The 55,836-nt window shown below is 56.8% G+C and carries 57 protein-coding genes and 1 other annotated feature (1 of these 58 only partly in view); of the genes, 38 read left to right on the top strand and 19 right to left on the bottom strand.

What is annotated here, in order from left to right:
• Positions 1 to 232 carry the final stretch of a uracil-DNA glycosylase gene (locus ABWQ15_RS08480; RefSeq protein WP_353908332.1) on the top strand. 338 nt of this gene lie to the left of the window's left edge, so only the last 232 of its 570 coding nucleotides appear in the window; its start codon lies off the left edge, out of view; it ends in the stop codon at positions 230 to 232.
• Positions 233 to 362: 130 nt separating this feature from the next.
• On the opposite strand, the gene ABWQ15_RS08475 is transcribed toward ABWQ15_RS08480, so the two are convergent.
• Positions 363 to 2,057, bottom strand: coding sequence for a DAK2 domain-containing protein (locus ABWQ15_RS08475; RefSeq protein ID WP_353908331.1), 1,695 nt, complete (start codon positions 2,055 to 2,057; stop codon positions 363 to 365).
• Between the two features lie 22 nt (positions 2,058 to 2,079).
• Positions 2,080 to 2,430, bottom strand: coding sequence for an Asp23/Gls24 family envelope stress response protein (locus ABWQ15_RS08470; protein ID WP_353908330.1), 351 nt, complete (start codon positions 2,428 to 2,430; stop codon positions 2,080 to 2,082).
• A gap of 406 nt (positions 2,431 to 2,836) precedes the next feature.
• Here ABWQ15_RS08470 and rsmD point away from each other — a divergent pair, with 406 nt between their 5' ends.
• The 19 genes from rsmD (at position 2,837) to rpsU (ending at position 21,183) form a co-directional block, all read left to right on the top strand.
• A complete protein-coding gene (rsmD, locus tag ABWQ15_RS08465; protein ID WP_353908329.1) occupies positions 2,837 to 3,409 on the top strand; it encodes a 16S rRNA (guanine(966)-N(2))-methyltransferase RsmD in 573 nt (190 codons plus the stop codon).
• A complete protein-coding gene (gene coaD / locus ABWQ15_RS08460) occupies positions 3,406 to 3,912 on the top strand; it encodes a pantetheine-phosphate adenylyltransferase (protein ID WP_353908328.1) in 507 nt (168 codons plus the stop codon). Before rsmD ends, coaD begins: the two co-directional genes overlap by 4 nt.
• On the top strand, positions 3,912 to 4,457 hold the full coding sequence (locus ABWQ15_RS08455; protein WP_353908327.1) for a hypothetical protein: 546 nt from the start codon (positions 3,912 to 3,914) through the stop codon (positions 4,455 to 4,457). The genes coaD and ABWQ15_RS08455 overlap by 1 nt, the downstream gene beginning before the upstream one ends.
• A gap of 355 nt (positions 4,458 to 4,812) precedes the next feature.
• Entirely contained in the window at positions 4,813 to 5,229 is a 417-nt protein-coding gene (gene mraZ / locus ABWQ15_RS08450; RefSeq protein WP_353908326.1) for a division/cell wall cluster transcriptional repressor MraZ, read from the top strand.
• A 1-nt stretch (position 5,230) separates the two neighbouring features.
• Entirely contained in the window at positions 5,231 to 6,166 is a 936-nt protein-coding gene (gene rsmH / locus ABWQ15_RS08445; protein WP_353908325.1) for a 16S rRNA (cytosine(1402)-N(4))-methyltransferase RsmH, read from the top strand.
• Positions 6,167 to 6,207: 41 nt separating this feature from the next.
• Positions 6,208 to 6,375: a DUF6440 family protein gene (locus ABWQ15_RS08440; RefSeq protein WP_353908324.1), complete on the top strand. Its 168-nt coding sequence runs from the start codon at positions 6,208 to 6,210 to the stop codon at positions 6,373 to 6,375.
• A gap of 89 nt (positions 6,376 to 6,464) precedes the next feature.
• Positions 6,465 to 7,028: a hypothetical protein gene (locus ABWQ15_RS08435; protein WP_353908323.1), complete on the top strand. Its 564-nt coding sequence runs from the start codon at positions 6,465 to 6,467 to the stop codon at positions 7,026 to 7,028.
• A gap of 111 nt (positions 7,029 to 7,139) precedes the next feature.
• Positions 7,140 to 9,539, top strand: coding sequence for a penicillin-binding transpeptidase domain-containing protein (locus ABWQ15_RS08430; protein ID WP_353908322.1), 2,400 nt, complete (start codon positions 7,140 to 7,142; stop codon positions 9,537 to 9,539).
• A 114-nt stretch (positions 9,540 to 9,653) separates the two neighbouring features.
• Positions 9,654 to 11,102, top strand: a complete 1,449-nt coding sequence (locus tag ABWQ15_RS08425; RefSeq protein ID WP_353908321.1) for a UDP-N-acetylmuramoyl-L-alanyl-D-glutamate--2,6-diaminopimelate ligase — start codon at positions 9,654 to 9,656, stop codon at positions 11,100 to 11,102.
• Between the two features lie 132 nt (positions 11,103 to 11,234).
• A complete protein-coding gene (gene mraY / locus ABWQ15_RS08420) occupies positions 11,235 to 12,221 on the top strand; it encodes a phospho-N-acetylmuramoyl-pentapeptide-transferase (RefSeq protein WP_353908320.1) in 987 nt (328 codons plus the stop codon).
• A gap of 178 nt (positions 12,222 to 12,399) precedes the next feature.
• The gene (gene ftsW / locus ABWQ15_RS08415; RefSeq protein WP_502919117.1) at positions 12,400 to 13,533 is read left to right on the top strand and encodes a putative lipid II flippase FtsW; all 1,134 of its coding nucleotides are present in this window, start codon (positions 12,400 to 12,402) and stop codon (positions 13,531 to 13,533) included.
• 34 nt (positions 13,534 to 13,567) lie between these two features.
• Positions 13,568 to 14,698 carry an undecaprenyldiphospho-muramoylpentapeptide beta-N-acetylglucosaminyltransferase gene (gene murG, locus ABWQ15_RS08410; protein WP_353908318.1) on the top strand — a complete coding sequence of 377 codons (1,131 nt, stop codon included), beginning with the start codon at positions 13,568 to 13,570 and terminating at the stop codon, positions 14,696 to 14,698.
• Positions 14,699 to 14,763: 65 nt separating this feature from the next.
• Positions 14,764 to 16,032: a UDP-N-acetylglucosamine 1-carboxyvinyltransferase gene (murA, locus tag ABWQ15_RS08405; RefSeq protein WP_353908317.1), complete on the top strand. Its 1,269-nt coding sequence runs from the start codon at positions 14,764 to 14,766 to the stop codon at positions 16,030 to 16,032.
• A 20-nt stretch (positions 16,033 to 16,052) separates the two neighbouring features.
• Positions 16,053 to 16,817 carry a cell division protein FtsQ/DivIB gene (locus ABWQ15_RS08400; protein WP_353908316.1) on the top strand — a complete coding sequence of 255 codons (765 nt, stop codon included), beginning with the start codon at positions 16,053 to 16,055 and terminating at the stop codon, positions 16,815 to 16,817.
• 146 nt (positions 16,818 to 16,963) lie between these two features.
• Positions 16,964 to 18,130, top strand: coding sequence for a cell division protein FtsZ (ftsZ, locus tag ABWQ15_RS08395; RefSeq protein ID WP_353908315.1), 1,167 nt, complete (start codon positions 16,964 to 16,966; stop codon positions 18,128 to 18,130).
• 363 nt (positions 18,131 to 18,493) lie between these two features.
• Positions 18,494 to 19,537, top strand: coding sequence for a SpoIVB peptidase (gene spoIVB, locus ABWQ15_RS08390; RefSeq protein ID WP_353908314.1), 1,044 nt, complete (start codon positions 18,494 to 18,496; stop codon positions 19,535 to 19,537).
• Between the two features lie 180 nt (positions 19,538 to 19,717).
• Positions 19,718 to 20,476: a sporulation transcription factor Spo0A gene (spo0A, locus tag ABWQ15_RS08385; protein WP_353908313.1), complete on the top strand. Its 759-nt coding sequence runs from the start codon at positions 19,718 to 19,720 to the stop codon at positions 20,474 to 20,476.
• An 85-nt stretch (positions 20,477 to 20,561) separates the two neighbouring features.
• Positions 20,562 to 20,834, top strand: coding sequence for a TIGR03905 family TSCPD domain-containing protein (locus ABWQ15_RS08380; protein WP_353908312.1), 273 nt, complete (start codon positions 20,562 to 20,564; stop codon positions 20,832 to 20,834).
• A 163-nt stretch (positions 20,835 to 20,997) separates the two neighbouring features.
• Positions 20,998 to 21,183 carry a 30S ribosomal protein S21 gene (gene rpsU, locus ABWQ15_RS08375; RefSeq protein WP_040659605.1) on the top strand — a complete coding sequence of 62 codons (186 nt, stop codon included), beginning with the start codon at positions 20,998 to 21,000 and terminating at the stop codon, positions 21,181 to 21,183.
• A gap of 96 nt (positions 21,184 to 21,279) precedes the next feature.
• Here rpsU and ABWQ15_RS08370 read toward each other — a convergent pair whose 3' ends face one another.
• Positions 21,280 to 22,059 carry a hypothetical protein gene (locus ABWQ15_RS08370; RefSeq protein WP_353908311.1) on the bottom strand — a complete coding sequence of 260 codons (780 nt, stop codon included), beginning with the start codon at positions 22,057 to 22,059 and terminating at the stop codon, positions 21,280 to 21,282.
• Between the two features lie 95 nt (positions 22,060 to 22,154).
• Here ABWQ15_RS08370 and ABWQ15_RS08365 point away from each other — a divergent pair, with 95 nt between their 5' ends.
• From ABWQ15_RS08365 to ABWQ15_RS08350, 4 genes are all read left to right on the top strand, one after another.
• Positions 22,155 to 22,670 carry a YqeG family HAD IIIA-type phosphatase gene (locus tag ABWQ15_RS08365; protein WP_353908310.1) on the top strand — a complete coding sequence of 172 codons (516 nt, stop codon included), beginning with the start codon at positions 22,155 to 22,157 and terminating at the stop codon, positions 22,668 to 22,670.
• Positions 22,671 to 22,725: 55 nt separating this feature from the next.
• Entirely contained in the window at positions 22,726 to 23,427 is a 702-nt protein-coding gene (locus ABWQ15_RS08360; protein ID WP_353908309.1) for a pentapeptide repeat-containing protein, read from the top strand.
• A 199-nt stretch (positions 23,428 to 23,626) separates the two neighbouring features.
• Complete coding sequence (efp, locus tag ABWQ15_RS08355; protein WP_353908308.1) at positions 23,627 to 24,196, top strand: elongation factor P; 570 nt, start codon at positions 23,627 to 23,629, stop codon at positions 24,194 to 24,196.
• 133 nt (positions 24,197 to 24,329) lie between these two features.
• On the top strand, positions 24,330 to 24,758 hold the full coding sequence (locus ABWQ15_RS08350; protein ID WP_353908307.1) for a CD1247 N-terminal domain-containing protein: 429 nt from the start codon (positions 24,330 to 24,332) through the stop codon (positions 24,756 to 24,758).
• Positions 24,759 to 24,880: 122 nt separating this feature from the next.
• On the opposite strand, the gene spoVAE is transcribed toward ABWQ15_RS08350, so the two are convergent.
• The 6 genes from spoVAE to ABWQ15_RS08320 all read right to left on the bottom strand — a co-directional run bounded on the left by spoVAE (position 24,881) and on the right by ABWQ15_RS08320 (position 30,791).
• Positions 24,881 to 25,237 (bottom strand): stage V sporulation protein AE, encoded by a 357-nt coding sequence (gene spoVAE / locus ABWQ15_RS08345; RefSeq protein ID WP_353908306.1) that lies wholly within the window; start codon positions 25,235 to 25,237, stop codon positions 24,881 to 24,883.
• A 98-nt stretch (positions 25,238 to 25,335) separates the two neighbouring features.
• On the bottom strand, positions 25,336 to 26,352 hold the full coding sequence (spoVAD, locus tag ABWQ15_RS08340; protein ID WP_353908305.1) for a stage V sporulation protein AD: 1,017 nt from the start codon (positions 26,350 to 26,352) through the stop codon (positions 25,336 to 25,338).
• Positions 26,353 to 26,500: 148 nt separating this feature from the next.
• A complete protein-coding gene (locus tag ABWQ15_RS08335; protein WP_502919114.1) occupies positions 26,501 to 27,259 on the bottom strand; it encodes a DUF554 domain-containing protein in 759 nt (252 codons plus the stop codon).
• A complete protein-coding gene (locus ABWQ15_RS08330; RefSeq protein WP_353908304.1) occupies positions 27,253 to 27,987 on the bottom strand; it encodes a tRNA threonylcarbamoyladenosine dehydratase in 735 nt (244 codons plus the stop codon). The genes ABWQ15_RS08335 and ABWQ15_RS08330 overlap by 7 nt, the downstream gene beginning before the upstream one ends.
• 116 nt (positions 27,988 to 28,103) lie before the next feature.
• Entirely contained in the window at positions 28,104 to 29,711 is a 1,608-nt protein-coding gene (locus ABWQ15_RS08325; protein ID WP_353908303.1) for a peptidylprolyl isomerase, read from the bottom strand.
• 219 nt (positions 29,712 to 29,930) lie between these two features.
• Complete coding sequence (locus ABWQ15_RS08320) at positions 29,931 to 30,791, bottom strand: chemotaxis protein CheW (RefSeq protein WP_353908302.1); 861 nt, start codon at positions 30,789 to 30,791, stop codon at positions 29,931 to 29,933.
• 231 nt (positions 30,792 to 31,022) lie between these two features.
• Positions 31,023 to 31,248, top strand: a binding site (T-box leader).
• Positions 31,249 to 31,284: 36 nt separating this feature from the next.
• Between ABWQ15_RS08320 and ABWQ15_RS08315 the strand changes: the two genes are divergently transcribed.
• From ABWQ15_RS08315 to glyA, 5 genes are all read left to right on the top strand, one after another.
• Complete coding sequence (locus ABWQ15_RS08315) at positions 31,285 to 31,869, top strand: hypothetical protein (protein ID WP_353908301.1); 585 nt, start codon at positions 31,285 to 31,287, stop codon at positions 31,867 to 31,869.
• A 75-nt stretch (positions 31,870 to 31,944) separates the two neighbouring features.
• Positions 31,945 to 34,590, top strand: coding sequence for a valine--tRNA ligase (locus ABWQ15_RS08310; RefSeq protein ID WP_353908300.1), 2,646 nt, complete (start codon positions 31,945 to 31,947; stop codon positions 34,588 to 34,590).
• A 151-nt stretch (positions 34,591 to 34,741) separates the two neighbouring features.
• Positions 34,742 to 35,953 carry a DNA polymerase IV gene (gene dinB / locus ABWQ15_RS08305; protein WP_353908299.1) on the top strand — a complete coding sequence of 404 codons (1,212 nt, stop codon included), beginning with the start codon at positions 34,742 to 34,744 and terminating at the stop codon, positions 35,951 to 35,953.
• Positions 35,950 to 36,540: a 5-formyltetrahydrofolate cyclo-ligase gene (locus ABWQ15_RS08300; RefSeq protein ID WP_353908298.1), complete on the top strand. Its 591-nt coding sequence runs from the start codon at positions 35,950 to 35,952 to the stop codon at positions 36,538 to 36,540. The genes dinB and ABWQ15_RS08300 overlap by 4 nt, the downstream gene beginning before the upstream one ends.
• Positions 36,541 to 36,855: 315 nt before the next feature.
• Positions 36,856 to 38,103: a serine hydroxymethyltransferase gene (glyA, locus tag ABWQ15_RS08295; protein WP_353908297.1), complete on the top strand. Its 1,248-nt coding sequence runs from the start codon at positions 36,856 to 36,858 to the stop codon at positions 38,101 to 38,103.
• A 113-nt stretch (positions 38,104 to 38,216) separates the two neighbouring features.
• Here glyA and ABWQ15_RS08290 read toward each other — a convergent pair whose 3' ends face one another.
• Positions 38,217 to 39,107, bottom strand: coding sequence for a DUF4392 domain-containing protein (locus ABWQ15_RS08290; RefSeq protein ID WP_353908296.1), 891 nt, complete (start codon positions 39,105 to 39,107; stop codon positions 38,217 to 38,219).
• Positions 39,108 to 39,395: 288 nt separating this feature from the next.
• Here ABWQ15_RS08290 and ABWQ15_RS08285 point away from each other — a divergent pair, with 288 nt between their 5' ends.
• Positions 39,396 to 39,728, top strand: a complete 333-nt coding sequence (locus tag ABWQ15_RS08285) for a DUF3870 domain-containing protein (protein WP_353908295.1) — start codon at positions 39,396 to 39,398, stop codon at positions 39,726 to 39,728.
• A 62-nt stretch (positions 39,729 to 39,790) separates the two neighbouring features.
• Here ABWQ15_RS08285 and cytX read toward each other — a convergent pair whose 3' ends face one another.
• The 3 genes from cytX to thiE form a co-directional block, all read right to left on the bottom strand.
• Positions 39,791 to 40,969 (bottom strand): putative hydroxymethylpyrimidine transporter CytX, encoded by a 1,179-nt coding sequence (gene cytX / locus ABWQ15_RS08280; protein WP_353908294.1) that lies wholly within the window; start codon positions 40,967 to 40,969, stop codon positions 39,791 to 39,793.
• Positions 40,966 to 41,775, bottom strand: a complete 810-nt coding sequence (thiD, locus tag ABWQ15_RS08275; protein WP_353908293.1) for a bifunctional hydroxymethylpyrimidine kinase/phosphomethylpyrimidine kinase — start codon at positions 41,773 to 41,775, stop codon at positions 40,966 to 40,968. Before thiD ends, cytX begins: the two co-directional genes overlap by 4 nt.
• A 202-nt stretch (positions 41,776 to 41,977) precedes the next feature.
• Positions 41,978 to 42,616 carry a thiamine phosphate synthase gene (gene thiE / locus ABWQ15_RS08270; protein ID WP_353908292.1) on the bottom strand — a complete coding sequence of 213 codons (639 nt, stop codon included), beginning with the start codon at positions 42,614 to 42,616 and terminating at the stop codon, positions 41,978 to 41,980.
• A 631-nt stretch (positions 42,617 to 43,247) separates the two neighbouring features.
• Here thiE and thiW point away from each other — a divergent pair.
• The 4 genes from thiW (at position 43,248) to ABWQ15_RS08250 (ending at position 48,009) form a co-directional block, all read left to right on the top strand.
• Positions 43,248 to 43,769, top strand: coding sequence for an energy coupling factor transporter S component ThiW (gene thiW, locus ABWQ15_RS08265; protein ID WP_353908291.1), 522 nt, complete (start codon positions 43,248 to 43,250; stop codon positions 43,767 to 43,769).
• A 3-nt stretch (positions 43,770 to 43,772) separates the two neighbouring features.
• Positions 43,773 to 44,576, top strand: coding sequence for a hydroxyethylthiazole kinase (thiM, locus tag ABWQ15_RS08260; protein ID WP_353908290.1), 804 nt, complete (start codon positions 43,773 to 43,775; stop codon positions 44,574 to 44,576).
• A gap of 292 nt (positions 44,577 to 44,868) precedes the next feature.
• Entirely contained in the window at positions 44,869 to 45,942 is a 1,074-nt protein-coding gene (locus tag ABWQ15_RS08255; protein ID WP_353908289.1) for an acyltransferase, read from the top strand.
• Positions 45,943 to 46,161: 219 nt separating this feature from the next.
• Complete coding sequence (locus ABWQ15_RS08250; protein WP_353908288.1) at positions 46,162 to 48,009, top strand: DUF4914 family protein; 1,848 nt, start codon at positions 46,162 to 46,164, stop codon at positions 48,007 to 48,009.
• Positions 48,010 to 48,081: 72 nt separating this feature from the next.
• On the opposite strand, the gene ABWQ15_RS08245 is transcribed toward ABWQ15_RS08250, so the two are convergent.
• The 4 genes from ABWQ15_RS08245 to pepF form a co-directional block, all read right to left on the bottom strand.
• Complete coding sequence (locus tag ABWQ15_RS08245; RefSeq protein ID WP_353908287.1) at positions 48,082 to 48,249, bottom strand: hypothetical protein; 168 nt, start codon at positions 48,247 to 48,249, stop codon at positions 48,082 to 48,084.
• A 188-nt stretch (positions 48,250 to 48,437) separates the two neighbouring features.
• Positions 48,438 to 49,958 carry a recombinase family protein gene (locus ABWQ15_RS08240; protein ID WP_353908286.1) on the bottom strand — a complete coding sequence of 507 codons (1,521 nt, stop codon included), beginning with the start codon at positions 49,956 to 49,958 and terminating at the stop codon, positions 48,438 to 48,440.
• 54 nt (positions 49,959 to 50,012) lie between these two features.
• Entirely contained in the window at positions 50,013 to 50,174 is a 162-nt protein-coding gene (locus ABWQ15_RS08235; RefSeq protein WP_353908285.1) for a hypothetical protein, read from the bottom strand.
• 317 nt (positions 50,175 to 50,491) lie between these two features.
• A complete protein-coding gene (gene pepF, locus ABWQ15_RS08230) occupies positions 50,492 to 52,276 on the bottom strand; it encodes an oligoendopeptidase F (protein ID WP_353908284.1) in 1,785 nt (594 codons plus the stop codon).
• Positions 52,277 to 52,613: 337 nt separating this feature from the next.
• On the opposite strand from pepF, the gene ABWQ15_RS08225 reads away from it, so the two are divergent.
• Genes ABWQ15_RS08225 through ABWQ15_RS08210 form a run of 4 tightly spaced genes read left to right on the top strand, consistent with a single transcriptional unit; the run spans position 52,614 to position 54,420 of the window.
• Positions 52,614 to 52,844, top strand: a complete 231-nt coding sequence (locus ABWQ15_RS08225; protein WP_353908283.1) for a 4Fe-4S binding protein — start codon at positions 52,614 to 52,616, stop codon at positions 52,842 to 52,844.
• A gap of 24 nt (positions 52,845 to 52,868) precedes the next feature.
• Entirely contained in the window at positions 52,869 to 53,174 is a 306-nt protein-coding gene (gene trxA, locus ABWQ15_RS08220; protein WP_353908282.1) for a thioredoxin, read from the top strand.
• 3 nt (positions 53,175 to 53,177) lie between these two features.
• Positions 53,178 to 53,840, top strand: coding sequence for a cytochrome c biogenesis CcdA family protein (locus ABWQ15_RS08215; RefSeq protein ID WP_353908281.1), 663 nt, complete (start codon positions 53,178 to 53,180; stop codon positions 53,838 to 53,840).
• 13 nt (positions 53,841 to 53,853) lie between these two features.
• Positions 53,854 to 54,420, top strand: a complete 567-nt coding sequence (locus ABWQ15_RS08210) for a TlpA family protein disulfide reductase (RefSeq protein ID WP_353908280.1) — start codon at positions 53,854 to 53,856, stop codon at positions 54,418 to 54,420.
• Between the two features lie 201 nt (positions 54,421 to 54,621).
• Here the strand turns inward: ABWQ15_RS08210 and ABWQ15_RS08205 are convergent, their stop codons facing one another.
• Entirely contained in the window at positions 54,622 to 55,023 is a 402-nt protein-coding gene (locus tag ABWQ15_RS08205) for a bacteriohemerythrin (RefSeq protein ID WP_353908279.1), read from the bottom strand.
• Between the two features lie 46 nt (positions 55,024 to 55,069).
• Positions 55,070 to 55,528, bottom strand: a complete 459-nt coding sequence (locus tag ABWQ15_RS08200; RefSeq protein ID WP_502919116.1) for a polysaccharide deacetylase family protein — start codon at positions 55,526 to 55,528, stop codon at positions 55,070 to 55,072.
• Between the last annotated feature and the right edge of the window lie 308 nt (positions 55,529 to 55,836).

The raw sequence follows: 55,836 nt of genomic DNA, 5'->3' as shown, positions 1-55,836 counted from the left end.
CCCGAAGATTCTTGTGTGTCTGGGCCGCATCGCGGCAAAGGAACTCATCAAGGAGGATTTTCGCATTACTGCCGAGCATGGACAGTGGTTTACCCGGGACGGAATGCAGATGACGGCGCTCTATCATCCTTCCGCCCTCCTCCGGGACCCGATGAAGCGGCCTGAGACCTTTGAGGATTTAAAGGGATTGCAGGCGAAAATCAGGGAACTGTGTCCCCATACAGAGATCTGACTTTCATTTATGATCTCCGTTTCAGTGTTTCAATACGCGGCGGCGAAATCCGAAGACACCTTTCGAAAGGCAGCAGTCCCGGCGGACGCTCTGCATCCGCCGGGACTGCTGCCTTTCGATATGAGATAGCTTATTCCATGGAAATAATATAGTAGTAAACGGGCTGCCCACCGGAGAGAACCGCCACCTCCGCGCCGGGACAGACAGATTCAAACATGCGGGCGGTCTTCTGAGCATCCTCCTCGGACACATCCTCGCCGAAGTAGACCGAGATGAAGGAACTCTCCCGCTTTTTCGCGTCCTGAGCCAGCTTCTCCGTCAGCGCGTCGATGGACCCGTCGGTGCCGAACAGCTTGCCCTCTTCCAAAGCCAGATAGTCTCCGGCCTTGATGTTGAACCCGTCGAAATCGGAATCCCTGGCGGCATAGGTGATCTGGGCGGTGGTGACGGAGGAGAGTGCACCGGTCATGGCGTCGGTGAGGGTCTGGACGTCCGGGGCCTCAAAGTCCACGTTCATCATGGCGGTGACGCCCTGAGGAATGGTCTTGGTGGGGATGACCACCACGTTTTTCTCCGTCAGCGCGTCGCACTGCTGGGCAGCCATGATAATATTGCCGTTGTTGGGCAGGACGAACACGGTCTCGGCGGGGATGGCGTCCACGCCGTCCAGTATGCTCTCGGTTGAGGGGTTCATAGTCTGCCCGCCGGACACCACGCCGTCGGCGCCCAAGTCCTTGAACACGGCTTCCAAGCCCGTACCGGCGCAGACCGCCAAAAAGCCGTATTTCTTCTCCGGCGCTGCGACCTTATGGACGGACTCCTGCGCGGGCGCTGATTCCAGCTCCGATTCCACCGCGTCCAGATCGTCCGTACTCTGTGCCGCTTTCCCGGCGGCCAGAGAGTCTGCCTGCGTGCGCATATTTTCAATTTTCGCCAGTTCCAGAGTACCGTACTTTTGGGACTCCGTCAGAGCGCTGCCGGGAATATTGGTGTGGACGTGAACCTTGAACGCCTCGTCATCCTCTCCGATCACCAGACTGTCACCGATGCTGTTCAAGTATGCCCGCAGAGGATCCAACGAGAGGTTTCGGGGCGACTTGCGCACAATGAACACCGTGTCGAAGGCAAAAGTGATCTCCTCAGTGGAGAAGGCATTGAAATCGGCTTTCTCCTTTTCCGGCGCGCCGACCTCCGCAATCTCGGGCATGGCCTCACCGCGAAGCTCCGCCAGCATCCCGTCGAGGATCAGCAGGTATCCTTTGCCGCCTGCGTCCACCACGCCAGCCTTTTTCAGCACCGGATTCATGTCGGTGGTCTGGGCCAGAGTCTCGTAGCCGACGCGGATAGCGGCTTCCAGCATGGCCTCTATGCCCATCCCCGCCGCCGCCGCGTCCACGGCACGCTTGGCGGTAAGACGAGAGACTGTGAGAACCGTGCCCTCCGCGGGCTTCATCACCGCCTTATAGGCAGCCAAGACGCCCTCTTGCATGGCGGCGGCAAAAGCGGCGGCATCCGCCGTCTCCCGGCCCTTGAGCCCCTTGGAAAGCCCACGGAACAGCAGGGATAAAATAACGCCGGAATTGCCTCTTGCGCCCCGCAGCAGAGCGGAGGCGGTGACCGCCGCGGCGCGGTCGATGCTCTCCGGTTCGCACTTGCGCAGCTCGGCGGCGGCGGTGGCAATGGTCATGCTCATATTTGTACCGGTATCCCCGTCGGGGACGGGGAACACGTTCAGGTCGTTGATCGCCTGTTTCTGGGCCGTGACTGAGGCGGCCCCGTGCAGCACCATCCGTTTGAAGAGAGTGCCGCTGATCTTTTCGTTCATCTGTTTTGAGACCTCCCTCGGCTCACAGGGTCATGGAGTCGACACAAACGTCGACCGCCCTGACCTCCACACCGGTGTTTTTGGTGACCATATACCGTACCTCATTCATAATGGAGCTGCACACCGCGGGGAGGTTGACGCCGTTTTCAACGATGATATGAAGTTCGACGGAGATGGTGCCGTCGTCATTGCTGGTAATGCTGACGCCCTTACTCATGGCCTCACGGCGCAGGAGGTGGACCAGGCCGTCCGTCATAGAGCGGTAAGCCATACCCTTGACGCCGAAGCAGTTTGTGGCGGCAATGCCGGTGATATTGGAAAATACGGCGTTGCTGATGGTGACGGCGCCCTGCTCGGAATTCAGTTGGATCATAAGCGCATCCTTTCCTTTCTTAGATCGGCCTGCCGGGAAAGCCCCCGACCCAAAATGTGCCGTTTCGCATAGTCAGGAAATTATTATACACGATTTTCTACCAAAGCACAAGGGCAGCGCCACACAATTCTGAGTGCTGGCTACACAGCGGAATTTTTTTGGCACATTGCCCAAAAAGCGCAGCGGTATGGTTCCTGGGCTGAACGGTTAAAAAGAAAGAGACAAACGGAAGGATTTCTTATTGAAAAAAGCGGCGCTTTGTCGTACAATTGCAGTGCAGGTTTTATGCGGCCGTGAGGGCCGGAAGAAATTGGCTAAGCTATGAGCATGGCGCATTATATAGGGGCTGTCAACGGCTCCTACATCATTGATGCCAGCCTTGCCTATTGTATAAGGAGAGCAAGTTATGCGTGTAATTACCGGCTCCGCGCGGGGCAGACGGCTCAAGGAGCTGGAGGGTATGGAGACTCGCCCTACTACCGACCGGGTGAAGGAGGGCCTTTTCAGCGCTCTTCAATTTGAGGTGGAAGGACGAAGAGTCCTGGATCTGTTTGCCGGAACCGGTCAACTGGGGATCGAGGCGCTGAGCCGCGGCGCGGTTGGCTGTGTCTTTGTGGATCGGCGGGCCGATGCTGTAAAGCTGATTCGGGAGAATTTGAAGATCACGGGACTGACCGATCGGGCGCGGGTTGTGACCGGAGACTCCATGGAATATCTGGGAGCCCTGCGGGAGAAGTTCGACCTGATTTTTCTGGACCCGCCCTATGCGGCGGGACTTCTGGAGCCGGCTTTGGCGCACATAGCCCGGTTTGACATTCTGGCGCCGCATGGTATAATTGCAGCGGAAGCACCGGCGGAGAAGACTCTGCCGGCTATGGCGGAGCCTTATCGGGTCAGCCGCATATACCGCTACGGAAAGATCGGACTGACGATCTACCGCCGGGCGGGAGACGAGGAAAACGAGGAGTCAGCCATATGAGAACAGCAGTCTGCTCCGGCAGCTTTGACCCCATCACACTGGGGCATTTGGATATCATCCGGAGGACGGCGGCCTGCTTTGATCAGGTTTGGGTTTGCGTCAGTCCCAATGCGGAGAAAAAAAATCAGATGTTTACCCCGGAACAAAAGCTCCGGCTGGTAAAAGCCGCCGTGGCGGAATACGCAAACGTCCATGCGGAGCTGTGGACGGGGCTGCTGGCGGACTATGCCGCGAACCATGGGGCCTGCGCCATTGTCCGGGGCGTTCGGAACGCAACGGACTGGGACGTGGAGCGGGAGCTTGCCCGGATCAACGAGGATCTGCATGCCGGACTGGAGACGCTGCTCCTGCCGGCGGCGGCAGAGTATGAGCATTTCAGTTCGTCCATGGTGCGGGAGATGATCCGCTATGGACAGCCACTGGAGAAATATTTGCCTGCGGCGGCAGCGGAACAGGTGCGGAAAATAAGAGAAGAGACGAACAGAGAGGAAGCGAGAAACTGATGCCTAACAACGCAAATGATGTCAACCGTCTGATCGACATGATTTATGAGCAGATCGAAGACGCAAAATCCCCGGCGCTGAAGCCGAATATGAGCATGGTGGACCGAGACGAGCTTCTGGATCTGCTGGATGAATTGCGCGCCCAACTGCCTATCGAGATCAAGCGGGCGCAGGAGCTGCTGGCGGCACGGGAGAAATTCGTGGAGGACGCAAAGCGGGACGTGGAGCGCATCACGCGGCAGGCGGAGCTTGAGGCCAAGGCGAAGGTGTCTGACAGCGAGATCCTCAATGCCGCCCGACAGAAGAGCCAGTCCATCGTGAACAACGCGGATGAACGGTCAAAGCGACTCTATCAGATAGCGAACGAGTATGCCGAGGATGCTCTGGCCCGCACGGAGGAGGCGATCCAGATGGCCTTGGATGAGGTGAAGCAGTCCCGCATCCGCTTCCGCAGCGTCTCCGCAAATAAGATGCAGGAGCAGCGCCGCCGGTTGGACAATCCCGATCAGGGGAAGGATTCAACTTCCAATCAGAGCGATTCCTGAAAAGTTTGTGAAAAATCACAATGAGAAAATGATGGCTTTCTGGTTGCCCCCCATATTTGGTACTTAGGTTACATTATTGAAGTTTCCTAACACAAGACTTTGTGTTAGGAAACTTTTTTGCTTTATGTCAACGAATGCAACCAAATGGAACATTTGTTTGAAAATACAGAATTTGCGGTGAAAATCGTCAAAAATCATTCTTTTTCACAGCCAGCAATTCTAAAAAAACATCTTGCAATTCCTTCGCAATTTGATTATACTCAAAAATGCGGGTGGGGAAAAGTGGTGATATTCGGTGACCGGTGGGTGAAGAGCTAATCCCCAGCCCATAAAGTAGCAAAGGGGGATGGCGCTGATGACGGGAACCAATCAACACAATATCGACGCCAAGGGCCGTTTGGCAATCCCCGCCAAGCTGCGAGAGGAGCTGGGAGACGTGTTTTACGTCACCATCGGCCCCGATCCCTGTCTGACCATCTACTCCGACCAAAGCTGGGCGCGGCTGACCGAGAAATTCGACGCCCTGCCCTATTCCAAAGCCAGAGCGCTGCGCCCCCTGTTTTCCAATGCCGTCAAGTGCGAGCCGGACGGACAGGGCCGCATCCTGATTCCCCAGAAGCTGCGGGAGTATGCCAACTTGAAAAAGGACGTGTCGGTGATCGGCGTCAGCTCCCGGGCGGAAATCTGGGACAGCGCCACATGGCAGGCACAGGAGCAGCAGGAGCTGGAGAGCGGCAGTATGCTCTGCGCCATGGAAGAACTGGACTTTTGATATGGAATTTTATCATAAACCCGTGTTGCTCCGAGAGAGCATTGAAGCGCTGAACATCCGTCCCGACGGGATCTACGTGGACGGGACACTGGGCCGCGCAGGGCACTCAAGAGAGGTTGCCCAAAGGCTGACTACCGGGCGGCTCATCTGCATCGACCGGGACGGGGCCGCCATCGACGCCGCAAAGGAGCGTCTGGCGCCTTGGCTGGACCGCGTGACACTGGTCCGGGGAAACTTTTCGGAGCTTTCGGATATCCTGAAGGACTGCGGAGTTCCCGCCGTGGACGGATTGTTGTTCGATCTCGGCGTGTCGTCACCTCAGTTGGACGACGCCGCCAGAGGCTTTTCCTATATGCACGACGCGCCGCTGGACATGCGGATGGACACCTCCTCCGCGCTTACCGCCCGCGAGGTGGTGAACGGATGGAGTGGGGAGGAGCTGCGGCGTATCCTTTACGATTATGGCGAGGAGCGGTATGCCCCCGCCATTGCCCGGGCCATTCTCCGAGCCAGAGAGGACAAGCCCGTTGAAACCACCCTGGAGCTGGTGGAGATCATCAAATCAGCCATGCCCTCCAAGGCTCTGCGGGAAAAACAGCATCCCGCGAAGCGAAGCTTTCAGGCGGTCCGCATCGCCGTCAACGGCGAGTTGGATGCGCTTGAGCCCATGGTAGAGGCGGCCACCGCAGCGCTGAGGCCCGGCGGGCGGCTGGCAGTCATTACATTCCATTCTCTGGAGGACCGCCTGATCAAGCGGGCCATGCTAGCCCAGGCACAGGGCTGCACCTGTCCGTCGGAGTTCCCCGTGTGCGTGTGCGGCAAAAAGCCGAAGCTGAAAATTCTAACCCGCAAGCCCGTCGTTTCCGGGGAGGACGAGCTGGCGGAAAACCCCCGCGCCCGCAGCGCAAAGCTCCGGGTGGCGGAAAAATGTGAATGATAACGCCGTAAATGGAGTGGAATGCGAAAGGAGAGGATGGTATGCGGCCCAGATTTGAGCAGATTTATACGCAGGGGACTCTGACACAAACGGAGATCTGGGTGGACCGGGAGACCGGCGTCCACTATCTGTTCCACCGTAACGGCAGCGCCGCGGGCGTGACGCCGCTTCTGGATCAGGATGGCAAACCGGTGATTTTTGAAAAGTAAAACAGCGGGAGCGGCGCTTGGTGAGGTTGGGAGAGAACCTTGCAAATGCGCCCTGTGTGTGAAGTACGAAGGAAGAGGAGGGAGACGGCATGGCGGCTGCGGCAACGCGGGACCTGCGCTATAACCGAAGGAGCGCAACTTACGGAGATCTGGCTTATGATCTGGACAGGGAACTGCGGGAACGGCAGCTGTCCCACGCGGGCGAACTACCCCGGCGGCGAGAAGAGGCCGTGGCGGTTCCTCAGGTGCGTACCGTCTCCCATGTACAGGTCCGGGAACGGCAGCATATTTCCTTCTTTGCGGTGCTTGGTTTTTTAGCATTGGCGGGTCTGGCGGTAATGACGCTGTTGTGCTATGTGCAGCTCACCGGCCTTTCCAACGACGTGGTGTCCTTGAACAAGGAGCTGGCTCAGCTCAAGACGGAAAACGTGATCCTCACCGCCCAATACGCCCAGATGTTTGATCTGGACACCGTGAAAGAAGCGGCAGAGTCCGTCGGTATGGCCAAGCCCAGCAGCGGGCAGACGTATTACATGGACCTCAGCGGCGGAGACAGCGCCGTGGTCTATCAAAAGAAGGAGGCGGGGCTGCTGGAACAAATTCTGGCCTCGCTGAACCACGGTGTTTACGCGGTGGTGGAATATTTCGACTGAGACGCAATACAGTGAACAGAGGGAGTAAGAAGGAGGACCACTCCTTCTTACTCCCTGAACCTTGTCGGGATTTGCGGGACGGTGGCGACCGTTTGGAAAGTGGAGGATGCAATGACAAAGCCAAACAAGCGCAGAAAAAGTGACGCGGCCCGCTGGGCCAACCAGACCATTCGCAGCCGGACGGTGCTGATGATGGGTCTTCTGGGCGTGGCGGTGTTCGCGGCGCTGCTGTTCAAGCTGTACAACCTGCAGATCGTGCGCCACGAGGAGCTGCAGGAGAAGGCCGTGGCGCAGCAGACCCGCAGCGCGGTGGTCACCGCCTCCCGCGGTACAATTTTTGACAGGAACGGAGAGATCATGGCAGTCTCCGCCTCGGCGGAGACCGTGTGCATTTCTCCCTATGAAATTGAAAACAGCAAGGAGACCCAGGACAAGGAGTACGTTGCCCGGGGTCTTGCCCGCATTCTGGAAATCGACGAGGATACCATTCTTGAAAAAATGGGGAAGACGGATTCCCAGTATGTGGAGTTGAAGAAAAAGGTGGAGCAAAAGACCGCCGATGAGGTTCGCCGCTTTATCAACGGCGAGATTGACGACGAGGGAAACGCCCTCACCACCGTCAACGCCGCCGGGAAAACGGTCCTGATTAGCAACCCGACGAAAGCCCCCTCCAAACTGCACGGCATTTTCCTCAATGCCGACTCCAAACGCTACTATCCTTATGGGACGCTGGCGTCTCAGGTTATCGGCTTTGTGGGAAACGACAACGCGGGCCTGTACGGTTTGGAAGCAAAATATGACGACGTGCTGGAGGGCACCTCGGGCCTGACCGTCACCGCCAAGACCAACACCGGCGAGGATATGCTCTATCAGTACGAGCAGTATTACGACGCCAAGAACGGTGACAGCCTTATGACGACCATCGATGTCAGCGTGCAGTCGTGTCTGGAAAAAGGGATTGAGTCCATGGTGGATAAATTCGGAGCCAAACACGGAGGTACCGGCATCGTCATGGACGTGAACACCGGCGGAATCCTCGCCATGGCGTCCTATCCCACCTTCGACCTGAACGATCCCTTCACGGTGTACGACACGAAGCTGGCCGCCCAAATGAGCACGGACCTGTCCGCGGCCCTGAAGGGGCTGACGGAGGGAACCGACGAATACACCGCCGCCCGCAATAAAGTGGTCAGCGCGGCCCTTGGCGAACAGTGGCGCAACCGCTGCATCAGCGACACCTATGAACCGGGCTCCACCTTTAAGCCCATCACTCTGGCAACGGCGCTGGAGGAGGGGCTGGTGAACCTGAACACCACATTCACCTGCACCGGCTCCATCAGGGTTCCCGGTTGGTCCAAACCCATTTACTGCTCCAAACACTCCGGCCACGGACTGGAAACTCTGATGGTAGCCACCGGCAACTCCTGCAACCCGGCCTTTATCTCTATGGGCTTAAAAATCGGAACGCAGAAGTACTACCAATACCTGAAATCCTTCGGCCTGATGGAAAAGACCGGCATCGACGAGATCAGCGAGACGACGGGTATGTTTGCCGGCGAAAAGGACTTCAACTCCAACGTGGTGTCCCTGGCCTCCTACGCCTTCGGACAGACCTTCACCGTCACCCCACTGGAGGTCATCCGCGCCCAGGCCGCCACCATCAACGGCGGCTACCTGCGGACGCCCTATCTTGTGGAGCAGGTGGTGGACGATCAGGGCAACATCAAGTATCAGCACGATTCCACGCCTATTCGTCAGGTGGTCAGCGAGGAAACCTCTGCGACCGTGCGGCAGTGCCTTGAATATGTGGTTGCCTCCGGCACCGGCAGAAACGGTCAGGTGGTGGGCTACCGCGTCGGCGGCAAGACCGGTACTGCCGATAAGACCGGCAATCCCGACAAGGAAGTCGTGGTATCTTTCATGTGCTTCGCCCCGGCGGACGATCCCAAGGTCATCATGCTCATCACCATGGATACCCCCAGCCGCAATACCGGAGTCTATGTCTCCGGCGGCAACATGGTAGCACCCACCGCCAGCACCGTTATGGGAGAGATTCTGCCCTATGTGGGCGTGGAACCGGACTATACCGCTGAGCAGATGGTGGGAGCCGACGCCACCGTCCCCAACGTGGTGGGCGAGACGGCGGAAGCGGCAAAGAAGAAAATCACCAATCTGGGCTTTGCCTGCCGAACCGTGGGCAGCGGGGAAACCGTTACCGACCAGACACCGCTGGGCGGCGCCATTGTTCCCGGCAGCGCGTCGATTATCTTGTATCTTGGTGAGGAAAAGCCCAACACGCCCTGTACGGTCCCCAATGTGGTAGGCATGACGGCGGCCCAGGCCAATACGGCGCTGACCAACGCAGGCCTTATCATGAAGGTTTCCGGCGCCACAGCCGCCAGCAGCGGAAATGTATTTGCTCTGAACCAGTCGGCCTCCGCGGGTACGGAGGTCTCTGCCGGAACAGTGGTCACCGTTCAGCTGGGCGCGCAGGGAAAAACGGCGGACTGACAGGTTTTGCATGGTTTTTAGCACCTTCTCCCGTATACTTTGCAAATCACGCCGGATATACTGTGTAAGATGAATTTTCTAGTCATACACACTTAAAAAGGGGCGTGTTTTAAAATGAAATTGAAGGATTTACTAGCCGGTGCGGAGGTACTGGAGCTTCACGCGGATGAAAATCTTGAAATCACCGGCGTCAGCTATGACTCCCGGGAGACTCAAAAGGGCGACGTGTTCGTCGCAATCAGCGGCTATGCCATGGACGGTCATGCCTATATCGGCAAGGCGGAAGAGGCTGGGGCGGTGTGCGCCGTGTGTGAGCGCAAGCCGGAAACTGGCATTCCCTATGTGCTGGTGAAGGAGTCCAGACGGGCGCTGGCCATGCTGGGCGTCAACTGGTTCGGCCATCCTGCGGAGCACATGGTCATGACCGCTGTCACCGGCACCAACGGCAAGACTACCACCACGTATCTGCTGAAGGCTGTTTTGGAGCAGGCGGCAGGGGCGAAGGTGGGACTGATCGGCACCAACCAGAACATGATCGGCGCGGAGGTCCTGCCCACGGAGCGGACCACGCCGGAGTGCTTTGAGCTGCAAAAGCTGTTCCGTCGGATGCTGGACGCCGGCTGTACGCATGTGGTGATGGAGACCTCGTCCCACGCGCTGTACGAGGGAAGAGTCCACGGAATCCGGTACGACGTGGGAATCTTCACGAATCTGACCCAGGACCATCTGGATTTCCACAAGACCATGGAGAACTATTGCGACGCAAAGGCCATTCTCTTTCAAAATTGCGGCATGGGCGTTTATAATGCCGACGATCCTTGGTCTGAGCGGCTGATGAAGGATGCGCCCTGCGAAAAATTTTCGTATGCTGAAAAGGCGGAGGCCGACCTGCGGGCGGAGGAAATCGAGCTTGGTGCGGACCATGTGGCCTTTACCGCCGTGACGAAAAGCGAACGGGTAAAAATTTGGGTTGGCATTCCGGGCGGATTTATGGTATATAATACGCTGGATGTTTTAGCGGCGGCGATGAAACTCGGAGTGCCTCTTGAAAAGAGCGCCGACGCCCTGCGCCGGGTCCCCCATGTGAAGGGCCGGGTGGAGGTGGTCCCCACGCCGGACCGGGATTACACCATCCTGATCGACTACGCTCACAGCCCCGACGGGCTGCAGAACGTTCTGACCTCAGTAAAGGGCTTTGCCAAGGGCCGCACCATAGCGGTGTTCGGCTGCGGCGGGGACCGGGACCGGACGAAGCGGCCCAAGATGGGAAAGATCGCGGCGGAGATCGCGGACTATGTGGTGGTGACCTCCGACAATCCACGGACGGAGAAGCCCGCCGCCATCATTGACGAGATCCTGACCGGCATGGAGGGAACTCCCACGCCCTACGCCGTGGTGACGGACCGAATCGAGGCCATCCACTATGCCATGGACAACGCCCGAAAGGACGACGTGATCGTCCTTTGCGGCAAGGGCCACGAGACCTATCAGGAAGTGAACCACAAAAAGCACCACATGGACGAACGGGAGATCGTGGCGGAGCATCTGGGCACGGCGCGCTGATGTACCCGTGGGGGACCGGCAGGGGACGCTGTGTTGCGCGGAGCTGATTCCAATTTGTATAACGGAAAGCAAAAAAAGCTTTTTGTATAGAGACTAGGAAAGGCCCGGTTGCGCCGGGCGAGAGGAAAACATATGGACATTTCAAATTGGCTGGCGCTGGCCGTCGGTTTTCTGCTGACACTTCTGATCGGTGTGCTTCTGATTCCGGAGCTTCGGAAGCTGAAGGCCGGACAGGAAATTCGCGCCGACGGCCCCAGATGGCACGCGGGAAAGGCCGGTACTCCCACCATGGGCGGCATCATGTTCATCATCGGCACGGGTGTGACGGTGGTGGTTCTGGGCTGGCGGCAGATGCTGGCCGGGGAGTTCGCCCATTTGTACGTGTATCTGTTTGCGCTGGTATTTGGACTGATCGGATTTGTGGATGACTACCGCAAGGTGCGTCACCACCAGAACGAGGGGCTGACCGCCAAGCAGAAGTTTGTTTTGCAGCTGGCGGCGGCCGTGGTGTTTTTGTGTCTGATGCGGTATGAAAGGCTGCTCACCAACGAGCTTTATATCCCGTTTGCAAATGTAACCCTGACGGTCAACTGGATCGTGTATCTGATTTTCGCGGCCTTCGTGATCGTGGGCTGCGTCAACGCGGTGAACCTTACGGATGGGATCGACGGACTGGCCACGAGCGTCACCTTTGTGGTGATGGCGTTCTTCAATGCCACGGCTATAGCTGCCTACGGCATGGGCCTGAGCCTGTTTCCGGCGGCGCTGGCAGGGGGGCTTGCGGCGTTCTTTGTCTACAACCATCACCCGGCCAAGGTCTTTATGGGCGATACCGGGAGCCTGTTTTTGGGCGGAGCGGTGGCGGCGATGGCGTTTGCGCTGAATGTGCCGCTGATATTGATCTTGGTCGGCGTCATATACATTGCGGAGACGGTGTCGGACATTATCCAGGTCGGATATTTCAAAGCGACCCACGGCAAGCGCTTTTTCAAAATGGCCCCGCTGCACCACCATTTGGAGCTATGCGGCTGGAGCGAGGCGAAACTGGTGACGGTGTTCTCTCTGATCACGCTGGCGGGCTGTGTGCTGGCGTGGCTGGGGCTACAGGGAAGATTTTGACAGACTCCGCGCGCGGACGGAAGGGAGAATGCCGATGCTCCGGGAACGAAAACCGAATAACAGCCGGTCCCGCAGTCCCCGCCGGGACGGGGACAGAGACCGGGGATACAGTTCTGTCCGCCGCCCCTCCGTCAGTCGGGAGGAGCTGCTGGCCCGCCAGCGGGCGAAGGAGGAGCGAATGCTCCGGGAGCAGGAGAGCCGGGAGCTGGCAAGAGGCCCCATCGACCTGCCGTTTTGCCTTCTGGTAATGATGCTGACCATTATCGGCCTCATCATGCTCTTTTCTGCCAGCTTTCCCCGGGCCTATTTCGAGGACAGCAATCCCACCTACTATGTGGCGCGGCAGGGCGTGTTTGCCATCATGGGCGTGGCGGCCATGGCATTTGTGGGAAAGGTCAATTACCAGCGGTTCCGGGGGATGGCAAAGCCACTTTTATATCTGGCCGCCGTGCTGCTGGTGCTGGTCATTATTCCGCATAACCCCATTGCGCTGACCCGAAATAACGCGACCCGCTGGCTGGGGATTCCGAATACGGCGCTGCAATTTCAGCCTTCCGAGATTGCAAAGCTGGCGGTGGCGCTCTACTTTTCTGATACTATTTCTAAGAAAAAAGAACGGATGCAGACCTTTCGGTATGGGATTCTCCCCTACGCCATGATTTTGTGTGCGATTGCGGCACTGATGATGATGGAGCCGCACCTGTCCGGAACGCTGTTGATTCTGGGCGCGGGAGCGGCCATTATGCTGGTGGGCGGTATCAGCTGGACATGGGTGGTCGGCGCGTTGGGCGTGGCGGCGGCCGGCATGTATACCGTTGTCGGGATCGTCGGATATGGCGCTTCCCGCATTGCCATGTGGCACGATCCGTTTATTGATGCCAGGGGAGACGGCTATCAGCTGGCCCAAAGCCTCTTGTCCATCGGATCGGGTGGCCTTTTGGGCGTGGGCTTGGGTAAAAGCCGCCAAAAATTTATGTATCTGCCCGAAGAACATAATGACTTTGTCTTTTCCATCGTGTGCGAGGAGCTGGGCCTCATCGGCGCGGCCATCATTATGCTGCTGTTCGCAGCGCTGATTCTGCGGGGATATTGGATCGCCCTTCACGCACGGGACCGGTTCGGGAGTCTGCTGGTGGTGGGCATCACCACTTTGCTGGCCTTTCAGACCTTTTTGAACATGGGCGTGGTGACGGGTTTGCTGCCCACCACCGGCGTCTCCCTGCCGTTTTTCAGCTACGGGGGCACGGCGTTGACAATTCAGCTTTTTGAAATGGGAATTGTATTGAGTGTGTCGCGGCAGATGAAGATTTAACCGGGAAATCCGAAGGTTTTAAGGAAGTGTTGGTATGGGAAAAGCGCCGAGGCGGGTCATTTTTACCTGTGGGGGAACGGCCGGGCATGTGAACCCGGCGATCGCGCTGGCGCAGCTGATGCTGGAGCGGGAACCGAATACGGAGATTTTGTTTGTGGGTGCGGAGAGGGGCCTTGAAAAGGACCTGATTCCAAAGGCCGGCTACGCATTTCGGACCGTCCATATTTCCAGCTTCCACCGTTCCATGAAACCGGCGGAGATCCGGCACAACCTGATCTCCGTGGGCAACTATTTCCGCGCGCCCCACGAGGCCCGGCGAATTTTGAGGGAGTTCGGGCCGGAGGTGGTGATTGGCACCGGCGGATACGCCAGCTTCCCCTTGGTAAAGGCCGCGGCGAAAGCGGGAATTCCCACCGCCATCCACGAGTCGAACATGGTGCCGGGGCTGACCACCCGGCTGCTGGAGCCCTTCGCGGACCGCATCATGGTGGGGTTCGAGGAGTGCCGGGGGCAGTATCGGGACCCTGACCGGGTGGTGGTCACGGGGACTCCGGTACGGGGAGACTTTTTTACCCGGACGAAAGAGCAGGCCCGGAAAGAGCTGGGTATTCGGGATGAGCGGCCTTTGATCGTGTCCTTCTGGGGCTCTCTGGGCGCGGCGGGAATGAACCGTCAGATGGCGGATTTTCTGGCGTTGGAGGCGGCGAAGGAGCCCTTCCGCCATATCCACGGCGCGGGGGGCGGCTATGAAGCGCTGGTGAGCGCGCTGAGGGAGCGGGGTGTGGACCTGACGGCGCATCCGGCGCTGGAGGTGCGGCCCTACATCTACGATATGGACCGGGTTCTCCGGGCGGCGGATCTGGTGCTGTGCCGGGCGGGAGCATCCACTATCAGCGAGCTGACGGCGCTGGGTGTTCCTGCTCTGATCGTGCCGTCTCCCTATGTGACCAACAACCACCAGGAGAAAAATGCCCGGGTGCTGGAAAAGGCGGGCGGGGCCTGCGTGATGCTGGAAAGCGAGGTAAACGGGCCCGCGCTGTTTCAAAAGAGCTGCGATATTCTCCACGACCCGGCGCGGCGGGCGAGCATGTCCGCCGCTATGGAGGCTTTGGGTATTCCGGATGCCACGGAGCGCATCTACCGGACGGTGCTGGAGCTGCTGTAACCTCTGGGGGCTTCCCTTGCATACGATGGACTGTTGAACCAATCTGTATGCGGAGGGAATTGCATATGAGTCAGATTATCGTGAAGGGTGGAAGCACCCTCTCCGGCTCCATAGCCGTTCAGGGCGCGAAGAACAGCGCGCTGCCGATTTTGGCAGCTACGATCCTGAATCGGGGGGAGACGGTGCTGCGGGGCTGCCCCCGGCTGCGGGACGTGGACGCGTCCATCCGTATCCTCCGGCACCTGGGCTGCCAGGCCCGTTGGGAGGGAGACGCGCTGGTGGTAAATACGGCCAGCCTGAACCGCAGTGATATTTCTGATACACTGATGCGGGAGATGCGGTCCTCTGCTATTTTTTTGGGGGCCATACTGGCCCGATGCGGGCAGGCGGACCTGAGCTATCCCGGCGGGTGCGAGCTGGGACCGAGGCCCATTGACCTGCATTTGACGGGGCTCAGGGACATGGGGGCCGTCATCCGGGAGGACAGCGGGCGGCTTTGCTGCACGGCTCCCCGCCTTGTGGGGCGGGAGCTGATGTTGAGCCTGCCCAGCGTGGGGGCCACAGAAAATCTCATGCTGGCGGCCTGCGGCGCAGCGGGGATCACCACGATCTGCAATGCCGCCCGGGAGCCGGAGATTGAGGACCTGCAAAATTACCTTTGTACATGTGGCGCAAAGGTTTCCGGCGCGGGAACCTCCACCGTCACAGTGGAGGGCGGCGCACTCCTCCACGGCGGCACCTATACGGTTATGCCGGACCGTATCGCGGCGGCGACCTATCTCTGTGCGGCGGCTGCCGCCGGAGGAGAGGTGCGGCTCACCGGGACGAAAGAACGCCTTTTTGCCACCGTGACGGCGGCGCTGCGGGAGGCGGGCTGTGCCGTGACAGCGGACAGCGGGGGCATTACCCTCCGCAGGGAACGGGAGCTGCGGGCGATCCGACCTATCCATACCGCGCCCTACCCGGGCTTTCCCACCGATGCGCAGGCCGTTTTGATGGCCACGCTGGCTCGCAGCAGGGGCACCACGGTTTTTGAGGAAAATATTTTTACGAATCGCTTCCGCCATGTTGACGAGCTGACCCGTATGGGCGCGGATATCCGGGTGTCCGGCCGTGTGGCGGTGGTCATCGGTGCGGAGCGGCTTCACGGAGCTGCCGTTCGGTCCACGGACCTGCGGGGCGGGGCGGCGCTGTGTGTGGCCGCGCTGGCGGCGGAGGGTGAGACCTTCGTCTCCGGTGTGGAACACATCGACCGGGGATATGAGGATATCACTGAAACGCTGAAGGCGTTGGGCGCCGATATTCACCGGGACAATAGTCCTGGTGCGGAATAAAAACAGACTGGAGACAGCAGATGGCCAGACGAAGAAATTACAACCGGCACAAACGGGGGAGATTTGGATTCCTCTATAAGCTGCTGTCCGTTTTGGCTATCTGTGTCGTCATTGTGATTGCGCTGACGCTGTTTTTCCGGGTGGATACGATCACCATTACCGGAGAGAACCACTATTCGGAGTCGGAAATTATCGAAGCCACCGGCTTGAGTGCGGGTGACAACCTGTTTTTGCTGAATAAGTATACCATTGCGGAGAATCTTCTGAAAAAGCTGCCTTATATCGCGGAGGTGCGCATTAACCGAATCCTGCCGGATACGCTGACCATCGATGTGACGGAGAGCGACGCGATACTGGCCGTGGTGCAGGATGGCTCCGCATGGCTGGTGAGCCCGGAGGGAAAGATCGTGGAGCAGCGGGCGGCGACCGCAGCCGCCGACCTTGGAAAGATCGACGGCTGTGAGCTGCTGGCTCCCACCGTGGCCACCTCCATTGCGCTTTCCACCGACCGCAGTATCCAGCAGGAAAGTCTTTTGGCCCTGATGAAGGCTCTGGACGAGATGGGGATGATCTCACAGGTCCAGAGCATCCATCTGGACGACCTGACGGTGCTGAGCATGGACTATGCGCAGCGGTTCCGTGTGGAAATGCCCTACGGCGCGGACTATTCATATAAGCTTCGGACGCTCCAGACGATTCTGGACAGCGGAAAGATCGAATCCAATGAGACAGGCACCATCCGAATGACGGGGAACAACGGACAAAACGTATTTATCAAGAGCTGAGAGCGAAAAACTGCCGGAAAAATTTCGGGAAGACTTGACCCGGACGGCAAAGTGTCTTATTATGATAGGGTATAATTTATACGCACCATGTGATACGACCAGTGGGGATACTTTCCCGATACGAACGATAGCAGGAGGCAACTTCTATGGCATTTGGATTGGAGACCGGCCCGGACGCCGTTGTCAACATTAAGGTAATCGGCGTCGGCGGCGGCGGCAATAATGTGGTCAACCGCATGGTTCGCTCTGGCACTAAGGGTGTGGACTTTGTGGCCATCAATACGGACAAGCAGGCACTGAACGTGTCCAGCGCTACTTATAAAATTCAGATCGGCGAAAAGCTGACCCATGGTCAGGGTGCGGGCTCTGATCCGGAGGTGGGGCGCAAGTCCGCAGAGGAGAGCCGTAGCCAGATTGCCAAGGCGCTGGAGGACACCGACATGGTGTTTATCACCGCCGGCATGGGCGGCGGCACAGGCACCGGCGGCGCGCCCATTGTGGCGGAGATCGCCAAGGAGCTGGAGATTCTGACTGTAGCGGTGGTGACCAAGCCCTTCGGCTTTGAGGGCCGCCGCCGAATGCAGCAGGCGGAGCAGGGTATCGCGGAACTGAAGGATAAGGTGGATTCTCTTGTCATCATCCCCAATGAGCGGTTGAAACACGCCACCGATCAGAAGATTACCTTTGCCAACGCGTTCGAGATCGCCGACGATGTGCTGCGCCAGGCGGTGCAGTCCATCTCCGATCTGATCCGGGACACCGGGTTCATCAATCTGGACTTTGCCGATGTGACCACCATCATGAAGAATGCGGGCCTAGCGCACATGGGCGTGGGCCGCGCCGCCGGAAAGGGCAAGGCCGAAGAGGCCGCGAGAATGGCGATTTCCAGCCCGCTGTTGGAAACTTCCATAGCGGGTGCTCACGGCGTCCTCATCAACGTCACCGGCTCCATGGATATCGGTCTGGAGGAAGTGGAGCAGGCTGCGTCTCTGGTCCAAGAGGCGGTCAGCGTTGATGCGATCACGATTTTCGGCGCCCAGTTCGATGAGAACCTGGACGACGAGATCCGCGTCACCGTCATTGCCACGGGCTTTGAAAAGGGCTCCGGAGAGGTGCCTGTTGCGCCCCAGGCGCCTGCGCGGGCTCAGGCGGTACCTCCTCCTGCTGTCCCTGTTGCTCCTGCCGCAGCGGCACAGCAGATCACGGCGGCTGTGCCGGAACCGCTGAGTACGGTGGATGATCGCAAACCGGAGGAGCCGGAGGATGATCCGTTTGAGGATATTTTTAAGATATTCAGCAAGCGGGACGACTGATTCGCCCTGGAATGTGAGTGGAGCCGGGGCCTGTTGTGGTCTGCGAAATCGTTGACCACGGTTAGAGAAATGTTAATTTGTGGAAATCCGCTGAAAAGCCCGTTAAGGGGCTTTTCAGCGGATTTTTTGAGCTTTTAAACAAAATTTTGGAAAAAAAAGATAATTCTGCATTCGATATTCTGAAAACCGGCGAGTATCTTGGCACAGGATGGCGTTTCCATGGCAACGCCGCCGCTTTTTTCAACGGCAAAAATCCGGCCTTTTGCAAATAGTAACTCTGTCGGTAAAAGCACAAAAAATTAAAAAACCGAATCCTTTTCTGAAAGTCCGGTGTAGTCCGGGCTTTCAGAAAGGGGCGATTCAATGGATGAACCGACTGAAAGATCGGAAAAACCAAAGAGTGGCCGCAGGGGCGGTGCGGCGCTTTGGCTGGCGGTTTTGCTGCTCGTGTCTGCATTGACAATTCCGTCAGCGGCAGCGGATCTCTCTTCCGTCCAAACTTTGATTCCCGTGGGGCATACCGTTGGCATCAAATTATTTTCAAGAGGTGTTTTGGTTGTGAAGCTGGCGGATGGCGACACGCCCGCCAAGGCCTGCGGTCTGGCTGCCGGTGATGTCATCGTGCAGTGTGCCGGAAACACGGTCACCTCCACGGAGCAGTTTCAATCCCTGCTCCAGGATGCGGCGGGTAAGTCCGCAGATCTGGAAGTCCACCGGGGCAGCAAAACGCTGGATCTGAGCGTTACCGCTGACGACAGCGACGGCGACGGGAAGTATGCCATCGGCGCCTGGATTCGTGACAGCATGGCGGGAATTGGCACTATGACCTTTTACGACCCGGTCACAAACACCTTCGGAGCTCTGGGCCACGGTATTACCGATGTAGACACCGCCGCCCTGATGCCCTTTTCCTCGGGCTCCATCCTGCCCTCCACCGTAAAAACAGTGAAGCGCGGCGAGACAGGCGCGGCAGGAGAGCTGAAAGGCGATTATGATTTGACTGGCGACACCGGCAACCTCTACGCCAACACCTCCGGCGGCGTCTTTGGAACCCTGACGGATCAGGAGCTGATTGAACATTTAAGTGAAAATGCGCTGCCTGTGGCGGAGAACGATCAAGTCCACACTGGAAAGGCGACGATCCTGGCAAACGTGGACGGCGATACGGTGAAGGAATACGACATCGAAATTACAAAGATTCTGAGCACCGATCCCGCAGGGCGAAACCTGATGCTCACCGTGACTGACCCGGAGCTTTTGGAAAAAACGGGCGGCATTGTGCAGGGGATGAGCGGTTCGCCTATTCTCCAGGATGGGCGTCTGGTGGGTGCGGTAACGCATGTTTTGTTGGGCGATCCTACAAGCGGATACGGACTTTTTATTCGAAATATGTTGAAAAACACATGAACAGCATACGATTTGCCGAACTTCCTGTAGTATCTGCAAAACGGGTCGAATAAAAAATACCAATTATTTACAATTCCATCTTGAAAACTCTGTCCGTTTATGGTAGATTATAGAAAACGTGTTCCGAACTTTTGGGAAACCAAAGGGAATTCAATGAAGATATGGAGGACAGGGTTAATTATGGAGATCTGCAGGAAAGTGATCGTGGCCGACGCGAACGATAGCTACCGCGCTATGCTGCGGGAGACAATCGAACAGACCGGAGAATTTACGGTGGTTGCCAGTGTGGGCGACGGGAAGGGTGCGCTTCAGCAGGTCCGGGAGCTGACCCCGGACCTGCTGCTGTTGGACGTAGTGCTTCCCGAGCTGGATGGTTTCAGTGTGCTGGAGCAGATTCACAGGGAGGAACTGCCAGTGCGTACGATGATGGTTTCTTCGTTTTTTACGGAGCAGGTGGTGGCGGAGGCTCTGGAAAAAGGCGCGGCTTTTTTTATGCCGAAGCCCTTTGAAAACAACGCTCTGCTGGAACGGATGCGTTCGGTTTGCCGGCCTGTTCAACCCATTTCCCATACTAAAAGTTTAAAAAACATGGTGACCGATATTATCCACGAGATCGGCGTCCCCGCTCACATCAAAGGTTATCAGTATCTGCGGGAAGCCATTTTGATTGCAGTGGAAGATATGGACGTGATTAATGCGGTGACAAAGGTCCTCTATCCTGAGGTAGCACGGAGATTTTCCACTTCGCCTTCCCGCGTGGAGCGCGCGATTCGTCACGCCATTGAGGTGGCTTGGGATCGGGGCGATCTGGAGACGCTGCAAAAGTTCTTCGGCTATACGGTTTCCAACACCAAGGGCAAGCCCACCAACAGCGAGTTTATCGCCATGATCGCTGACCGGCTGGTGCTGGAGGGCCGGAGTTCCGGCGGTGTGGCCTGACGTTTCCCGCGTACAGCGTACTTGACGAAACCACGGTAATATGGTATCCTTTCCCAGAGCATTGAGATCGGAAAGGATGCGCAATATGACAGCTACATTTCGTCCCCAAGGCACCTGCTCTCAGGAGATGCGAGTCCAGCTCAGCAGTGACAACGTGATCGAAAAGCTGGAGGTTCTGGGCGGCTGCAGCGGAAATCTGCAGGGCATCGCGGCGCTGGTGCAGGGAATGCCTGCCCAGGAGGCCATCACAAAACTGAAGGGCATCCGCTGCGGGTATAAGACCACCTCCTGTCCCGACCAGTTCGCCAAGGGTCTTGAGAGGGAGTTGGCCAAGCAGGCGGAAAAAATGGAAAGATGAAAAAGAACGAGCCGACCCCGTTTCCACCGGAGTTTTGAGTCGCTTTTCAGAAAATCCTCTTGACAAGCTGGGGAACAGCCGGTATAATAGATTTGTTAAAGCCATAATTTATGGCCCTTAAGTGCTGCGGGTTTCCCGGCATTCTGGAGGGAGGGAAATATAGATGTCTGAAATTCATATCAAAGAGGGCGAGAACATCGACAGCGCCCTGAAACGTTTTAAGCGCAGCTGCGCCAAGGCAGGCGTTCTCGCGGAGGTTCGTAAGAGAGAGCACTACGAGAGTCCCAGCGTTAAGCGCCGCAAGAAGTCCGAGGCCGCTCGGAAGAATAAGAATAAGCGTTTCTATTGATCAGATGAAAAGCGCCGTGGAGGGAGTTCCACGGCGCTTTTTTTGCAGAGCGGCGATCAAGGAACAGATTCAGTATTTTTTCACGCCGCGTTGGAGCTATTGACTGCCATTGTTTCCAAACAGCTTCCCCAGCAAATCGTCGACCTCCGGATACTGAAAAAATGCCGTCTGCGCGCCCATGCTTTGACCAGTCCGCAGCTTTTGGAGCAGGGTGTCCGCATCGTCAAACAAGACGAAATGAGTCTCGTTCTGACGGGTATAGGTGAAGTACCGGGCGCACAGATCCGGGGAAAAAAACACGGAGGGACGCTCCCTCTCCAGCAGCTCCGACAGATCTTCACGCCGCAGAGGGCGGCCCTGCCCGCCGGGGCAGGGGAGAGGGAAATCCATCATCAGCCTCTCCAGATCCAGCGCCAGCCATCCCCCGTTCCGAGAGGATGCCGCATCTCGCAACCGCTGAGCCAGATTTCCACCGGACAGGGCGGTGCATACCGGCACCACGGCCATAGGCGCCGCGGAGGCGTAGGCTTCAGGTACGTAGAGTGTCAGCCGGTTTTTTTGAAAGAGGGTTCCGATCGTCCCGGCCAGCAGCAAAAGATCCCCTCTGGGGCGGGGAGACTCCCAGTCCAGCACCGCGCCGCTGTATCCCCGACGGATACACTCCCGTAAAGCCGCGGCAGCCAGCTTTTCCGGCTCCTCCACGGTGGGTGCATCCCGGTCGCTGAACCCCAGCAGACCGCCCCGGGTTTGGACCAACAGATTCTGGCGCAGCAGCGTGGACTCCGGACCGATGCGGTAGGCCATATGGACAAAGGAACGGGTGAAGCGGGACGCTTCCTGAAGCTGCATGGGTGTGACGGCTAGATAGACCTGCAAGTCAAGCCCCCCCTTGTTTGCATTGAAGAAAATTGGTATACTAAGAGGTATGCCAAGATGAACTCGTAAAATGCTATGAAGAAGGGAGACCGATTATGTCTTTTTCCTTGGTGCCGGACCGGATTTTTGACGATTATGCCGCTGTAACGCCCACCCTTCTGCGGGACCTGGGGGTGACGCTGCTGCTGAGCGATCTGGATTTTACTCTGGCGGCAAAAGCCACCCGGCATCCCGACCGGGCGCTTAAGGATTATATCGCGGCGCTGCGGGATGCGGGTATCGGGTTCATGATCGTCTCCAACAACCGCTCCGGAGAGCGGGTGACGGAGTTTTGCGCGGAGCTTGGCGTACCCTACCAGGGCAGGGCGGGGAAACCGTCGCCCCGGGGTGTTTTTGCCGCGATAGACCGCGCGGAATGCACACCGGCCCACACCGCTATGCTGGGCGACAAGCTTTTGACGGACTGTCTGGCCGCGAAGAGGGCGGGGATTCTGGCCCTGACGGTGGAGCCGGTGGGCGGTGCGGTGACGGCCTGGCAAAAGGTGCTTCACGCGCTTCAGGCTCCCTTTAAAGCCGTCTGCCGCCGAAGAATGCGGAAAAAAAGGGCATAATATCGTATTCACAAAAACAGGCATGCTCAAGGGTGATGAAAGGAGCGAGGGCACCATGCGGCAGGTTTTGAAAGAAGAACTCATGGAAGCTTTGCAGGAGCGCAAAGGCGATGCGTTGGTGGACATGCAGGATGTTCGGTTGGAAAATATGGATTTGTCGGGTATGAAGCTTCAAAGAGTCGATTTTTCCGGTGTGACCTTTCAGAATGTGCGTTTGGAAAAAGCGGATTTCTCCGGGTGTAAGCTGAAGAATGCCTGGTTTGAGGACAGTCCCCTTCGGGGAGCAATCCTGCAGGATGCAGATATGAGTAGCTGTATGCTGCGAAAAGCGGATATGAGAGAATGTGACATCCGGGGGGCAAATTTATTTTCTGCGGTGTTGGAAAAAGCAAAGCTGGATGGAATTATTTCGGATGAAAGGACACGGCATTTTCGTTTGCACTGTCCTGAAAAAGGAGCATTTCTGGCATACAAGAAATGCTGTTATGACAGGATTGTGGAGTTGTTGGTGCCTGCCGATGCAAAGCGCTCCTCGGCTACGATGAATACTTGCAGATGCAGCAAAGCCAAAGTACTCGTGATTAAAAGCGTAGACTGCTCGGAATATTATGAGGAGGCATGGTCCATAGTAAACGAAAACTTTGTTTACCGCACAGGCGAGTGGGTGGAGGAGCCTGCTTTTGATGAAGACCGATGGAATGATTCCACCAGAGGAATACATATCTGGATGAGCCGGGAAGAGGCCATTGCCTATTAGCTCGAAAGCGAGTTCTCTTTCGCCAGTATTTTGGGAAATTACACGGCCAACGGTTCCTGCTTTTTCACGAATTATGGGAAAACGCTTGCATTTATCCTATAATTGGGGTAAAATACTTTAGGCTATTTTATAAAATGAAGACAGAGAAAATGTCCTCCCGACAGGTCGTTTTCTCGTTGATTTGTAAGGAGGAAACACTATGCCAACAATTACTGCCGGCGAATTCCGCAATGGCGTCACCTTTGAGATGGACGGCAAGATCATGACCGTGGTGGAGTTCCAGCACGTCAAGCCCGGAAAGGGCGCGGCTTTCGTCCGTACCAAGATGAGAAACGTGGTGACCGGCGGAGTCACCGAAACGTCCTTCAACCCCACCGCTAAGTTCGAGCAGGCGTTTGTGGAGCGCAAGGAAGCTGAGTACAACTATCAAGACGGCGACCTATACTACTTCATGGACCCCGAGACCTTCGACATGACCCCGCTGAACCGGGACGTGCTGGGCGACGGTTTCCGCTTCGTTAAGGAGAACACCGTCTGCAAACTCTTGAGTTACAAGGGTAGTGTCTTCGCTGTGGAAGTTCCCAACTTTATGGATCTGAAGGTTGCCGAGACTGAGCCGGGCCTGAAGGGCGACACTGCCACCAACGTGATGAAGCCTGCTACACTGGAGACCGGCGCGGAGATCAAGGTTCCCCTGTTCATCAGTACCGGCGACAAAATCACCATCGACACCCGGACCGGCGAGTACCTCTCCCGCAGCAAGGAGTAAGCTGAGATGAGGGGGACTGCGTTCCCCTTTTCCATTGTCCGCTGAAAAAGAGGGAAAACTTCTTTTTCGGCGTATAATAGTGTGATATCAAAGAACGAACGAACGACGACGTACGATGAAAGGAGCGTAAGCTATGGAAATCACCGAAAGAGTCGCTTATCTGAAGGGCTTGACCGAGGGCCTGAGCTTGGACACCGAATCGAAGGAGGGCAAGATCATTGCCACGATGATCGATATTCTGGACGACATTGCTCTGGAGCTTCAGGATCACCAGGACCAGATTATCGAGATCTCTGATGGTTTGGATGCCGTCAGCGACGATCTGGAAGACGTGGAAGATATCGTCTACGATGAGGATGACGAAGACGATGACGAAGAGGACGAGGAGGAGGACGACGATTCCGAGGACTGCTACGCCACCACCTGCCCCACCTGCGAGGAGACCGTTTACTTTGACGAGTCGATTTTGGAAGACGGCGAAGTAATTTGCCCCAACTGTGGGGAAAAGCTGGAATTTGACCTCTCCGACTTGGAAGAGGACAAAGGCGACGACAAGGAATAAGCAACCCTGTTAGCGCATTAAGAGGCGGCTCCTGACGGAGCCGCCTCTTTTTTTCAAAAAACGGAGAGCGGAAGGCAGCGCCTGCTGCTCTATCGATAATTCCCCCACACCGTAAAATCTTCTTACCGCTTGTCTCCGGGACGAAACAGCAGCGCCATCAGAGCCCCAAAAATGACCGCCGCCGCGATGCCGCCCGCCGTGGCGGTAAGCCCGCCGGTGAAGACGCCCAGCCAGCCTTTCTCCTCCACGGATTTTTTTACGCCCTTTGCCAGCGCGAAGCCAAAGCCGGTGAGCGGAACGGTGGCTCCGGCTCCGCCCCAGTCCACGATGGGCTGATAAACGCCCACCGCCCCCAGCAGTACGCCCGACACCACGTAGCCAGTTAGAATGCGGGCGGGAGTGAGCTGGGTCTTGTCAATCAGGATTTGCCCGATGGCACAGAAAATTCCGCCGCAGAGAAATGCTTTTAGATAATCCATAAAGAGCCTCCAAAACCGAGTTTTACCATCCCAGTTTCTCCACTTTTGACCGAGTTATGCGAAGAATTTAAATGGCAGCCTGCGTACCGGGTGTTTTTCTATCTCTCTGCGGAAATACACACCGCATGGCAAACGCCGGGGATGGACTCCCCCTGAAAGCTGGAGGTGGGGGAGAGCAGCGCGCCGGTAGGGGCGAACAGAATCCGCCGCCACTTACCTGCCCGCAGACCCGGCAGCAGATAGCCGCACAGCACCGCCGCAGAACAGCCGCAGCCGGAGCCACCGGCGTGCATGTCCTGCTTTTTCCGATCGTAGAGCAACATACCGCAGTCCAGATAATTTTTGCTCATGTCCACGCCGTCCCGTTCAAAAAACCCCTGTACGATGCTGTGGCCCAGCTCACCCAGATCACCGGTGAGAATGAGGTCAAAGTCCGTGGGTTTGGTCTTCGTGTCCCGAAGAAAGGCGGAGATGCTGTCATAAGCTGCGGGCGCCATAGCTGCGCCCATGTTGTTCACGTCGGTGATGCCCTTATCCACAATCTTGCCGCAGGTGACGTGGGTGACGTAAGGACCGTTCCCCTCCCGGCCCAGAATGCAGCACCCGGCGGCGGTGGCGGTCCACTGGGCGGTAGGTGTCCTCTGATTTCCGTAGGGAACCGGCATACGGTATTGCCGTTCCGCCGTGCAGTAGTGGGAGGAGGTGACGGCGGCGGTCTTTTCCGCAAAGCCCCCGTCGATGGTCATGGCCGCCAGCGCCAGCGATTCCCCCATGGTGGAGCAGGCGCCGTAGAGTCCAAAAAAGGGAATGTTGAAGTCCCGCAGGCCAAAGGAGGTTCCGATGCACTGGTTCAAAAGATCCCCCGCAAAAATATAATCCAGATCGCCTGCGCGCAGCTTTGCCTTGTCCAGAGCGGATTGCACCACCTTTTGCTGCATGCGGGACTCGGCCTTTTCCCAGGTTTTTTCCCCAAAAAAGGAGTCCTCGTGCAGCTCATCAAAACAGCCCGCGAGAGGTCCCTGCTTTTCAAGCTTCCCACCGATGTTGGCGCAGGAGAGGATGGCGGGGCTGCTGCCCAGCTGGATGGTCCTCTGCCCAATACGTTTGTTGCTCATAAAAAACACCGCCTTGTGATGATTTTCCATAGGTTGCCCGGTTTGGAGAAAATTATCGGTGGCAGACTCTTTCACCGCCGCCGCTTTTGACAAAAAAATCCGGTGGGAGAGCTACTCCCACCGGCGAAAGCCGTGCGCATGGACAGAATTACCCGAAAATACGCTGAAAAAACACGGGGACAATGATGTATAGCCTGCAAATCAAGATTGGCAGCAGGCAGGCGGGCGTCATATTCATGACCTTGATTTTGGTGACTCCCAGCATGTTCAGGGACAGGGCGATGATGAGCAGGGACCCCACGCAGGTCATCTCCGCAATCACTGTGCCTCCCAGAAGAGGGGAGATCAGGGAAGCCAGCGCGGCGATCAAACCCTGATAGAGGAATACCGCCACGGCGGATAACGTCACGCCCACGCCAAGGGAGGATGCGAAAATGACGGCGCTGATGCCATCCAAAAGGGACTTGGCAAACAGGGTGGAGTGGTTGCCGGTCAGGCCGTCCTGCAGTGCACCCACAATGGCCATGGCCCCCACACAGAACAGAAGGCTTGCGGTAACGAAGCCTTCCGACACGGAGGTGGTGCCGCCGGGAGCCAGACGCTCCATTTTCTTTTGCACCCAGTCGCCCAGGGAATACATCCGCCGGTCCAGATCCAAAAGCTCGCCGATCAGCGTGCCGATCACCATAGAGAGAATGGAGATCAGCGTGTTTTTACCCTTGAGACATCCGCTGATGCCGATGAGCAGCACGCACAGGGCGACGCTCTTCATGAGGATGCTCTGGAGGCGCTGCCCCAGATCTCCACTGCCGTTCGTAGGCAGATGCTTTGCGAGGCGCGCCAGACACAGTCCGGCGGCTGAGCCGACCAGAATGGCCAGCGCATTGACCAGCGTTCCTGTCAGCATGATTGAACCTCCGGTTCCGTCAGCAGCTGCCGCACCACGGCGCTGCCCAGCAGCAGTCCGGCGGTGGCCGGGATCCATGGATTGCTGGCGGGGACGCTGCGCCGCCCCGGGGGCGGCGTTTCCAGCTGGGCGGCCTGGGATGGTTCCTCAGGACTGAACACCACCTGCAGGTGATGAATACCCCGATTTCGCAGTTCCTTGCGCATCACCCGGGCCAGCGGGCAACCGTGGGTCTGAGAGATGTCCGTGATTTGAAGAAGCGTGGGGTCCAGCTTGTTCCCGGTGCCCATCGCCGCGATAATGGGCGTGCGGAGCCGCAGGGCGGTCTCCGCCAGATCCAGCTTGCAGGAGACCAGGTCGATGGCGTCCACGATGTAGTCGTACCGGCAGCCTTCGGGAAAGAACCGGACCCGATGGGCGGCGTCGTACAGGGCGTGGATGGGGTGGAGCTTCAGATCGGGATTGATGTCCCGCAGCCGCGCGGCCACGGCTTCCGTTTTGGGCTGGCCCACGGTGGAGCGAAGGGCCTCCAGCTGACGGTTCAGATTTGTCAGCGACACAGTGTCGCTGTCCACCACTGTCAGTTCGCCCACGCCGGACCGAGCCAGACACTCGGCCGTATAGCTCCCCACACCGCCCAGGCCGAACAGAATCACGTGGGCTTTCGCCAGACGCCGTTGGCCCGCACCACCCCACAGCATTTCATTGCGCAGGAATTGATTTTCCATAGTTCTCCCCTCTTGTCTGTTTTAGGGCAGCATTGCATAATCCGCGGCGCTGCCTCTCCGCGCCGTATCTTAAAAAACACGGGCCGGCTTTAGCCGGCCCGTGTGTCATGCGTTTTTCAGCCCACGTATTTGGCACCGTTGGCCACCTCGCCGGTGTAACCGGCGGTGACACTGCTGTACCATGCGCCGTAATCCTTGTTGCGCAGCGTGCTGTCCACCTTTACCTGCCAATAGGGGCGATCAGTGCCCACAAAGTACATAACGTGGTAACCGTAATCCGTTTCCACAACGCCGGTGTCTCCGCTCTTGCGGCTGGAGTCGAAGCACCAGTCGTTGAACGTGCCGACCATCTGACCCTGATAGACCTGCTTATACAGGCCGCCGTCGGCACTGGAGCCGCCATCGGAGGAGTTCTTCTTGGCAAGCTCCGCAAAGGAATCCTCGGTGGCGTCTCCGGCCTTCCACTGGGCCAGAAGATCCTCGGCCTTCGCCTTGGCGTCAGCCTTCAGCTTAGCCTGCTCGTCGTCATAGCCGTCCTCACCCTTGGCAATGGTGCCGGTCTCGGGTTGAATCAGGATGTGGCGCACATCCACGGTGGTGTATTCCTGACGGTAGCGCTTGTCAAAGGATACCACGTAGTACGCAGAGCCGTCCTTGTCGGCTAGAACGGCGGAGTCGCCGCTCCGGCGGGCGTTGTCGAACAGCCAGTCCATCAGGACGCTGCTGGAATAGGAACCGGCCTTGCCGTCGGTAAAGGTTGCTTTATCGTTGCCATCCGCCAGATCCGAGAGACTTTTGCCGGCCTTGAAGCTGGCATACATGGTGTCGGCGGTGGATTTGGCGGTGCTCAGCGCGGCGGCCTTTTCCTCATCGGTGGGGTCAACGGTTTTGCCGTCGGCGCCGGTCGTGGACGCGGCGGAGCCGTCGATCTTGACGCACTTGTAATCCACCACATCATAGTTGTTGGGATTGGCGTCATATTCGGCCTGCATCTGGCTGTCGGTATAGGTCAGACTGTCGTTGTGGCTCTGGGAGAAATCGCTGGCCCGGATGACCCGTTTCATTTCGGATTCATAGACGCTGCGGCTCATGGTCACGCCGTAGATCCGCTGCAGATACTTGTTCAGGTTCATACCCGCCGCGGAAGCATTTTTATTGATGGTGTCCATGTTGGAGTCAAACGTGGACTGCATGGTGTCGTTCCAAGCATAGCCCTCATCTTCGGCCGCCTTGTTCAGCGCGTAGATGGAGGACATTTGGCTCAGAGTCTGATTCATGAAATAATCAAACCAGGACTGATTATCGCCGCCGGGATAGGTCTGGCCTCGCAGGTCCTTGCTGGTATCCAGCCCCAGATAGGAGATGTAGGAGGAGTTCTGCTGAACAAAATTATGGTAGATGTTGGTAAAGTAATAACTCACCTGAGGTACGCTGACGTCAGCCAGCTTGGTCTTCTCGGCGGTGTTGCTGCTTGCGGAGGAAGAGCCGGCTGCGGAGGAACTGCTTGCGGAGGAAGAACCGTCCGCACTGGCGGCTTCCGCGGAATAGTACAGCGTTGCGGCGGTGGCGTGCTTTTGGATGACGTTGGATTTCCACACAAATACGGCCACAGCCAGAAGTACAAACAGCACACCGATGGTGCCGTACAGTATATTGCTGCGGCGGGCCTCCTTCTGCTGCTGCGCCTCCCGCGCGGTCCTGGGGTTCATATCGTTTGCGCTCATTAGTTTCAGTCCTCTCAAAATCTTAAGTGACGGTGCGGAAAATTCCGCGAACACACGTTCATATATTATAGCGGATAAACGACAAAACTGCAAGCGGAATTTCAAAAGCGTGATTTTCAAAATTTTGCCGCGTCGTAGACAAATCTATTTTACCCCGTGTGGCTGAAATAAACCTGAAAAGGCGCCGCCGGCATAGCCGACGGCGCCTTTTATATGTATCTAACCAGCGGACCTGGCGGAGCTTTGCTGCGCGGACACGTCATCGCCGGCCCGCATGACAGCTGGAAGGTTGATTTCCAGAATCAGCTCGTCATAGTTGCGGCTTTTCACCACGCGCTGAATGTAGGGGGATTGACTCATCAGCTGATGCTGTGTGCCCAGTTCCTCCTCCTCCACCGTTTCCACGGACAGCACCTCGTCCACTACCATGCCGAGGCCGGTGTCTCCGCTGAGTACCAGCACCATTTCTTGGAATTCGCGGACCCGGAAGATTTCCTTGGCACTTTCCAGTACATCCAGCACCTTCGGCATATATTCGTCTCGGGCTTCTTCGAAGACGGATTTTTTGCAGTCGGCCACGGCATCCCGGTCGCGGGCTTCGATGCAGTGTTCGGCGCGGAGAGCCACCTCGTGCAGCTTGCGGTGGGGTTCTTCCAGTCTGGCGAGGTGGGCGGACAGCTCGGAGCTGTTGGTCTTAAAGTTGTCGTACCATTTTCCCAGATTGCACTTGTGGGGGTCTGTGGCCAGGGTAAAGCGTTCGCTGGTTTCGATGGAGCGCTCCAGAGCGGAAACCCAGTTGACGTGATCCTGCTTTCGGGCGTCCAGCATGGAGGTGAAGTCGCTGAAATCCTCGTCCATGGATTTGAGCTTCAAAGCGGCGCGCAGGTCGAACATGGTGACGCTGCCGCCCCGGAGGGGAAAAATCCCGCTGATGTAGGGCGGAGTGTCCGGCAGGACGGTAAATTGCGGAAGCTTCATGATGGTGGAGACGTAGCGGCTGTCCGCACAGTATAGCCCTCCGTTCAGTCGGAACAGAATCGACGGGCTCTGAACACTGTCTTTCAGGGGTTGGTTATCCATGGCACAGATGTCCTTTCTTTTAAATGTAATAGAAAGCATGGGCTTCAAATGCGCTCGACGGAGGAAAGACTATGAAACTGGAAAACACAGGTATTTGTAAATCATTTTACTTATTGTATCATGAATTTTCCGTGATGCAAGAAGCAATCGTTTTTGATGAAGAGATTCCGGAACTTTTTGACTGCCGACTTGACAAAAAAGGGATACGCGGTTATACTAATCTGAAATATGAAAACTGCGATGATGGAAAGCAGTACCCGCAGACGGACGCAAAGAGAGAGGACGGAAGGTGCAAGTCCCCGGGAAGTCCGCGGCGAAGTCGTTTCGGAGCATTGGTCTGAAAAAGAGTAAGCACCAACGGGACCTCCCGTTACAGAGGAGCGGCGTGGCTGCGCCGCGTAAGCGCGGGAATTTCCCGAATCCAGGTGGTACCACGGACTTTTTGTTCGCCCTGAGCCGAAAGGCTCAGGGCGGTTTTTTGTTTGGAGGGGAAATGGAGCGATTTGTATTTGAGACGAACCAGGGCGCGGTGCTGGAGGCCGCGGAGGAAGCGGCTCTGATGGATTATGCCCGTGTCCGGGCCAACGCGGTGCGGCCATGCGTACTGGTCGCCGTACTGACGCTGGGTTTTTCCGGTTGGTTTCTTTTCAGGCAGGACTGGACGACCGCGCTGTATACGGTTCTGCTGGGATTGCTGCTCAGCGCGTTTTTCTGGCTTCCCATGCTGGGAAACAAACGGTTTCGGACCAACGTCCGAAATGCCCGCGCGCAGCGGGAAAACCTGACCAATACCGTCCGGGCCAAGCCCATACGCTTCGTATTGGAAGGTGACGGCTGCCGGATGCTGGACGGCAAGGGTGAGGAGGTTCGGTTTTGGGAAGACTTTCACATGGGAGAGGTCCGGGAGAGTGACCGGCTTTTCTGGCTCCCCGTGGAGGATACGTCCGTTCTGCTGCCGAAAAGCGCTCTTAAGGAGGGAACGGAGGATAACTTTCGCAGATGGCTGAAGAGCCACAGCAGGCGCTATCGTGTCTGCAAGGTGACGGACCGCCTGCGCCGCAGTCTCGAACGGGAGTAACGAGCAGGCTGCGGATGGAAGGGTCAAATCAATTTGTTATTTTGAAGTTTGATAGCTGATAAAGGAGAATAAACCATGAAAAAAGAACTGCCAAAGGTCTATGACCCCCAACAGGTGGAGTCCCGCATCTACGAAAACTGGATGGAAGGCGGCTGCTTTAAGGCGGAGCCTGATCCCAGCAAAGAGCCCTTCTCCATTGTGATGCCGCCTCCCAACGTCACCGGCCAGCTCCACATGGGCCACGCGCTGGATTCCACGCTTCAGGATATTCTCACCCGCTTCAAGCGGATGCAGGGCTATTCCACCCTGTGGCTTCCCGGCGTGGACCACGCGGGCATCGCCACCCAGATCAAGGTGGAGGAGGAGCTCCGCGTCAAGGAGGGCAAGACCCGGCACGACCTGGGCCGCGAAAAGTTTTTAGAGCGGGTCTGGGTCTGGAAGGAAAAGTACGGCGACCGCATCGTGGAGCAGCAGAAGAAGATGGGCGTCTCCTGTGACTGGGACCGTTCCCGCTTTACGATGGATGAAACCTGCGCCAGGGCCGTGCGGGAGACCTTCTGCGACCTCTATGAAAAGGACATGATCTATAAGGGAAGCCGCATCATCAACTGGTGTCCCCACTGCACCACCGCTTTGTCCGACGCCGAAGTGGAGTATGTGGATAAGCCCGGCCACCTGTGGTATATCCGCTATCCGCTTACCGACGGGTCCGGCGATCTGGTCATCGCCACCACCCGGCCCGAGACCATGATGGGCGATACCGGCGTGGCGGTAAACCCGGAGGATGAGCGCTTCAAGCATCTGATCGGAAAGACCTGCATCCTGCCCATCATGAACCGCGAGATTCCCATTGTGGGCGATGAATACTGCGAGATCGGCTTCGGCACCGGCGCGGTGAAAATGACCCCCGCCCACGACCCCAACGACTTTGAGGTGGGCCTGCGGCACAATCTGGAGGTCATCCGCTGCATCGCCGACGACGGGCATATCAACGAAAACGGCGGACCGTACAACGGGATGGACCGCTACGAGTGCCGCAAGGCGATTGTAAAGGATCTGGAGGAACAGGGATACCTGGTGAAAACCGAGGATTACAGCCACAACGTCGGCACCTGCTATCGCTGCCACAACGACGTGGAGCCTCTGATCTCCGCCCAGTGGTTCGTAAAAATGGAGCCGCTGGCGAAAGAGGCGCTGCGGGTTGTCCGGGACGGCGAGGTGAAATTCGTCCCCGAGCGGTTCTCCAAGACCTATATCAACTGGATGGAAAACGTCCATGACTGGTGCATCTCCCGCCAACTCTGGTGGGGCCACCAGATCCCCGCGTGGTACTGCGACGAGTGCGGACACATCAATGTTGGACGGGAAGACCCCACGAAATGTGAAAAGTGCGGTTCCACCCATTTGACGCGGGACCCGGATGTACTGGACACCTGGTTCTCTTCCGCCCTGTGGCCCTTCTCCACCATGGGCTGGCCGGAGAAGACTGCGGATCTGAATTACTGGTATCCCACCTCCGTCATGGTCACCGGCTACGACATCATTTTCTTCTGGGTGGCCCGGATGATCTTCTCCGGTTGCGAGCAGATGAAAGAAATTCCCTTCCACACGGTTCTGATCCACGGCCTGGTCCGTGACGACAAGGGACGCAAGATGTCCAAGTCTCTGGGCAACGGCATTGACCCGCTGGAAATGGCCGAGAAATACGGCGCCGACGCTCTGCGCTTTAACCTCATCACCGGAAACAGTCCCGGAAACGACACTCGGTTCTACACGGAAAAGTGCGAGGCCATGCGGAACTTTGCCAATAAGATCTGGAATGCCTCCCGCTTCGTGCAGATGAACCTGACCATCGACCAGTGTGCCCTGCCTGAAAAACTGGAGCAGGAGGACAAGTGGGTTCTGACCAAGCTGAACGCTCTGATCAAAGAGGTCACGGAGAATCTGGATGCCTATGAGATCGGCGTGGCCTCCGCCAAGGTGTACGACTTTATCTGGGACACCTACTGCGACTGGTATATCGAGCTGACCAAGACCCGTATGAGCGGCGACGATCAGGAGAGCAGGCTGGCGGCGGAAAACGTGCTGTGCTATGTGCTGATTGAGATTTTGAAGCTGCTGCACCCCTTCATGCCCTTTATCACCGAGGAAATCTGGCAGACCCTGCCCCGTCAGGCGGGCGAGACGGCGAATCAGTTCCTGATGACATCCCAGTGGCCGGTGTATGATGAGAAGCTGAACTTTTCGGCCGAGGCGGAGGCCATGGAATCGGTGATGGATACCATCCGTGCGATCCGTGCCCGCCGTGCCGAGATGAATGTGCCGCCCTCCAGAAAGGCGGAGCTGATTTTGAAGACCGACGAGCCGGAGACCTACCGTCAGGCCATGCACTTTATTACCCGCCTTGCCTACGCCTCCGACGTAACGGTCTGCGCCGATGCCCCGTCGCAGATGGACGGACAGGTGTCCATCGTCACACGCAAGGCGGTCGCTTATATTCCTCTGGCGGAGCTGGTGGACGTAAAAGCGGAGCTGGAACGCATCGCCAAGGAGAAGGAGAAGGCTGAAAACGGTCTGCGCATCACGGAGGGGAAGCTGAAAAATGAAAAATTTGTAGCCAACGCCCCTGAGTCCGTGGTGAACGTGGAGCGGGAGAAAATCGCAAAGTACAAGGAACTGATTGCCAAGCTGGAGGAATCCGCCAAGGCGATGCAGGGCTGATTGTTCAGAATTGAAAAATGGAAAGGACGCGGGCTGCCAAAACCGGCCCGCGTCCTTTCCCGCTTGAATTTGAATCTTGCAAATGCGAACATTTGTGCTACAATTGAAGCGGAGATTTACACCGGAAGCTTTAAGGAGGGGGGACGGCGGGATGGCGCGCGTGATTCTGCACTGCGACATGAACAGCTTTTTTGCCTCGGTGGAGCTTCTTTCCCATCCGGAGCTCCGGGACGCGCCGGTGGCAGTGTGCGGCGACCCGGCCTCACGGCACGGGATTATTCTGGCAAAAAACGAGGCAGCGAAAAAGTTTGGGATTGTCACCGCCGAGACGATCTGGCAGGCGCAAAAAAAATGCCCCGGTCTGGTGCTCTTGCCGCCTCACCACCATCTGTATCGGGAATACTCGCATAGGATTAACGCGATTTACGACCAGTACACCGACCTGGTGGAACCCTTTAGCGTGGACGAGAGCTGGCTGGATATAACCGGGTCGCTTCACCTGTTGGGCGGGGAGGGAAAAGCCGTCGCAGATGAAATTCGCACCAGGGTGAAGCGGGAACTGGGGTTGACGCTGTCTGTGGGAGTCAGCTTCAACAAGGTTTTCGCAAAGCTGGGCAGCGATTACAAAAAGCCGGACGCAACCACGGTGATTTCCCCTGAAAACTGGAAGGACTTAGTGTGGCCCCTGCCGGTGGGCGATCTGCTCTTTGTGGGCAAGGCCGCCCGGGCAACTCTGGCACAGTTTGGCGTGAAGACCATCGGGGAGCTTGCCGCCATGGACGCAGGGCAGCTGGAGACGCTGATGGGAAAAATGGGCCGTCAGCTCCATGAGTATGCCAACGGGTTGGAGCGGGAGCCGGTGCGCCCCCGGAACGAGACGGAACCGCCTAAATCCGTCGGCAGCGGGTCCACCTTCCAGAAGGATTTGACTCGAAAGGGAGAGGTGAGTGCGGCGCTGAGTCTGCTGGCGGACGATGTGGCGACGCGGCTGCGCCAATGCGGGATGTATGCCGGCGGCGTGGCGGTGACGCTGCGGACGCCGGACTTCCAGGACCGCTCCCGGCAAAAGCGGCTTGCCTCGCCCACCCATCTAATGCGGGAACTGGCGGACGGCGCCATGGAGCTGTTGGATACCTTCTGGAAGCCGCCCGCCCCCATCCGGATGCTGACCGTTACTGCCATCGCTCTGACGGACAGCGCCGAAGCCTATGAGCAGGTGGACCTGCTGGACGATTATGGTCCGAAACGGGAGAAACAGGAAAAGCTGGAATCCGCGATGGACCGGATTCGCGGCAAATACGGTATGGGCGCGGTGCGCTTCGGCGCGTTGAGCCCGGAAAAAAAGGAGGACCCCCTGTCATGACGATTGCAGAGGAGAAAAAGGAGATGCGCCGGCGCATCCGGACGCAGGAGCGGGAGCTCTCTCCCCGCTATAAGGAGCAGTCCGCTGCGGCGATTGCGGCCTTGGTCTGCGCGCTGCCGGATTATCGGGATGCGGACACGGTGTTCTGTTTTATGGGTACCGCGCGGGAGATCGATACCCGCGCAATTTTAAACGACGCGCTGACAAGGGGAAAGCGGCTGTGCCTTCCGCTGTGTACGGCGGAGCCCGGCATCATGGAGCTGCGGGCCGTAGAGTCTCTGGACCGACTGGTCCAAGGAGCATACGGAATTTTGGAGCCGGCTCCCGAATGCCCGCGCCTGATGCCGGACGAGGTGGATTTTGCCGTACTCCCGTGCCTCAGCTGTAGTCGGGCGGGGCATCGGCTGGGTAAGGGCGGCGGGTACTATGACCGTTTCCTCGCCGCCTACCGGGGCAGCGCGGTGCTTTTGTGCAGGGAACAGCTGCTGCGGGAGGACATTCCCGTGGAGCCCCACGATATGCCGGTTCCTTGGGTAGTGACGGAGAGCGGGCTGTATGAGGACGGCGTCCCCGCCCGGATCGAGTGAGCTGCGGCAATCCGGTCTGCACGAACGGAGAAGAGGGACTAGCGGCTGAAAAGCAGGGCACCTGTCAAAAGGCTGCCCTGCCTTTTTGCGGGCTTTTGCAGGAAAGGGTTGAACTCTGCAAAATAAGGCGCAGAGGATGCGGGAGCCTTTTTGCGTATACGCACTGCATGGAGGGGAAAAATAGGTTTATCTCTCTTCACAAACAGAATTACGTGTGATATGATGCTATAATAGCCGGAGTATCCGGCAGGCTGCGTGAGCATTCACGCCGGCTCTTACCGCGAAAACACACAGAAAGACAGAGGAGTTTTTGACATGATGCACGAGACCATGGATTTTATTTCAAAGTTTGACCCCGAGGTGGGAGCGTCCATCAAAGAGGAATTCGCCCGTGAGCGCCGGAATATCGAACTGATTGCCAGCGAGAATATCGTCAGCGAGGCGGTCATGCTGACCATGGGCACCTGCCTGACCAACAAATATGCCGAGGGCTATCCCGGACACCGGTATTACGGCGGATGCTACGCTGTGGACGTGACCGAGGAGATCGCCCGCAAGCGGGCATGCGAGCTGTTTGGCTGCAATCATGCCAACGTCCAGCCGCACTCCGGCGCCAACGCGAACTTGGCCGCGTTTTTCGCTCTGGTAAAGCCCGGCGATACCGTGATGGGTATGAACCTGGCCCACGGCGGACATCTGAGCCACGGCAGCCCCGTGAACATCTCCGGCAAGTATTTCAATATCGTCCCCTACGGTCTGGATGAGGCGACCGAGCAGATCGATTACGACGCGCTGATGAAGACCGCACAGGAGTGTAAGCCCAAGCTGATTGTCGCGGGTGCCTCCGCCTATCCCCGGACCATCGACTTCAAGAAGTTCCGGGAGGTTGCGGATGCGGTGGGCGCGTATCTGATGGTGGACATGGCCCACATCGCGGGCCTTGTGGCCGCAGGCGTCCATCCCTCTCCTATCCCCTATGCCGACGTTGTGACCACCACTACCCACAAGACCCTGCGGGGTCCCCGGGGCGGCATGATCCTTTGCAACGACGACGAACTCTATAAGAAGATCAACTCCGCCGTGTTCCCCGGTACTCAGGGTGGCCCTCTGGAGCACATCATCGCGGCCAAGGCCGTGTGCTTCGGGGAGGCGCTGCTGCCGGAGTTCAAGGTGTATCAACAGCAGGTGGTGAAAAACGCCGCAGCCCTCGCGGAGGGTCTCATCAAAGAGGGCTTCCGGCTGGTCTCCGGAGGAACGGACAACCATCTGATGCTGGTAGACGTGCGGAATTTCCATATCACCGGCAAAGAGTTCGAGCGGCGGCTGGACGAGGATCAGATCACCGTTAACAAGAACTCCATTCCCAACGACCCGGAGAAGCCGTTTGTCACCTCCGGTATCCGGGTGGGAACTCCCGCCGCTACCTCCCGTGGCTTCAAGGAGCCGGAGATGGCGAAGATCGCCCACTGGATGGGCGAGGCCGCTCGGGACTTTGACGGCAGCGCCGCGCAGGTCAAGGCAGAGGTCAACGCCCTGTGCGAGGCGTTCCCGATCTATCAGTAAAAGCGCATACTTTCTGAAATACTTCCCCCGGATGAGACAGTGTTTTTCACTGTCCCATCCGGGGGAACGTTACTGGACGGCGCTTTTTATACGGCTTTTGACTAAGCACGGTTTCAGACGGCATTGACGCCCGGAAGCGGCGCTTTGTTCAGAGTGTCTCCGATACGGCACAGCAGGTGCTGATGGACGGACAGGGACTGCGCGTCCACAGAGAGCGCGGCCTCATGGGTGCAGCCGTCTACGCCCCCCGCCCCCACTACGGCGGACAGCAGATGAAATTCCTCCTCCGGGGAGGGAAGCAGCCAGCGGCCCGTGGAGGCGGACAGCAGGGCCTCCACGCCCCATCCCCACCAGTTGGATACACCGGCGACCAGGGTAAAATCCGCTGCCTCCACGGCGGCAAGCTTCACGCCGTGGGGGACATGCGCTTCAATTACCGTCCGAAGCGCGCCCATTCCCAGCTCGTTTCCCCCGTCGCCGACGGCGATGGTGACGGCGCCCAAGCGGCGGGCCAAAGGCAGGAGAAAATCTGTGTCCGTCACCATGGAATCAATGACGTCGCCGCGCATGTTGTGAAAATGACCGTCCGCACCCCTGCCAGGGCGTTCGATGGTAAAAAAGTGAGTGGGCCGGAGCCGTGCCAGTAGCGCCCCCGCAAAAGCCTCCGCTCCTTCGTCCGGAAGGCAGATTACCTCCGCACCGGAGGCCAGACAGTCCGCGGCGGCCCGCACCAGGGGCAGGGAGACAGGATCCGTGAGAAGGGTGACGGCGCAGCCAACCGCCATCAAGGTGCGGGCCAGATTCGCCGCACCTCCGGGACCGTCCGTTTCGCCGCAGAGGCGTGCGCCGCAGGTTACAGGAAAGCCTGTGAGGATCACCGCCTGTTTTGCTGAGAGAAGCGTGTCCGTCAGTGCGTAAAAATCCGGGGCGGGCGCTGATTGAGCCAGCCCCCGGCCGGTTGCGTCCCGGCTCAAAAGCACCCGAAGCTGTGTGTGAAAATCCATGTAAGTGCCTCCTGGGGGGCCTCTCCAACAAAAAAAGACCCACTGATTTTGTGTGACACAAAATTCGTGGATCTTGACCGCGGGAGCAAGCGCCTAAGGGGCGTTTTGCGCGGACAAAAACGAATTATAAAAGCCAAAGTAAACCACTTAGGCTTGCTTTCAGTATAACAAGAGGGTACAAACTCGTCAAGGCGGCGAAACGGCAAATTTCGAGCTGGATATTTGGAGGTTTTTATGGTAGAATGACCACAGAACAGTACAAAAAGTGACACAGAGGAGAGATGTGCCGTGAAGTATCCGGAGAATGCGGTTCTGGTGGTGGGACAGGCGAAGCCCAGCCGCGCCGACGCCATCTATCAGACCCACGGAGAGTTTTATATCAGTCTGGTGATGGAGCGGGACACGGGGCGGATTCTGGACATGACCTGCAATACGATTCTGGACGTGACGGCGGAATTCGTCCGGGACATGCTGATCGGAAAACGGCTGCCGGAGGACCTTCCGGCGCTGGAAGCGGAAATTCGCACCCGCTATTTTGCCCTGACGCAAAAACCGCTGATCGCCTGTCTGAAGGACGCGGCCAACCGTTACCGCGCGGCGCTGAACGGGGAGAGTATTTGAACAAAAAAAGCCATACCGAGAGCGCGGACAAAGTCGGCGCCCCGTATGGCTTTTTATTTCATTTACGCCGGAGATTTCTCTCCGCTTTTTGCCGGGAGCAGTTTTTCCGCCGCCACACACAGGATCACAGTGAAGACCATGTCCGGCAGGGTACTGCCAAGCGGGGTGTCTACACCCATCAAAACACGATAGGCCGCAAAACCGACGACCCAGATCACCAGATTCCGCACGTCTGCGCTCCGGTTTCCGCTGCTGCGATGAAGCAGAAATACATCCGCGATCTGAATGGCGATCATGGGGGCGAATACGGAGCCGATCAGGTAGAGAAAATTGGTGATGTCGTCCATGGGGAACAGAAGAGCCCCCACCGTGCCGACCACGGCGACCGCCACCGCCGTCCACCGACCGGAAAACTTTTTGCTGAGGGATTCGGCGGAGATACCTGCGCTCCATGCGTCCAGAAAGGTGGTGGTGACGGTGGAGAGCACCAGAATCACCAGCGCTGCCGCGCCAAGACCCGCCTCCAGCATGATCTGGGCGATGTCGCTGCCGCCGGTGAAGATGGCCGCGCCCATGCCGATAACATACATCCAACAGGAGACCACGCCGTACACCACCGCGGAGGTAAGCGTGGCTGCGCGGGGCTTTTCAGCTTCCCGGGTATAGTCGCTGATCAGGGGCAGCCAAGACAGGGGCATGGCTACCGCCAGCTCCACCGCCGCGCCGAAGGACAGAGAATCGTCCGCCGCGGCGGCCAGTGTCCCGCCGCCGAAGATCACGCCGCACAAAATCACGGTCAGCACCAGCAGCGCCGCCATGGCAATCCGGTTGACCCAGCCCAGATTCGTAAGACCAATCAGAATCCACACCACGATCAGTCCGCCGATTACCACGGCCCAGAGCCGGAAACTCCCCCCGATGCCTCCGGCGGAGACGGCCCCGTCATAGATCATGATTGCGGTCCAGCCCACTAATTGCAGCACGTTTAAAAACGCGAACAGCAGGCCGCCCTTTCGGCCAAAGCTCAGCTTTACGGTCTCCATGGCGGAAAGGCCGGTTTTACCGCCGATCAGTCCCGCAAGATAGAGAAGCGTGCATCCGATCAGGTGGCCAAGCAGGATGGCCGCCAGCCCCTTTCCAAAGCCCAGAGGCGCGAAATAGGTACCCGTCAGGATCTCCGCGATGGAGACCCCGGCCCCAAACCAGATCAGGCCGTTTTGAAGCACGGAGGTCTTTTTCATCTTGCGGCCTCCTCTTTGTATTCCGGCTTGATGTCAAAGGCGTGGTCCATGGGTCCGGACCCATGACCCAAATTCAGCATGGCTCCCAGCGCGCCGGAGAGATAGGTCTTGGCCCGCTCCACGCTGTCTTCCAGGGAAAAGCCCTTGGCGAGATTCGCCGCGATGGCGCTGGAGAGGGTGCAGCCGGTGCCGTGGGTGTTTGGATTGTCAATGCGGCGGCCCTGAAACCAACGGCTTCCGCTCTTTTGCCAAAGGAGGTCGTTGGCGTCGTTGACCCTGTGCCCGCCCTTCAGCAGCACGGCGCAGCCATACCGCTCACCGATGGCCCTGGCCGCCGTCTCCATTTCCGCCGGGGAGGTAATGGAAAGGCCGCTCAAAAGCTCTGCTTCCGGAATGTTGGGGGTAATGACCTGGGCCAGGGGCAGGAGCTGACTCTTCAGCGCGCCCATGGCGTCCTCCCGCAGCAGCCGGTCGCCGGAGGTGGCGACCATCACAGGGTCCACCACCACACAGTTCGCTCCGTACTGCCGCAGCTTTTTGGCGATTACCTCGATCAGCTCCACAGAGGAGACCATGCCGGTCTTCACCGCGTCGGGGGGAATGTCGGTGAAGACCGCGTCCAGCTGTGCTTCCAAAAAAGCGGGCGGGACCTCCAAAATGTCTTTGACGCCGGTAGTATTCTGGGCGACCAGAGCCGTGACAGCGCTCATGGCGTATACGCCATTCACCGTCATGGTTTTCAGGTCCGCCTGGATGCCGGCGCCTCCGCTGGGATCGGTCCCGGCGATTGTCAATGCTGCTTTCATACGTTCTCCTTTCAAATTGACAGCCATTGATTTTATAAGACGACGCAAGGTGGTGCCCCCAATGCGCCGTCGGAAATTCTCTGCCCCGCTCCGTTTCCCGCTTTGCGGAAAACTGCGCAGGGAAGGTGATTTCCTCCGTTTCCGCGCGAAGCATGGCTTCGCGCCGTTCAGGACGGGAGATGCGTGGGACGGGGGACGCGGCTCAGCGGGCGATCTGCTCGGACAGGGACAGCATCTGCCGCGCGGCGGCCTTCACGTCGACTTGGGCAAAGAGGGCGGAAACCACCGCCACGCCGTCCAGTCCGCAGCCGGAAAGCTGCGAAATGTTGTCTGCTTTGATGCCGCCGATGGCGACGACGGGGATGCGCACAGCGGCCGTGACGGCGCGGATCATCTCCTTGGAGAGAGGCTTTGCCTCCGCTTTGGTATGAGAGGCGAAAGCGGCCCCGATGCCCAGATAATCCGCGCCCGCGGCCTGAGCGGCCAGCGCCTCGGCCACATTATGGACGGAGACGCCGACGATCTTATCCGGACCCAGGGCGGCGCGGGCTTTCACTGCGGCCATGTCCTCCTGCCCCACGTGAACACCGTCCGCGCCGGAAGCCAGGGCAATCTCCACACTGTCGTTGATGATACTAACGGCGCCAAGATTTTTGCACAGGGGTACGAACCATCTGGCCTCCGCCAGAAACGCCGCATCGTCCAGCGCTTTTTCCCGGAGCTGCACGATCCCCGCGCCGCCGGCAATCGCGTCTGTCACCTGCGATTCCAAAGCTCCGCCGTTCAGCCAGGCGCGGTCCGTAACGGCGTACAGCCGGAGACAATTCCGCTTTAATTTCATAAACAACACTCCTTCAGAATATGCATAAAAAAATCCCGCAGACATTCCAATGTGGAATCTCTGCGGCAAAGCTCGCGGTATTTCCCTACGTTGGCATGATCCAAATCAGGTTACGGGTCGGAGCCTTTCAGCCCCCTCTCAGCCCGCGAATCAGCGGACTCCCCTTTTTATTTGTACATTCATTATACGCCTTTGTTCTTCAGAATGCAACTGTTTTTCGCTGCCTCTTGACAATTTTCGCGGAGAATGGTATTATGTCGCAAAAAACAGGGGAGCCGAAAGGCTGAGAGGAAGCGCACGCTTCGACCCGCGAACCTGATTTGGGTAATGCCAACGTAGGGAGCAACAGGGATGCAGCGGAGGCGTGTCACGCCCCCGCTTTTTATTTTGCAGACTGCGGAGAGGAGATGGCAAATACGACGCCCGGTCAGGCCGGGAGCGGAAGCCGGGGGAGCGCCCGGGATTCCGTGTCGGAGACAAGAGAATATGCAGCGATGGGAAGCCGTGTTCCGGCGTGAGAGGAGGCCAGTGAGCCTCGACCGAAGAGGCGGGGGACGACGGTCCGCCGTCTCATCCTCGCAAGGGGAAGCTGCGTGTTTCTCCCTGCCATTAAAAGAAGGAGTCCTTTCCGATGAAACAAAATGCTACTGTAAAAAAGCTGGCGCTAGCCGGTGTGCTGTGCGCCGTGGCCGTGGTGGGCAGTCTCTTCTCTTTTCCCGTGCTGGGCAGCAAGTGCGCCCCGGTGCAGCACATGGTCAACATAATTTGCGCGGTGTTCCTTGGCCCGTGGTACGGCGTGGCTGTGGCGTTTGTGGCAAGTCTTCTACGGAACCTCTTGGGGATTGGCAGTCTGATGGCCTTTCCCGGCAGCATGTGCGGCGCACTGCTGTGCGGCGTCGTATTCTGGAAGTCGAGGAACCTGCCCGCCACGCTGGCAGTCGAGGTGCTCGGCACCGGTGTGATCGGCGGACTTTGCGCCTATCCCATTGCCACGATGTTTATGGGCGTGGACGCCGCCGCGGTGGCGTTTTACGCTTATATCATCCCGTTTTTGATCTCCACCGCCGCCGGGTCCATTCTGGCGGGGCTGCTGGTTTTTGCCCTGCAAAAATCCGGCGCGCTGAATTCTATGCGCGCCACACTGGAGAGATGATTCATGCTGCCCTTTGACCGTCTGGACGAACTGCGAAAGGCCCGGCCTCTGATCCATTGCATTGCCAATCTGGTCTCCGCCAATGACTGCGCCAATGTGCTGCTGGCAGCGGGGGCCTCTGCCATGATGGCTCAGGCTCCGGAGGAGATGGAGGAGATCGCCGCCATCTCCTGCGCCACCGTACTGAATACCGGTACGCCCGATGAGGAGAAATTCACGGCCTGCCGACTCAGCGGCGGCTTTGCCGTAAAAAACCAGCCGGTAGTGCTGGACCCGGTGGGCGTGGGTGCGTCGGCATGGCGGCTGAAAGAGACAGAAAAACTGCTGGAGAGCTTTACTCCCTCCGTCATTCGGGTGAACTTTGGGGAAGCATGGGCGCTGCTGCACCGCGCCGGAGAAGAACAGGGCGTGGATTCTACTGTTGGCGCGACCCCGGCAGCGCGTCTGGACTGTGCCCGGGCGCTGGCGCTGAAACGAGGAACCACAGTGCTGCTCTCTGGTACGGAGGACGTCGTCACCGACGGGGTGCGGGCCTGCCGCGTTTTGGGCGGCAGTGCATGGATGGCCCGCGTCACCGGAACGGGGTGCATGCTGTCTGTCCTCTGCGGGGCGTTTACCGCCGTGGAACCGGATCTATTTCTGGCTGCGTCGTTGGCCTCCGCTTTCTGGAAGGTCTGCGCGGCAAAGGCGAAGGATGCGCTGGCTTCCGGACAGGGTGCGGGAGCGTTCCGCTCCGCGCTGCTCGATGCTGCCTCAACGCTTGAGACGGGAGAGTTTGCCCGGCTTACCCGGGCGGAGATGCTTTAAGGCGGCGGAGTCGCTGCGCAAAATCTGTGAGGATAGTTGCCTGCGTGGGTCTCTCCCTTGCTGCCGGACGAAACCGGCGGAACGGGAGAGACCTATGCTTTTTTACGGAAAAGAAAAACGCTTGATCCCTCTGAAAGATTCGATACTTCCAAATATTATGTTGTATTTTTAGGTGAGCGGCCTATAATAAATGTTGGTAGCAAATAAAACATGCCGCACGCCATTTTGCGGCGATGACAAATGAAAATACGAGATGATGTATGGAGCACCGAAATGATTGAGGAGAGCTTCTATGGAAGATAGACAAATCGCTATGGCAGATAGACAAATTGCAAGGGATGCATCGATTGATTTCATGAAAGTCATTGCAATTATTGGCGTTGTAACGATCCATACGTGCATAGGCGGGTATTCGTATCCGATCGGTTCTTGGAATTGGGTCGCGAGTTTATTTTGGGGCAGTCTCACGCGGGCAAGCGTGCCTCTTTTTTTTATGTGCAGCGGCGCCCTTCTACTTGATCCGCACCGTGAGTTAGGCTTAAAAAAATTATATTCGAAAAATATACTCCGGGTTTTGACTGCACTGTTTTTTTGGGCAATACTCTATAAACTGTTTTTTCTTCTGACAACAGGCACTTTTTCACGTCATACAGTTTTTGCGGCCATAAAAGAGGTGGCGCTTTTCAAGCAGGAAGATCATTTGTACTATGTGCATATCATTCTTCTTGTTTATGTTTTCCTGCCAATTACCAGAGCGTTTGTAAAAGCCGCAGATGAAAAATTGATGCAATATGCTTTAGCATTGTGGCTTGTTCTTGGAATTCTGTTTCCAACCGTTATGGTATTCTGGCCGTTTTCGCTCTTGGTCGGCATTCCTTTGCAATGGATGCTGAATCTGACATATGCTTCCATTGGATATGGAATACTTGGCTATTATTTAAAGCACCACAGCTTCAAACCTACATACTATCTGATAATCGGCTCTGTTGGGTTTGTTTTGACGTTCGGTGCAACATGGTATGGATCTGTGCGGCAAGGCGAGCTCTATCAGCATTTTTTGGAGGGCATGTCTTGCGGCGTGGCATTTTTTGCGGTTGGCATCTACGGGATATGCACTAAACTGACAGAAAAGCGAAAATTCTCTTTAAAAATTTGCAGGGCACTGTCTTATGGATCAAAAGCCTCGTTTTGCATTTTTTTGGTACACGTTTTCTTTATAAAAATTTTTCCTTCAATTGGCCTTACCGTAACCCTTTTTCCATGCCTACTTTCCATCCCCTTTTTGGCGGCCCTCAACTTGGCGGCAAGCCTGTTTTTCTATTGGATTTTGTCATATATTCCAATTCTAAATAAATGGGTGGTTTGAGCGGAAATCTACAAAAGCGACCCGTCTTATTTCTAAATTACTTTGGAAATAAGACGGGTTTTTAGCGCGGCTGCTCTTGAAAAGTATCGAGAAATATGTTATATTTAATCGGTTGCATTTTTAAACCAGCTAAATTTTCAACCGAAAAAGTTTCTGTTTCTACTATAATAACTGGAAGCGAGGGGACCAAAACTGAACGAAGTATTGAAGCGCTTTGTATTGCCGAAGGAACTGGGTGCCATCGTGGACTGCAGTCCCAGCGTCATCGTGCCAGAGAGCAAGGAGACGCTCTATGAATTGATTTTCGGCAATGAGCACACCAATCGGATCGATGTGGTGTACGATGTGGAGGGCCGGCCAGTCCACGAAGCGGATGTGGTACGCTGTAAAAACGGGGCCGTGGTCAATTATTCCGAGGACTATATGCGCCGCCGGGACCCGGACTGTATGCGCATCGCCGATGACCAGCCCACGGACAAGCCCCGGTTTGAGGATGTCTATGGCTATTCTTTTGCCGAGGTACGCAAGGAGACGTTTCAGTGGCTTTCCACCCAGGAGCTGATTTTGGTGCCCTTCAAGGCCGGCGGGTATGACCACGGCTACGAGGCGGCGCTGGTCTGCCCGCGAAACGCAGCGTTTTTTGCCTTCGCCGTATCGCAGCTGCAGGCGTTCGTCAACGTCCGGGAACTGAAAAAATTCACACCCCGGGCCATCATTTACGTAGCACCGCCCCTCCGACACACCCGCTTCAATGGAAAGCAGGTGGTGGTTCACAGCCGCAGCCGGGATCTGCATGAGATTTTCTCCTATAATCTCTATCCCGGCCCCTCCGCTAAAAAGGGCGTTTACAGTGTTTTACTGGACATCGGCGAGCAGGAGGGCTGGGTCACCGCCCACGCCTCCGCCGCCCGGATCATCACTCCCTATGAAAACGAGATGGTGATGATGCACGAGGGCGCGTCCGGCGGTGGAAAGAGCGAGCTTTTGGAAGATGTCCACCGAGAATCCGACGGACGGGTTCTGGTGGGCGTGAACACCATCAGCGGTACACACCACTATATCAGCATGAGCGATACCTGCACCATCCAGCCGGTGACGGATGACATGGCCATCTGCTCCCCGGAATTTCAGCCCGCCAACGGAAAGCTGGCTCTCACAGACGGGGAAGACGGCTGGTTTGTCCGGGTGGACGGCATCACGGAATACGGCTGCGACCCGTTGTACGAGCGTATCACCATACACACGAAGGAGCCGCTGATCTTCTTTAATCTGGACGGCGTGCCCGACGCCACCTGTCTCCTTTGGGAACATACGCTGGACACCACCGGAAAACCCTGTTCCAATCCCCGGGTGATCATTCCTCGCCGGTTGGTGGACAACATCGTCACCCAGCCGGTGGAGGTGGACGTGCGGAGCTTCGGCGTTCGGATGCCTCCGTCCACGGCGCAGCACCCCAGCTACGGCATTGTGGGCCTGCTGCACATTCTGCCCCCGGCCTTGGCATGGCTCTGGCGGCTGGTGGCCCCCAGAGGGTATAATAACCCCTCCATCAGCGGCGATTCCCCGCTGGCGGCGGAGGGCGTGGGCTCCTATTGGCCCTTTGCCACCGGACTGCGGGTGAGACAGGCAAATTTGCTGATGGAGCAGATACTCCGATGCACCTCCACCCGATACGTGCTAATCCCCAATCAGAACATCGGTATTTACAAGGTGGGCTTTACCCCGGAGTGGATTTCTCGGGAATATCTGGCCCGGCGCGGCGGTGTGAATATGCGGATGGACCGGCTGGTCCCGGCCCTGTGCCCCATTTTGGGCTACTGCCTGAAGGACATGAAGGTGGACGGACAGCACATTCCACCCAAGTTTCTCCGCCCGGAGCTTCAGGAGCTTCTCGGCAAAGAGGGATATAAGGTCGGAGCGAAGATTCTGACCGACTTTTTTGCAAAGGAATTGAAGGCTTACGACATGCCGGAGCTGCACCCCGTCGGCAGGCAGATTTTGGACTGCTTTGCCTCCGGCGGAAATGTGGAGGATTATTGCGGGATTATCCCGTTGGGATTGGAATAGAGCATATGCGGATTCCCCGGCATGGAACGCTTTCCATGCCGGGGAATCCATCTTTTTTGGGAGGGCGGGTTATTATTTACTCGTTCCGGAAGAGGAGGCGGCATTTGCGGTGCCGCCTTCGGCGGAGGGCGCGGCGCTGTTCCCTGCACTGCTTCCGGCTGCCACCTTCTGCCGTCCGGTATGATCAATGGTGTAATCCTGATTACAGGTGCCTTTGACGATTAGCTGCGAAATTGGCACGACAGAGTATCCCTGCCCAATCAGGTATTTGAGAATCCCAGGCAGGGCCTCCGGGGTATGCTTTGCCGCGTTGTGAAACAGGATAATGGATCCCGGCTGGACCTTGGAGGTGACCCGCTGCGTGATCTCATCCGCCGAAATGCCCTTCCAATCCAGACTGTCATCATTGGCGTCATTTGGAGTAACAGTTATCCCAAATCAAACTGATACTTCCATTCAATATCCATGTGGTCGGGGAACAGCAGAATGCGGGAAATCAGCAGTTCCGCGATACGGTTTTTTCCCACGAGGTCCAAGCTGTCCCACGTGGTTTCAAGGTCCTGAACTTCCTTTGCAATGGCCTCCTGGCGGCCCTCCTGCAACTGATTGAGTTCTTCTTCCAGCCCACAGCGTTCCTTCTCCAGCTGGCTGACCTTTTCGTCCAGATACCGGGATGTGATTTGGCCGGACTCCGCCGCCAGATCAATCAGCCTGTGGATGCTGTCGTCCAGTTCTTCCATCCTGCAGCTGAGCTTGTTGCGCTCCTGCGTATTCACCGCGGCGTTTTCACTCCGTAAAGCGGAATAGCGCCCGGCCCAGAGGAAAATGCGGTCACGCACAGCGTTTTCAACAGTATCCAGCCTGCCTAGGTTCCCCTCCACATCACAGCAGCTGTAGGAAATTTTTCCGGAACAGTAGAGGTTGTGATAGCGTCCGAAATTACTGGATTTGGGGATGGCTGCGTGTTCGCATTGACCGCACTTGATGAGGCCGGTCAGCCAGGTAATCTGGGAGCGTTTCCGATTGTCAATCTGCCGGTTGCCGTCCAACCGTTCCTGACAGCGAAGAAACAAGTCTGAGGGAATCACGCCGTCATTAGGGGCCAGTGACAGGGTGTGACCGCTGAAATCCGTATATTTCCGCTGGTTGGAATTCCGCTTCCCGTAGAGGTAGCAGCCCTTTCCAAAGGCAAAATCGGCGATGTCATTTGTGAAGCGGATACCCCGGTTGCGGTAGTAATGATACAGCTCAGCGCTGGACCGCGCTGCGGCCGGATTGCGCAGAATGCGGGAGACTTTGCTGGAATCCCAATGGTTGCCCTTGGGTGCCCAAACAGCCTCCCTGTTAAACTGCTTGGCAATTCCGCAGAGGCTCATCATGTCTTCCCCGTACATCTTGAAGATGCGCTCTAGAGTTTCCACCGTGTCGGGATTGGGCTCCAGCAGCTTCAGCCGCCCCTGCTCCGTGCGTATCTCGGTTTTGCGGAAGCCGAACGGCGCAGGACCGCCCAGATACATCCCCTTTTCCCCCCGGGCATAGTAGTTGTCCCGAATGCGAATCTGAATGGTCTCCCGCTCCAACTGTGCGAAGGTCATGACAATGGTCAGCATGGCCCGGCCAATGGGCGTCCCGGTGTCGAACTGCTCCTGTGTCGAGTTGAAGGAAACGCCGTGTTTGTTGAACAGGTCCACCAGATTTGCAAAATCCAGCACGCTGCGGCTGATACGGTCCAGCCGATACGTGATGATGCGGTCAATTTTCCCTGACTTCACATCCTCCAAAAGATGCTGAAATTCCGGGCGGTTGATGTTGCTTCCGCTGTATCCCTTATCGGGGTACACCACGCAGGGGATTCCATCGGAGAGCTGTCGTTTGCAGAGCTCAATTTGGGTGTCGATGGAAATGCTGTCCTTCTTGTCTATGGATTGTCTTGCGTAAATTGCGACCATGATAGTCCTCCTATACAGAATGGGCGCACGACTTGCTATCGTGCGCCTATTCTGTCATTTTTTGCCGGTGCGTTCAATACGACTGCCGGTTTGGGTCAGCAGCTTGGAAATCTGGGTTGCGACCCGCAGCTGTTCCGCTTTGGTAAACGCGCGGTTCGGGTATACATCCCGAACTCGATAAGTATCCGGTGTGGGCGCCGGTTTTGATGATGCCATGCGACAAGCCCCCTCTGCTGTACCAATCTATGCATGAGGGGGATTTCGTTATGTGCAGCAAAGACGCGAGCGCGTTCCTTTCTTTCGCGTGCCTGCCTGATGCAGGTGGGAGGAGCAAAAGAGCACCTGCCCCAACTGGTGGTTGGGTACAGATGCTCTCTGGGGTGCTCCGGCACAGGCCGGAGCCGTATTGGCGACGGAATAAACCGCACGCAAAGAAAGGAACTGGAGGATTCTCGTGCGCTTATGTTGTGGTCACTGCGGTGCTGGATGCATCGTGTGGGACACGCTCAATAAAAAAGACGCAATAACACCCATCACTCGCACGTCAGCTTCTCAAGTTCGTTAAGGGTTTCCTCAAAAATTCCGAGTGCATTTGCAACTGTATCGGGCTTTGTCAAATCAATGCCCGCAATTTTCAGCTCATCCAGCGGATACATGCTTCCGCCGGTGGTGAGAAATTCAAGGTAATTACTGGTGTCGCCCGTTTTCAGAATATTGTCCGCGATGGCAACAGCGGAGCAGAAGCCCGTTGCATACTGGTAGACATAGAACGCATTATAGAAATGAGGTATGCGCGCCCACTCGTAATCCTGCAACTCGTTGATCTTTACGCCGACGTAGTATTGTTCGTTCAGCCTGCGGTACACCTGTGAAAGGCTCTGGGCGGTCAGCGCATCCCCACGCTGATATAGATCGTGCGCCTCTCGCTCGAATTCCGCAAACAGCGTCTGGCGGAATACGGTGGTGCGGAAGCCTTCCAGAAAGTGATTCAGAACATAGGCGCGGCGCTTTTTGTCGTGCTCGCTTTTCAGCAGATACTTCGTCAGCAGAACTTCATTTACGGTGGAGGCTACCTCGGCGACCATGATGCGGTAGTCGTGGTTTGCATAGTCCTGATTTGCGTCGGATAGGAAGGAGTGCATCGAGTGGCCAAGCTCATGCACCATGGTGAATGCATCGTCCAGACGATTTGAGAAGTTAAGCAGGACATAGGGGTGAACGCCGTAAACGCCGCTGGAGAAGGCCCCCGTTGTTTTGCCTTTGTTTTCGTAAATATCCATCCAGCGCTCCTGAAAGGCGCGGTCAAGCAGTTTTGCATAATTCTCTCCAAGGGGCGCGGTGGCCTTTTTCACAAGCTCTTTGGATTCTTCAAGGCTCATCTCCCACTTGACATCGTTGACGATCGGACAGGAAAGATCATACATATTCAGCTCGTCAAGGCCAAGGAGCTTTTTGCGGAGTTTCAAGTAGCGCTCCATGGTGGGAAGGCCACTGTGGACGGACTCAACAAGACTATCGTATACGGACAAGGGCACGTTACCCGAAAACAGTGCGCGCGCGCAGGCGCTGTCAAACCCGCGGACGTCAGCGTAGTAACAGTCCATCTTTACGCTTCCCGCATACATGGCCGTCCAAGTATTGATATATTTTTTAAACTCGCCGAAATACTTCTCAAAGGACTCACGGCGGACATCTGCAGAGGCGCTTTCGCGGAAAACGGAAAAGTTGCCGTGGGTCAGCTGCTGCTCATTCCCACTTTCGTCCTTAATCTTCGGGAACTGCATATCAACGCTTTCAAGCATGGTAAAGCAGTTATCGGGGGTCTGTGCCACATCGCCCAGCTTTGCCAGCAGCTTCTCGCCTTTTTCATCGAGGGTGTGGGCTCTTGAACGGTCAATATCCTCGATCATATGGCGATAGCCCTTGAGCGTATCGTTTGCAAGGTACTCCTTCAGCTTCTCATCAGGAACGGCCAGAATTTCAGGGTCAACGAAGGCGATGGAGGTATCAAGCGCCACGTAAAGGTTCATGGCCTTTGCGGACATTTCCTGATACTTGCTGTCGCCGTTGTCCCCGCTTTTGAGAAGCGACGCATAGGAATAGACAAGCTCCACCTTTTGTAAGGCGGTAAAAATCCGATCAAGTCCCGCTCTCATGCTCTCGGCCGATTGGCCCAGAGTGCCAGCGACGCCTCCCGCCTCATCGGCAATCTTCTTTGCCTCCGCGTAGGCTTTTTCCCAATCCTCTAGACTTTTAAAGATTGGGTTTAAATCCCACTTAAATGTTTCTTCAATTTCATTTCTAATTTTAAGAGTCAATGAGATTTCCACCTTTCAAAATATGAACTCGGAATATGGGCAGAAGGATTCAGCCGAGTCATTACACTGGACTAAATACTAATATGCCCTTATTTGTTATAAACATAGCACGAAACCGCTGGCGCGGTGATATCTGATGATTCGCAGAAAAATAAAACAATTAAGCTTGCCTGTTGAGGACGGCGTGGAAGAAACCCTGCGCAGATTTACCCTCAGAGCAGGATGAGCATCATTAAAAAAACACAGGCCAATGTCACAAGAACGTGATATCGTCACGGAATGAAGACAAAAAGAGCGATATACTACAGACAGCAAAACAAAAGGAGGCGTGAGTAAAATGGTTTTCGGATTTGGGCGTAAGGCGGCGGTTGAAAGCAACGCTGAAAAGACATTGTCGGTGAATAAAAGGCGATGCCCGCAAAACCACCCCTGTCCCTCGGTCAAGGTTTGCCCGGCGGGAGCTTTGTTGCAGACGCGTTTTGAAGCTCCCACGGTGGATCAGGAGAAATGCATTCGTTGCGGCAAGTGTGTAAAGTTCTGCCCCATGAGGGCACTCACACTGGAATAATCGAACTATATCGGAGGAATAAAAATGTCTGTGCTAACGATTACGAAGGAAAACTACCAGAAAGAAGTCACGGAAAGTGACCGCCCTGTGCTGCTGGATTTCTGGGCCAGCTGGTGCGGCCCCTGCCGCATGGTCTCGCCCGTGGTGGATGAGATAGCCGAGCAGAACGCGAATGTCAAGGTCGGAAAAGTCAATGTGGATGAACAGCAGGAGCTGGCGGCGCAATTCGGCGTCATGAGCATCCCCACGCTTGTGGTCATCCGGGGCGGAAAAATCGCAAATCGGGTGGTCGGCGCAAGACCTAAGGCGCAGATTCTCTCCATGCTGTAAGCAATGCAGTATGTCCTAGTATTTCTCGAAGGAATTATCACCTTTGTCTCCCCCTGCCTGCTGCCCATGCTGCCAATCTATGTGGGATACTTCATGGGCGCGGGCGAGGGGGAAAGCTCCCACCGTACGGTGCTGCTGCGAGCATTCGGCTTTGTGCTGGGTTTTACGATCCTGTTTGTGGTGATGGGAGCCTTTGCCGGCACCATCGGAAGCTTTTTCGTAAAATACGCGACAGCTGTGAATCTGGTGGGCGGGGCTGTGATCACCGTGCTGGGACTTATCTACCTCGGCATACTCAATATTCCGATATTCAATGGCGCAAAGAGCGGCTGGCACGGCGGCGGCTTTTTTACCTCGCTGCTGATGGGCGTGGTGTTCTCCGTAGGCTGGACGCCCTGCGTGGGCGCTTTCCTCGGCAGTGCGCTGGTGCTTGCCTCCCAGTCCGGCAGCGTTCTGCGGGGTGCCGCCATGTTGCTGCTCTACTCCCTGGGGCTTGGAATACCGTTCCTTCTCGGTGCGGTGCTGATGGAGCGACTTAAGAATGTGTTCAATTGGCTGAAAAAGCACAGCGGAACGGTCTCACATATCTCCGGCGGGCTGCTGGTAGCCCTCGGCATACTCATGATGACGGGACTGCTTGGACGGCTGTTAGGTCTTGTATCGTGAAGAAGGAGGGCGTATGACAAACCGAAAAACGACAATCATCGTTGCCGCAGCTCTCGTCGTTGTGCTGCTGGGAGCGTCGGCGCTGTACCGCTCTTTGTCGGAAAGCGAAGCCTCCGCGCTGGCGGAGACACAAAGCGCGGTGCAACCGGAGGATGAAAGTATTGCCGCCCCTGATTTTACCATGCTGGACGCGGAAGGCAACAGCGTGGCGCTCTCCGATTACATTGGCACACCCATCGTGCTGAATTTTTGGGCGAGCTGGTGCGGCCCCTGTAAAAACGAGATGCCCGGCTTTGACTCCATGGCGGCGGAATTAGGGGATCAGGTTGATTTCATAATGGTCAATCTCACCGACGGAGGGCGAGAGACCGTGGACGGTGCGACGCAGTTTATCAAAGAGCAGGGCTACACCTTTCCCGTTTATTTCGACACGCTTTTAGAGGGCGCAACGGCCTATTCCGTGCGTTCCATCCCGGTGACGTATTTCATCGACACCGAGGGGAACGTGAAGGCCTATTCCGCCGGAAGCATGGAAGAGGATACGCTTCGTCAGGGCATCGACATGATCCTGGCCGAATAAGAGCAGACCGCCGCCCGGCATCGGGTGGCGGTTTGCTCTTATTCAGATAACGCCTTCGGCCCCGGCTTGTCGGTCCGCTTCACGCTGCCGCAGGTCAGGCTTACGGCGGTGGTTTTTTTGAGCAGTTCCCGGCAGGCGGATTATCGCTATAAAGCCCTGCCGCACCAATCAAAGACTGATGTGGCAGGGCTTTAACACAGTTTATTTTTGAACGCTCCTTGCGAACTCCCCAATCTTTTTATCCATGATGGAGATATGCTTAGTCAACCAGTCAACAATCATCTGGTTAGCGTTGAGAACAACCAGAATATTGCTACCCGATGCAGTATAATCACTTCGCAGCTTTTTTAATTGAGCAATAAAAGCGGTATGGGCAGCTTTTTCCTCCCCGAACTGAGGATAGTGAATGCTCAGCATGTATCGTTCTTCATCAGCAAAGTGCTTCTGGGTGTAGCTTTCCAAAAAGTCCAGCAACTCCCCAATATACTCCTTGGCTTGATTGTTTTTGCCTGCTTCAAAAAGCTTCTCTGCCTTTTCAAACAAAAGCTTATGCTGGTCGTCGATTTGCGCAACTCCGACAGACAGGTTCGGTGTCCATGGCATGGTGATTTCCCCCTTTTTATATTTCTGAGAGTTCAACATGCTTATTTTAAAGCACTATTGAAGAATATTCAAGTGTTAAAAAAGTTAACCAGACCGTCTCTCTTTGATTGCAAGCTGTGCGCCGGATTACTCCAACTGAGTGGAGTGCTTCCACATCCCATTGGATGGGCTCCAGCCCATAATCCCTCACGGCGCAGATGACATGGTTGTCGTATTCTCCGTAAGGACAGCGAATCAGAGTTGGCCGTACGCCGGAGGCAGCCTCGATTTTGTCGCAGCTCTCCTTCAGGTCGGCGGTGATCTGTTCGGTGGACAGGGAGTTATAGTGGTCATGGTGGGCGGAATGGCTCATGACCTCTTGCCCTGCGTCGTGCAGAGCCTTGACGGACTCCGGGTATTTGTCCACCCAGTCGCCCACTACGAAGAAGGTGGCCTTCACATTGTACGATCCCAGAATATCAATGAGCGTTTGCGTGTCCTCGTTCCCCCACGGTGATGGAACTATGCGGCAATTTTACCGCCGTCCCACTCGGTGGGCAGTCGGTATTTACTGCCGATGGGGGCGGGAATAGCCTCTGGCGCGGAAGCTCTCATGGAGCCCAATCGTTCCAATCAAAGCCGATGAGATAATCCCCATCGTAAGAATCACCACAATCAGCCGTGTTTTAAACTTCTCTTCAAGTAAATCTCCTTTTATATACCGCTTTCACGCAGCAACCAAAATATTCCGGCAAAAAAGTGAAAAGCTTAACAAAAAGTGCCACCACTTTTTGACAGGGTAAGCCCGTAAGCGGCTTTTTCAAGAACAGCGCG

It is taken from the genome of Oscillibacter sp. (assembly GCF_040505565.1).
In the GTDB taxonomy this organism is placed as follows: Bacteria; Bacillota; Clostridia; order Oscillospirales; family Oscillospiraceae; genus Oscillibacter.
This window is presented reverse-complemented; position numbering and strand designations above follow the sequence as displayed.

Coding starts and splice junctions, on each gene's coding strand:
- thiW (WP_353908291.1), top strand. CDS start 43,248: ATGAAACAAAATGCTACTGTAAAAAAGCTGGCGCTAGCCGGTGTGCTG.
- thiE (WP_353908292.1), bottom strand. CDS start 42,616: ATGAAATTAAAGCGGAATTGTCTCCGGCTGTACGCCGTTACGGACCGC.
- ABWQ15_RS08365 (WP_353908310.1), top strand. CDS start 22,155: ATGTCTTTTTCCTTGGTGCCGGACCGGATTTTTGACGATTATGCCGCT.
- mraZ (WP_353908326.1), top strand. CDS start 4,813: ATGACGGGAACCAATCAACACAATATCGACGCCAAGGGCCGTTTGGCA.
- ABWQ15_RS08235 (WP_353908285.1), bottom strand. CDS start 50,174: ATGGCATCATCAAAACCGGCGCCCACACCGGATACTTATCGAGTTCGG.
- ABWQ15_RS08430 (WP_353908322.1), top strand. CDS start 7,140: ATGACAAAGCCAAACAAGCGCAGAAAAAGTGACGCGGCCCGCTGGGCC.
- ABWQ15_RS08335 (WP_502919114.1), bottom strand. CDS start 27,259: ATGCTGACAGGAACGCTGGTCAATGCGCTGGCCATTCTGGTCGGCTCA.
- ABWQ15_RS08315 (WP_353908301.1), top strand. CDS start 31,285: ATGGAGCGATTTGTATTTGAGACGAACCAGGGCGCGGTGCTGGAGGCC.
- cytX (WP_353908294.1), bottom strand. CDS start 40,969: ATGAAAAAGACCTCCGTGCTTCAAAACGGCCTGATCTGGTTTGGGGCC.
- ABWQ15_RS08240 (WP_353908286.1), bottom strand. CDS start 49,958: ATGGTCGCAATTTACGCAAGACAATCCATAGACAAGAAGGACAGCATT.
- ABWQ15_RS08225 (WP_353908283.1), top strand. CDS start 52,614: ATGGTTTTCGGATTTGGGCGTAAGGCGGCGGTTGAAAGCAACGCTGAA.
- spoIVB (WP_353908314.1), top strand. CDS start 18,494: ATGGATGAACCGACTGAAAGATCGGAAAAACCAAAGAGTGGCCGCAGG.
- ABWQ15_RS08440 (WP_353908324.1), top strand. CDS start 6,208: ATGCGGCCCAGATTTGAGCAGATTTATACGCAGGGGACTCTGACACAA.
- ABWQ15_RS08475 (WP_353908331.1), bottom strand. CDS start 2,057: ATGAACGAAAAGATCAGCGGCACTCTCTTCAAACGGATGGTGCTGCAC.
- coaD (WP_353908328.1), top strand. CDS start 3,406: ATGAGAACAGCAGTCTGCTCCGGCAGCTTTGACCCCATCACACTGGGG.
- ABWQ15_RS08470 (WP_353908330.1), bottom strand. CDS start 2,430: ATGATCCAACTGAATTCCGAGCAGGGCGCCGTCACCATCAGCAACGCC.
- ABWQ15_RS08360 (WP_353908309.1), top strand. CDS start 22,726: ATGCGGCAGGTTTTGAAAGAAGAACTCATGGAAGCTTTGCAGGAGCGC.
- murG (WP_353908318.1), top strand. CDS start 13,568: ATGGGAAAAGCGCCGAGGCGGGTCATTTTTACCTGTGGGGGAACGGCC.
- ABWQ15_RS08210 (WP_353908280.1), top strand. CDS start 53,854: ATGACAAACCGAAAAACGACAATCATCGTTGCCGCAGCTCTCGTCGTT.
- ABWQ15_RS08330 (WP_353908304.1), bottom strand. CDS start 27,987: ATGGAAAATCAATTCCTGCGCAATGAAATGCTGTGGGGTGGTGCGGGC.
- rsmH (WP_353908325.1), top strand. CDS start 5,231: ATGGAATTTTATCATAAACCCGTGTTGCTCCGAGAGAGCATTGAAGCG.
- mraY (WP_353908320.1), top strand. CDS start 11,235: ATGGACATTTCAAATTGGCTGGCGCTGGCCGTCGGTTTTCTGCTGACA.
- ABWQ15_RS08400 (WP_353908316.1), top strand. CDS start 16,053: ATGGCCAGACGAAGAAATTACAACCGGCACAAACGGGGGAGATTTGGA.
- ftsZ (WP_353908315.1), top strand. CDS start 16,964: ATGGCATTTGGATTGGAGACCGGCCCGGACGCCGTTGTCAACATTAAG.
- rpsU (WP_040659605.1), top strand. CDS start 20,998: ATGTCTGAAATTCATATCAAAGAGGGCGAGAACATCGACAGCGCCCTG.
- ABWQ15_RS08215 (WP_353908281.1), top strand. CDS start 53,178: ATGCAGTATGTCCTAGTATTTCTCGAAGGAATTATCACCTTTGTCTCC.
- rsmD (WP_353908329.1), top strand. CDS start 2,837: ATGCGTGTAATTACCGGCTCCGCGCGGGGCAGACGGCTCAAGGAGCTG.
- ABWQ15_RS08255 (WP_353908289.1), top strand. CDS start 44,869: ATGGAAGATAGACAAATCGCTATGGCAGATAGACAAATTGCAAGGGAT.
- ABWQ15_RS08380 (WP_353908312.1), top strand. CDS start 20,562: ATGACAGCTACATTTCGTCCCCAAGGCACCTGCTCTCAGGAGATGCGA.
- ABWQ15_RS08310 (WP_353908300.1), top strand. CDS start 31,945: ATGAAAAAAGAACTGCCAAAGGTCTATGACCCCCAACAGGTGGAGTCC.
- spo0A (WP_353908313.1), top strand. CDS start 19,718: ATGGAGATCTGCAGGAAAGTGATCGTGGCCGACGCGAACGATAGCTAC.
- spoVAE (WP_353908306.1), bottom strand. CDS start 25,237: ATGGATTATCTAAAAGCATTTCTCTGCGGCGGAATTTTCTGTGCCATC.
- thiD (WP_353908293.1), bottom strand. CDS start 41,775: ATGAAAGCAGCATTGACAATCGCCGGGACCGATCCCAGCGGAGGCGCC.
- ABWQ15_RS08290 (WP_353908296.1), bottom strand. CDS start 39,107: ATGGATTTTCACACACAGCTTCGGGTGCTTTTGAGCCGGGACGCAACC.
- murA (WP_353908317.1), top strand. CDS start 14,764: ATGAGTCAGATTATCGTGAAGGGTGGAAGCACCCTCTCCGGCTCCATA.
- glyA (WP_353908297.1), top strand. CDS start 36,856: ATGATGCACGAGACCATGGATTTTATTTCAAAGTTTGACCCCGAGGTG.
- ABWQ15_RS08350 (WP_353908307.1), top strand. CDS start 24,330: ATGGAAATCACCGAAAGAGTCGCTTATCTGAAGGGCTTGACCGAGGGC.
- trxA (WP_353908282.1), top strand. CDS start 52,869: ATGTCTGTGCTAACGATTACGAAGGAAAACTACCAGAAAGAAGTCACG.
- dinB (WP_353908299.1), top strand. CDS start 34,742: ATGGCGCGCGTGATTCTGCACTGCGACATGAACAGCTTTTTTGCCTCG.
- ABWQ15_RS08455 (WP_353908327.1), top strand. CDS start 3,912: ATGCCTAACAACGCAAATGATGTCAACCGTCTGATCGACATGATTTAT.
- ABWQ15_RS08205 (WP_353908279.1), bottom strand. CDS start 55,023: ATGCCATGGACACCGAACCTGTCTGTCGGAGTTGCGCAAATCGACGAC.
- ABWQ15_RS08320 (WP_353908302.1), bottom strand. CDS start 30,791: ATGGATAACCAACCCCTGAAAGACAGTGTTCAGAGCCCGTCGATTCTG.
- efp (WP_353908308.1), top strand. CDS start 23,627: ATGCCAACAATTACTGCCGGCGAATTCCGCAATGGCGTCACCTTTGAG.
- ABWQ15_RS08300 (WP_353908298.1), top strand. CDS start 35,950: ATGACGATTGCAGAGGAGAAAAAGGAGATGCGCCGGCGCATCCGGACG.
- spoVAD (WP_353908305.1), bottom strand. CDS start 26,352: ATGAGCAACAAACGTATTGGGCAGAGGACCATCCAGCTGGGCAGCAGC.
- ABWQ15_RS08435 (WP_353908323.1), top strand. CDS start 6,465: ATGGCGGCTGCGGCAACGCGGGACCTGCGCTATAACCGAAGGAGCGCA.
- thiM (WP_353908290.1), top strand. CDS start 43,773: ATGCTGCCCTTTGACCGTCTGGACGAACTGCGAAAGGCCCGGCCTCTG.
- ABWQ15_RS08425 (WP_353908321.1), top strand. CDS start 9,654: ATGAAATTGAAGGATTTACTAGCCGGTGCGGAGGTACTGGAGCTTCAC.
- ftsW (WP_502919117.1), top strand. CDS start 12,400: ATGCTCCGGGAGCAGGAGAGCCGGGAGCTGGCAAGAGGCCCCATCGAC.
- ABWQ15_RS08325 (WP_353908303.1), bottom strand. CDS start 29,711: ATGAGCGCAAACGATATGAACCCCAGGACCGCGCGGGAGGCGCAGCAG.